The organism is Legionella maceachernii, assembly GCF_900167045.1.
Lineage (GTDB): Bacteria > Pseudomonadota > Gammaproteobacteria > Legionellales > Legionellaceae > Tatlockia > Tatlockia maceachernii.
Genome location: NZ_FUXJ01000012.1, coordinates 1 through 57,671 on the forward strand (window position 1 = coordinate 1; position 57,671 = coordinate 57,671).

Here is a 57,671-nt window from a genome sequence, read left to right on the forward strand (position 1 = left end):
AAAGTACGCGGCCGCCTTTTTTAAGAATGCATTCTCTTCCGCAAGTCTTGCATTTTCGCGCTTTAAACGCGAAAGCTCTGCCTGTTGAAGTTTTTGATTTTCAAGTGTGTCGCCACCTCGTTTCCTCTGTGCTTTCCATGAATACAATAACGATTCGGCTAAACCAAGATCTTTGGCAACCTGAGGTATGCCCTCTTTATCTGCCCGCTCCATCACTTGATCTTTAAATTGAGGGCTGTATTTCTTTTTAACTCTTTTTAGCTCTGCTTTATTCTTGTTCATTTTCTCACCTCTGCTTTTGATTTTACTCTCTTAGCAGAGTGTCCGACAAATCAGGGCAGGATCAGATAACTATATCTTGGATCAGCCAATATTTTACAATCAGCTTCATAATCAGAAATGAAATCCAACAAGTTTTTAGGCAGTTTTTCTTTTTCTATTAACTCATCAATTTGGTTTTCACCAAAAGAAAAGAGTTGTAATGCAATTGGGGTAATTTTTTCAAGTCCATAGTCATTCCCAAATAACTCTTTCAATGTAAAATTATAATTTATACAGCATGCTTGGAATTTACCACTAAAAAATGTATCAATTTTTCTCGTCATTTGATGTTCAACCTCATGCCTAATTCCAATCAAGAATAATAAATTATTCTTTATAGCCTCATCTAGAGGGCACCCTTCATGATTTAAGCATTTTTCTAATTCCCAGTACCTATAGGCACCATGCTTAGTTTTAATAAAATATTTTCTCGAATTTTTATTCTTATAATATCGATATTCAATATTATTTTTCCTAAAATAAGCATGTAAAAGATATGTCCAGGCAATATTCATCAAAACTATGAACGACTCTGCTTTAAAAGTTATTAGAGGGTTATTATAAAGCTGAATTGCTGCCAATGCCGCTTCTTGTGATTTTTTTATTAGTTCATTTTTAATTGAAAAGACAGTCCTTTTCCTATTTGTAGTCATGATTCAATCCCTTTATTATTTCTCTTTATAGTTTAGCTATTAAATTCTTATCTGCGTCACTGCATAAAATGTGCAGTGACGCAGAAAACAACCTTTGATTTTGCATTGTAAAATCAATACATTACTTAATCCTGTCCTGACGCCAAACTGGCGTCAGGACAAAATTCTCATCTTCAAAATCTTGCGCAGCAAACACCTCTTTGATAATTTGAATTAAGCACAACTGATGAGCTGGCGCGACTCCAGCGAAACGTAATTCACGTCTTGTGCAAAGCCACTTTATTCCCTAACTCTGTGGCTGGACGTTCAGTCGGGAAACCCATCTAGGAATCTCTGCCATCCGGCAGGGCAACTCTCTCGGGAGTTTAAGTCAATTTATTCTCAATTTTGACCATGGACTTATGACAAAGCCCTTTTTTGTCGTTTTTTTTCATTACCAATACAAGGAGAAAAACAACCCTAAAAACTGTTGTAAATCGGCGAAATCGTTTGCCTTATAACGATTGTTTTGCCCCCTACTTCGAGCTTTACGGCGTTAGCCGGGTTTCATCTTTGTGTGAGCCGCTCGACCAACACTAAACCAGAGACAGGGCAAATGAATTTTCGGATTGGAGAAATGAGAAGATATTCCCTAAGACAAACAGCTAATCGGTACTTTCAGCTTGATAACCGAGGCAGCTATCAAGAAAAGAAAAAACGTGCATACGTCATCCACAAAATGATTGATGATTTATTTCGCATTGGTAATGTGCCTACATCATGGCAAGCCATAAAATCAGAGCATATTCAAATGCTAGTTGAACATTGGAAAAAGGACCGTGTTAAAGACTCAACCATTATGCGTTATATGACAATTATCAGAAATTATTTACAAGATATTGAGTGTCCGATACCCAATATAGATAACAAAACCTTACGCTTACGCAGAAAAAAATCAAAGCACCAACCACTAAGATGGCAACCCAATCTCTGGGAATTATTTTCCAATATGACACCTCGTATCATCATGGCCCTACAAACACAATTTGGCTTAACTTTTAGTGAAGCAATACAGGTTAAACCAGGAATTCACATTAAGGGACATAAACTATGGCTCACACGTGAAATCACTTTTAATTCAATGGACAGAATGATTCCCTTCAGAAATGAAATCCAAAAAAACATTTTGTGTGACTTAGAAAAACTAACCAATAGACAAAGCTTGATACAATTTTTTAGCTACAAACGAGTCAAACTCGACTGGAATCATGCATTAATCGAACAGGGGATACCAATAAAAAAGTCCTGGCGTTATCTGTACGCTAAACAGATGTACGAACAACTGCTACCAATTCTGGGCAATTACCAAACGTGTTTGATATTACATGATGAAATGGGAATAAAATCCCGCAACACACTATGGTCATATCTCCATGAGTAAATCGAAACTTAAAAGCGCATTATTTTCCATCAATGAATGCATCAAAGGTTTAGAAATATACTCCCATGCCAGCAAAGCTGACACGCGTCATATTCTAAATCGCTGTATCAAAGATCTACATGAACAAGGCTTTATGGTTGCACATGTTAAAGGACTAAAATCAAAACACATTCATGTGTTAGTTGAGCACTGGAAAAAACAGGGTAAAAACCCCGCTACTATCAAAAATTACATGTCTAAATTGAGGAGATTATCGATCTGGCTTAATAAACCTGAATTGGTAAAACCCAGCAATGACCATTATCAAATTGGTGAACGGAGTTACATACCGACACACAACAAAGCCATAACTAACATTGACTTCTCAAAATGCGAAGAACCAATGATACGACTAGCTCTCGAGGCTCAATACCTTTTTGGTTTACGTCGTGAGGAATCGATGAAACTAGTTATTAGTGAAGCTTGGCGAGGGGATCATTTAATATTGAAGCCTAGCTGGACAAAAGGCGGTGTTGGAAGATTCATGGATATCACCAACAACGAACAAAAAGAATGGCTAGAAAAGGCAGTTAAGCAAGTACCGCACGGTCTCTCTCTTATTCCCAAAGGTAAAACATACAAAGAGTATTTAAGGAAATATCAAACTGAAACAGAAAAGCTGGGACTAAAAAATTGCCACGGTTTACGTCATGCTTATGCTCAAAAGAGATATCATGAAATAACAAGCCAACTCTCACCGGATAAGCAGCCCTATATGTGCCCTATTGAAGGTGGGAAACGATCAAAATATTTGTCTAGCTCAGAAAAAGAGATAGATCGTGAGGCTCGTGGAATTATTAGTAGGGAGCTAGGACATTCTCGGTTATCCATAACGAAAAGTTATTGCGGCTAGAATGCTCTTTGTTCAGTTGAGATAATTTTTATTTATTTTTCAATAGTAGTTATTAAATCCACTGGACATAAGAACTTACTAGCTACAATAAATTTTATGTGCTGCAACACATAAATCGTACCTAGGATGCTAAAATTAGTAAAATGTAATAGTTTTTGTGAGCTATATGATAACTGAAATTATAATAACATTAATTTCTTCAGGATTTATAATATTTATATACAAAGAATTTAAAGCATGTTGGGAAAAAAAAGCAAGGCATGATTTAAAAATTTACAGGAAGGTAAATTCAATAATTAATGATAAATATATCCTTTCTATTATTAAGGAGACTCAAACAGGATATTTACCTAAAGATACTTATTGGAAAGTAGATACTTTGATTGAATTTATTCAACTTCCTAACAATCAATTTTTAAGTAAAAATCTGAATACTCTATTATCAGATTTAACTTATACTCTAGGAGATATTGCGCAGCTTTATTCAATGTGCGGAAAATGCCAACTTATTGGTGAACATTACAAATTGATTGCACATAAAAATGGGGATCCAAAAGAGTTTGAGTTACTAAATAAAAATAAAGAATATTCCAGTAATTTATTCCAAAAATACAATAATTTTCGCAATGCAATTAAGAAAAAATTCAAAATATAATCTTTGAAAATTCACGCTATCTGGCAAGATCATTTACGCTTCTCCATGTTTTATAATGTAACGGCATAGAAAAATCCAACGTTATTTAAGTACATTATAATCCGCATAAATTTCGCCCAAAATCGCTTTTATATCAGTACCTTTAATTGGCCAACATAAAGTCTTCCAAAACGCCCATCCTAAGGCTCGCATCCAAGTAGCATTATCCAATTGAACTGCATTTTTAAACACGCTGCGTTCTTCAGCGGAAAAAAGGTTCCACGCTATGGCCAAATCGCATGCAGGATCTCCTATAGCAAGTTGGCCAAAATCGATAAGCGCGTGGAATTTTCCATTTCGAACTAAAATATTTCCAACCGCTATGTCTCCGTGAACCCAAACAGGACTTAACTGCCATTCTGAAGAAATTGCTTGTTGCCATAATGATACGGCAAGGTTTTGTTCATGAGCATTGTTAATTTTAGGAATTGCAAGTTGCATTTCTTGATCATAGGCATTTAAAAAGCCGCCTCGATAAAAATTATGTGCGCCAGCAAAAGGCCCCTTTGTAGCATCTAAAGATTGGAATTCTTTTAAACATTTTCCCAAGGTTTCTGCAAAACCTTTCATATCATGAATATTCAGCCGGGAAGCAGGCTCACCCTCAATCCAGCGATTGATACTCCAATGCCACGGATATATTGAAGATGGTTTTCCAAGGGCAATCGGTTGTGTAATTTCAAATGAAAGCTGTTTGGAGAGCCAGGGCAACCATTTATATTCTTTCTCAATTTGTGGCTCATACTCCTTATCGCTAGGTAAACGAATCACCATTTCTTCGCCTAAGTGAAACGTTCGATTATCCCAACCACTTTGAGCAACTTGGTAAATTGGCAACGATTGCCATTGAGAGAATTGTTCAGCAATCAGTTTTTGGACCAAGAATGTATCAATTTTTATGTTATCCATAGCGCCTCTATTTAGATCTCAGTACAATGAGTTCAAAAATATTTATCAAAATAGGACATTCTAACTAAACCCTGATACCAATTGCATTATTTCAAATAGGTTCATTTAGTATCACTTGCGCAAAATGCTTGATTTCCTTAATTGGCCTGATAATCTGAGAAAAACACAACTGAAGAGTCAGCGCAATTCTGACGAAACCTATAGGTCTTGTGATTACGCCATCTTGTTCCCTAATTCCATGGCGGAGCGTTTAGCAGGGAAACCCTTCAGGAGATGTCTTTACGGCTTCACGCCCGAGGAGTGCTTGAAGCACATCATCATTAATAACCAAGTCAATTAACCGATGTTTCGGTGATCTTTTTTTGCATAACCCAATTGGGATTGATAGTCCCTTTGGGGCTAATCCTCCCCTATTTCAAGGAGCCTACTATGCAACGACAGGAACCAGCACAACTTGAGATCGAACATTTACTGTTTGAACTGGATTGTTGTGTCAATGATTTAAGTCGCCAACGACTGCAAATTAATTCCCATGACATTCAGCGAGCAGAATTAAGTTTGCACAAACTAGAAATCTTGATTTCCTTTGTCAAACTGTTTGATACCCAACGATTGCTTGTTGATTGAAACCAAGTCTTATCCGCATAACAGAAAAACCACCTGCCTATGCGGATGTTTTTCTGTTATGCGGGCTTTTATTTAATAACAGGAGAATATTATGACTGCATCTTTAAACCGCGTTCAATTAATCGGTAATCTCGGTGCCGATCCTAAGAGCATCATCGGAAAAAACGGACAATCTTTTGTAACGGCCACTTTGGCAACCAATGAGTCATTCAAACAGAATGATGAGTGGAAAACCAGAGTGGAATGGCATCAGTTGATACTATTTGGCAGACTGTCCAAAGTAGCTGAGTATTTGAAGAAAGGTTCGCAGATATATCTCGAAGGTAAATTGCGTTCTAATCAATGGACAGACAATGAAGGTAAAACAAGTCAGACCTTAAGCATTGTCGTCAACCATATTCAACTACTCAGCCAGCCCAAATCAGCTGATGAATCAAGCAACAAAACCGCAGAGCACCATATGGCGCAAATGCGTGAAATGTTGCAATCCGATTCAGAAGAAATCCCGTTTTAATCATACCACCCTATCACGGGAGCAAGCTCTCGTGTGGGACTGCTCCCCTTAGTATAAGGAGATAGTCCCATGGAAAATCCTTCGATTTACGTCGCCTGTTTAGCATCTTACAACAATGGCATCTTGCATGGTGCTTGGATTGATGCAACTCAGAGTGAAGATGAAATTATGGATGGAATTCTGGACATGCTGCATTGTAGCCCAGAATTAAACGCTGAAGAATTTGCCATTCATGATTATGAAGGATTCGGCGGCATCAATGTTGATGAGTATGACTCAATAGCTACCATCGTTGAATATGCTTCATTTATACAAAGACATGGAGAATTGGGTCTTGCCCTCCTCGACGATTTTTCGATAAATGACACTGAAAGCATGATGGAGGATCATTATCATGGTTGTTATGATTCTGAGGTTGATTTTGCTCGGGAATTATTTGATGAATGCTACGCCCATCAAATACCGGATAATTTAATCTATTACTTTGATTATGAGGCTTTTGCCCGTGATCTTCTTATAGATAATTATTATTCAGTAAATGTTGATGGAAAAGCTCATATTTTTTCAACTATATAAGTCTCTTTTGAGGCTTATATAGCTGTTTCTTTAATCATGCCCTGTTTGTCATTTTATTTCTTCTATTGGTCAATCCATATATTATAAAAAGGCATTTTATAGACCCTTGCTTTCACCATTCATATTTGAAACAATCTATTCGCATTTTAATGCAATCTTCAGGGCGGGGTGAAATTCCCCACCGGTGGTAAGCAATTTGCAAGCCCACGAGCGCTCTTTTGAAAAAAGAGGTCAGCAGATTTGGTGAAACTCCAAAGCCGACGGTATAGTCCGGATGAAAGAAGATATACGTTCATATTTTGTCTTTACTCATGACATCACGCTGTGATCGTTATCTATCGCCCTATGTCCAATAAAATAATAACTAAGGATGTAGGTATGTCGCAATTAACAGTATTTGGTAAAACTTATCGAGATCGAGTCGATGCAGCTTGCTCAGCGATTGCTGCAGGAAAAGGTATCATTTTGGTTGATGATGAAGATAGGGAGAATGAAGGTGATCTCATTTTTTCTGCCGAAAAAGTCTCTACCTCCAATATTAATCAAATGATCCAAGATTGTAGCGGCATTATTTGTTTATGCTTAACCAAACAAAAAGCAGATTCCTTATCTCTAACCCCAATGGTCAAACATAATTCAAGTCGGTATCAAACCGCTTTTACTACCTCCATCGAAGCAAAACACGGAGTGACAACTGGGGTTTCTGCACAAGATAGGTGGCAAACAATTCACGTAGCTATTCAAGAGAATGCAACTCCATTTGATCTAACTCAACCTGGCCACATTTTCCCTTTGATTGCCTGTGATAATGGAGTTTTAGAACGGAGAGGTCATACAGAAGGTAGTATTGATATGATGCGTTTAGCTGGATTAAATCACAGCGCTGTTTTATGTGAATTAATGAACACGGACGGTACAATGAAAAAACTAACGCAGCTTATTCAATATGCAATTGACCATCAACTAACGATTCTGTCTATAGAGGATATCTACCAATATCGAATGCAATTTTGTAGATAAATTTCTATGTCATATTGCTAAACTTGAATGGCCAGTTTGCAGTTATGAGTTACTTTTGAAATTAACCCAAGCGATTGCACTGAGCCATTCACTTAACTATTTGAAACTATTAATTAAGTTTTAATCATTATATCTATTTTTCAACCTATTATTCTGAGTTTTCCGCAAGCCGGGGTGGCTTCCCACTAGGTACTAATTAGATTAATCTCGAAAATTATTTGATCCGGCTTTATTTGCAAATTTTCGGCACCAATTAACTCAAAATATTCAATGTTCACCGTCTCATTGCTACTAAAATCTGCAAACATGAAGTGACTCGAAGGAGGAAGATTTAATTTTGAAATATCCAAATTAATAGAAATATCATTTTCTTTATGGATTACTCTTGTTTCACCCAAATTGAAATTTTGGATATAGGCTCCCTGATTGCTGCTATTAGGATCGCTATAAATCAAAACTTGTGGAATACTGAGTGGTAATTCTTCTAAGGTTACAAGACAATCAACATGTACTTTTTTTACTGAGGCGCCGGATAGAATAAAGTTCTCACCTGCTAAATCTACCTGATAATGAATTTTCTTCCCTAGCTTTTCACGTAAAGTTAAACCGCTGTTATCTTTAATGTTAAAATGAGTTGTTAATAGATTATGGAGATAAGGATGTTTTTTCAGTTCATTCATTACGGTTAATTTAGTTAACGTCTTTAAATCATGGCTATCAAAAAACAAATCCAATTTAAAATCAATAAATCTCCAGTAAAACAATGAAAATTTTATGGGCTTACACCATGTAATAATTTCATGGCTAGATAATTCATCAACTTTTCTTAAATTAATGCCAAATTGTTTTGCTTTGGCAATTGCCCCCTTTGTAAACCCAGACGATGAAACAGCAATGATTGCTTGAGCCCTGAGACTTACTTGTCTTCCAATAAGTTCTTCTATCCATTTGACACCTTGTGGAGATTTATGCAAACGACATTCAATTAGCGTTTTGAGGTCGTCTTTTCTTACTAGAACATCAATTTGGCGTTGCTGAGAAGGATTATCGGGATCAGCAATTCTTTCATTCCATGTGACTTCAGCTTTATCCCCTTCAAGAAGGGTAATAATTTGAGACACCATTATTTCGAAATTTTCAGCGTCAGAATGTTCATTGTTTTTTTTCATACAGGACACCTCAGCAAATAAGCACTAGGCAATATAGCCTGTAAGACACTTAATTTAAATAAGCTATTTATGAGTTTACGGTAAGTTTGTGTGCATTACACAATGTTGCCGCAGCACAAAACTATATTATTGATTCAGCTCTAATCATTAAATCTTTTTTTCAACCTTTTTACACAGGTTAGGAAAAAATTTTTTTAAAATACTCTATCGTATTGCCGGAGCTAGCACTTATTTGAAGTAAAAAAGCATTTTTATCACCCCACCACAGAGCATCATGTGGTCCATAGTCATTGTTGATGCTAGCGATGTATATATTGCTTGAAATTAGATTATTAGGTGAGCGTAGAACTGTTAAATGAAATTTACTATATCCACTAAATGAATTTATTATAGGCAATCTAGAAAGCGCTGGTTGCTTTATTGGAAAAGAATTTTTATTGAAAATCCGAAACCATGCAATTTGATTTTTCTTTCCATTCTGCGGAAACATCACCAATTGGACTTCTTCCACCTGGTCTTTGTCACCATAAATAATCTGACTATCAACCACAAAATCTAAGTTTAGACGATTAAAATATTCTATATTTTGCTCAGGCCTGCTTCCACTAATGATATTGTGCAACGGCCATCTTATATTCCATAAACTCGAAGGGGGTCTATATTCGTCCATATTAATGCAAGCATTTTCTCTACAATTGCTATAACGAGACCAATAAGACAGTTCAAAAAAATTACTTTTTAAAATTTTCATCGATGATGGAATGGGAGAAAATAATTTACAAAGCTCTATGAACTCTTCGTCTTTCAAATTACCCTCTAGCAAACGAAGCTCAACATTTGTTCCATAAGACAGAAAAGTTAACGCTTTTGATTTTGAATAATCGTAACCGAGCCAACAAATAGTCTCCTCATTAACAACATGAGGTTTCATTTCCCAAACCCAATGATCGTACAAAGCAGCATGGTCTAATATTGATAAAGGTCCAAAATCATACAGAAACTGTTTGCACCTTAAGAGAGCCCCTTTATATTTCACAAAGAAATAATAAGAAGAAAAATGTGCGGAACACCAAGCAGACCATTTTTTAAATTGATAACGGCTAGGTTGTTCATTGTAAGGAGCATCTTCTTGCCTGAGGATAAAATTATTTACAATCGCCTCATCAGTATTAGGCACTAAAATAACAAAATTTACTTTTTCTTGGGCTTGTGCGGGAGATATTTCGTGCACTAAATTCATTCTGAATTCCAAATGTATCAGTATTGCAAATGGTTTATGTTTTGGTTGGACAAACCCAATTAAAAGGAGGGGCTGGCTTTTTCAGTCTCTTTCTCTTCCTGTATTCTGTCGTTGCTCATAAAGAAACCGGTTATCGAAGCTCTTACATGATTCCCCGCAGCATTTTCTACTTTTTTTATACAATGCAAAATATCATTTCTAAAAATGACTAACCTATTAGGTTTTGGAACAATATAGTAGCCAATTCCATCTCCAATATATTTATTTAACGCATTACTATTGAGGTGAAACCCAACTTTTTTCTTCTTATCATTCATTAAAGTCACTTCAGGGTATTCAAAATCCTGCTGGAATACAGGATTAATTAATAGTTCAGCTCCCCAATTCATATCCCACGTAGGATGGCAGTAATAAACGTAAGCACCTGAGATTTTATACTTACCGTCAGTATGCCAAGAGAGCCCTGAGCCTCTTGGATAAAGATAAGGTCTAGCATAGAAAAAATCCCAATCCCTATTTTTGATACCTATTAAATGAGAAAACTCGGCTGAGTTGGCAATTAGTTCTTTTATAAATAGATCAATTGTTGTGGCTGTAGGATAAACCTGCTCTGTAGTGCACGGTTCTGGCCTAGGATGTGAAATAGTGACATTGCCCCATAAAGGAGCTCCATCCTCGAGACTAAAAGCATTTATCCATCTAGAGGAATGAACAAACTTGAATTTTTCAGTTTGAATAAAATTCCAAATTTTTTCAAAAGATAATGGTTCTAAGAAATCATCAATTACTGCAAAAACATCATTGTTTGAAATTAATTTCATGTCAATAGCAAAATATTTCGAAAGATACTTCCTTAGCTACCATGGCATATACTCATCTTTATCTTCATCAGTATCAATTTTATTAAAAAACAAACTTTTCATAACTTCTCCCTGTTACACCCTCACCTTTATTGGCGGCTTCGAATTATAAATTTATTATTTAATTTTGCAATTAATTTGATACTTAATCGAGAAATTCATACGCGAAAAATGACTTTTCAAAATTACGGAATAATTAAAGAAAATAGATTATTAACAATACATGTAATCCAAAATATAAGTTAAAATCCTTATTGCTATCAGATACCTAAGTAAAGACAGTATCCTCATTTAACTCGATCTAAAGAAACAAATTGTGTTCAATTCTCACAAAATTTGGCGAGAAATTCCTAAGTTTTGTGCGTGTTCTTCGCCTCGTGAATCACCAAAAGAAACCTCCTAGGGTGAGTTTCCTACTAGCTATGATTCCCAGGATCCATTAAGATGGACTTTAACTCTTGATCCACATAATTTCTCTTTGATTGATTATAATCGAAATTTATAATGGAATATATTAATCCAATATTGTCGTTTTTTAATCACCCATTCTTTTCAATTATAGGAGGGGTAACCGTTCTATTTGCTGTGTTAGCCTTTTTCTATAAAATTTGTTGCTGGTTTTTAAGTATTGCACCTGTAGTACTTCGATTTGGAAATGCCCTATGGAGAAGAGATATTGCAATTTTTAGCTCTAATGATGGGTATACAAGCTTAAAACAAACACTTAAAGATTCGGGAATATTTAAAGAGAGCAATATTGAACAAATACCGAACGATAACATTGAAAGGTGTAAAAATAAAACAATATTTCTTGTAGATTGGGATTCATGGGGAGATAAGATAGAACAGGTTTTTAATGCCCGTAGAGATCACCAAACAGCCGTCGTTATATATGCAAAACCAGCCAGCATTTCATCTGAAAAAATGAATGATATTGGTAATCGACCTAATACTGTTGTTGTTAATTTTCGTGGTCGGTTATTAAATGATATTTTAACTTCTCTCCTTACCACTAGTTATGACCTCTGAACAATACTTAAACCTAATCATTACTAAATACAATCCACGAAATTTACTCAATTCTTCACAAGAATTAATAAGATTAAAAACTATACTCAAAATTTGGGCAAATTCCTGTTATCTGGATATTATAGAATCGGGATCACGAGCCAAGGGAACAGCAATATCTATAGCCTCAGATGTAGATTATGTTGTTTCATTAACAAGCAATTGTAATGAAAGTGATGGGGGATTAAAAAGTATATATGATTCATTGTTTAAACGACTTAGTGCAGAATATCCTGTGGTAAGAAAGCAAAATGTATCTTGCAGAATTAATTTGAATAACCTACAAGTAGATGTAACACCAGCTAAAAAGCATAATGGAAATACTAATTACCATTGGATATATCGTTCAGAATCCAATCAATATCACCAAACCAATATGCAACAGCATATTAACGACATTTTAACATCAGGAAGAATACAAGAAATAAAAATTGTTAAAATTTGGCGTGAGCTCAATAAATTAGATATACCCTCAATTTATCTGGAATATTTGATCATAAAAAATATATTGCTTAACAAACCCAAAGACCCGAATAAATTAGGATCAAATGCATTTCATATTTTTACAGAATTAGCAAAAGATACAAATAATCCATTATTTTCGAGAGTTGTCGACCCGGCCAATTCAAATAATATTTTATCTGACCTAATAACTCAAAATGAAAAATTTAATATAATTAAAGTCGCAAAAATTGCAGCTCAAAAACAATATTGGGATCAAATAGTCTGGTAGGGACCTGATTACTATTTCGTTTCAAGAAATTTATAATTTTCCCCTTCGGGAGATCGTCGTATTTGAGTACGACTTCGTACGACACAGTAGGCCATTTGTAGTAAAAACCCGCGACATAATTTATAATAAAATCAATAGGTTAAAATTGATAAAGATGACTCATAATCCGTTGGTCCTAGGTTCAAGTCCTAGTGGGCCCACCAATTTAAGCAGTAAAATCAATAAGTTAAAATTCACTTTTCTAACCCACCAAAATCCACTGTGGGGATTTAGTGGGGCACGATTATTGAAAATCTGGAAGCGGTCTAAACGGCTTCAGGGAAGTACTTGCCGGACGTGCTACAAATAATACGGGGTCTTTCCCATTTCCGGGGGCATCTTTAATCAGCCACAGAGCGCCCTAACACGCGTTCTATAATTTTCAAAGTTTTTAAAAAAAATGTAGTAGTTCAAACTTGATCTGACAGCCACTGGTTCAAAAGATCAATAACTGTTTTTATATTATCCGGTAAACCAAGCAACATAACTCGATCATTACCTAAAACACGTAAATGCGCAGCCCAAAGAAGCTGCATACGCTCCAGCTCATCGGATTGAAATTGAACTGGGATAGAAAATACTGTACCCCTATTTTGAAATGTGCGGTCAATATTATCTTTTAAGCGAGCTTTATCAAGAAGCCCATCTGCTCGACAAAGTAATAGCAAATCATGATAATCTTTCATGCGGCTGTTGGCTGCACCACGAGAAATGAGGGTTTCCAGTTTTTCGGCAAAAATAGTTTCCACTGGATATACTTCCAGCGAAATAGAATCGTTAAACAATGGTATTGTTTTGTAGCTAAAAGATGGCCAATCTAACAAAACTGGCTCAACCACATCCCCGACACCAATGTCCACAAAAAATTTATCGCTCATCACCCCAAATTGAACGGCAATCCCTATTTGAAACCCAGGATAATTCATATGTTGGTGATCTAAATCATCAAGATTAATGAATTGCATCTGAAACCCATCATCCAGATTGAGTAAACAGATTTCTTGCATGATTAATTCTACATTGGATTTTTCTGCATTTAGCCGTCTAGCTAATAGATCAATATCAATGGTTTCTCTGCCAATAGTCAGATAATAGGATAATAGCAAACCGCCTTTGAATATGAATTTATCAGAATATTCAGAACGAGAAAGTCTAGCTAAAAATCGCTCTAAAACTAATAGCTTCCAGACTTCATTAAAACTCTTATCTTTTTCTTTGCCAATATGTTTTAAGCGTGCTTTTAAGGCTTGTTCATTCATGTTGTCACCGTCAAAATATAAGGCTCAAGATTAATTCCAAATTGTCTCGCATACTGCTGAAGTTTTTTAATATCCAATTTTTTTGTCGCTCTACCACTCACAGCTGCTTTAAGCGCTTTAATAGCAATTTCTTTACTAAGATAGCGAAAAGCGTCTATTATCGTTCTTTCTCTGTCAAAAATGACAACAGTTTCCCGCCCTATTGGGTATAGTGTTTTACCTGTTTCTATATCTCGCATTCTAACAATACGGGTATGATGTCGTTTTGGTGCCGTAGTAGAATGAGGAACGGCTATCCAATGCTCTCGTGGCATTTCATCCGTCAACTCATACAGAGCCAAAGCGGAGACTAGACAGACCACACCTTGGGGGATACTTTTGGCAATGATAATCAGATCTTCCCATTGAAAATCCGCATCAATAGAGGATTCTACACCTCGATAAACACCGTGACCGATACGTTCAATCCTATTAGTTTTTACATAATAGCTGAGCCGGCTGGGATGGATACCTGCTTCACGTGCCTCTGCGGCGTGAAAGACTGGTCTTGCAAACAGATCTTTCAATGTCATTTCATTATTTAGTTTCATACCCACAATTTTAATATCAAAACCCAGAATCGTCAAATGGGTTTCAATATTAAACAGCTCCGCAAAAAACCATTGTGGGGAATTTGCGTATTTGGGTACGACACTGTTATACATCGTAGGACATTTGCAGTGGTTTCCTGCGATAATAATTACAATAAAATCAATTGGTTATTTTTGCATGGCGGGGCTCATAATCCGTTGGTCCTAGGTTCAAGTCCTAGTGGGCCCACCAATAAAATCAAGTAGTTACGAACAGTTAAGTTCGAAAATTAAACAAAACAATCACTCCGACTTACATATTGATGAGTATTGCATAGTAGTTTGACTTTCCGACTTGTACTACAATAATTATTAATATTTAAAATTAGGTACTGTGATGGCAGAGCAAATTCCTATAAATCCATCTGTTTTAAAATGGGCTAGAGAAAAAGCAGGATATACGCTTGAAGAAGAATGCAAAAAAAACTCTAAGCATGAGGAATGGGAAAATGGGGTAAGTTATCCAACTTATAGCCAATTAGAAAAGTTATCTGTACATTATAATCGACCATTAGCAATTTTCTTTTTTCCTTCCCCCCCAGAAGAAAGAGATTTAGAAAAATCCTTTCGCGCTTTATCTCAAGAGGATATTTATACACTTTCTCCACATATTCGATATTTATTTAGAAAAGCAACAGCGTTTCAAATTTACCTGAAAGAGCTATTTCAAAGTGAATATGAAAAGCAGAAAGAAAAAGTGAGCTGGCTCAATTTTAAATCAACTAACTCAACGTATGATTTAGCCCAAAAGGTTAGATTTATTTTGGGTGTTACCATTGAAGAGCAAGTGAAATGGAAAAACTCAGAACAAGCATTAGAGGAATGGAGAAATGTTTTAGCAGAACATGGAGTCTATGTTTTTAAAGAGGCCTTTAAAAATAATAAAATATCAGGCTTTTGTATTTATGACCAAATGTTTCCAATTATTTTTCTTAATAGCTCCATGTCCAAAAATAGACAAATTTTCACCCTATTTCATGAAATTGCTCACTTAATTTACAAAGAAAATTATCTAGATGTCTTTGCTGGAGAATTCTGGGGTCTTGAATTTTCTGACCCCGCAAATATTGAAGTTAAATGTAACTCATTTGCAGCAAACTTTCTTATTCCAAATGATAGTTTTATTACTCAAGTGAAAAACAAGACTTTTACTGATAATGACTTACTAGGGCTTGCTGAGCATTATAAAGTAAGTAAAGATGTTATTTGGAGAAAATTACTCTCGTTACAATTTATTAATAAAGAAGAATATAAATCTAAAATAAAATCCTGGAAAGATGATAATACTGTAAGTAATTCGAAAGAATCTAGCGGCCATTATTATTACACACAATTATCGTATTTAGGGAAAAGTTATTTTTCAAAAATTCTGGAAAATTATCATCAAGGAGTAATAAGTATTGAAAAAGCTGCTGACTACGCAAATGTAAAGCCTAAGTCATTTATTTCAATGGAAGAATATTACTTAGCAAAGGTATAATAAATTGTATATTTTTGATACGTCTTCATTCAGTTTACTTTTTAAATACTACCCTAGTACATTTCCTAGTTTATGGAATAAATTTAACGAATTAATAAAAAGTCAAACGGTTTCTTCCGTTATCGAAGTATTCAAAGAGCTCCAAGGGATGCATAAAAATGAAGCAGCAATAGCTTGGACGAACAACAATAAAGACATTTTTCATAAGCCAACGGGTGAAGAAGCCAATTTTATAATGCAGTTATTTAAAGAAAAAAATGGACACTTTCAAGGAATGATAGAAAAAACCAAACAATTAAAAGGCGGATTATGTGCAGATCCATTCCTTATCGCAAAAGCAAAAATTAATAACCTTACTGTTATTACTGAAGAAAGAAATAAACCTCATAGCACTAAAATTCCAGCTATATGTGAATACTACTCTATTCCTTGTAAAAATTTAGAACAATTCATGATTGAAGAAAATTGGATGTTTTAGCGTAGGGGGGCAGGCCTAGTGTATAGCTACGGGTAATGGGGTCGCGCCTTGCCTTTTGCCTTATCTGTTATATTATAAAAAGGCAAGATCCGACCCTATACAACGTGATAAATCTTTTATACATTTATTTCTTCCCTTTTAAACCCACGCTCCCACAATGAGTTACTGTAATACGCTCATTATATAACCAGCAAGCGTAGCCCGGATGCAGGCGCAGCCGTAATCCGGGATATTGGGCTTCGAACATCCCGGATTTCGTTTCACTTCATCCGGGCTACGCTTGCTTAGCTCTTTCGCACAGCAAATCTTTGAAAAAATGTGCGCAGAAAAATGCTCATTGAATGCGATAGTCAGTAGAAAAGAAAAGCATCGACCCGATGCAACCCACTATGTTTTATGCAATTACACCTACTTGCATTTAGCCATCGAAAAAGGCCAAGAGCAACTAGCAGTCAATCTAATCCACGCAGGTGCTGATATCCATCTTAATGCCACAATTGAAAAAACCAAAGACGGCTTTATGAGCTTATTTTCCCCCATAAGCTATCAAGAAAAAACAGCGCTTGAAATGGCTGTTGAATACAAGCGCCCACAAGTCATTCGTGTTTTGCAACTCGCTTTGCTTGATGAATACATTGAGCAACGGGAACAAGAGGAGGAATACCTAAGCCAGTTTAAGCTTTTTGGCTGCCTTATCCTAGCCTTAGGCTGTATTTCCTTATTTGGGATTATCTTAGGGCTTGGCTACAGTAAGACGACTAAATTAGAAAAGGCCCGTGAATTTCGTGAGATGCTCCTGAACGATGATGTCGATGAAGCGTCTTTTAAGAGAATTCACCAGGACGCTCTTGCAGAGGGTCGATTAGGCGAAATAGTGAAGCTATCTACGCATTACCTTAATGATAATGTCCCAATACCACAGTCTCATTTTTCACCTTCGACATTTTAATTGTTTTAATCAGGTTTGTTAGATTACAAGGGGTTAGAAAAATGTTTTGAAAAACTTCCCACTGATTTACAACATTTACTGAAAAAATCTGAGGGTAAAACAGAAGTTGATTTATCCAATTATAGCTTCCAGTGGTTATCGAATGGCGGCACGTAAACGTCGTTCAAAAGTATGTTTTAAATCATGCACCCGTATATGGGCAAGCCTGATTGTGTGCGTTTGCGCTATGCATATTACGACTCCCTCTAATACGAACTTGTTAATCTAATTTACTGATCGATTAATTGTTGACACCTTCTTCATAAAGCCATAGTATTGGCAAAATTATAATCTTTATGGTTATGTTATGGCTAAAAATACCCTCTACAATTTTCTCGATCTGTGTGTTTATAAAAACAAAAAACTTCACATGGGTAATAATGTTTATCTGATAAAAACACAGGACAAGACCAATTCTCCTTATTTCCGCTTTGATTTACCCATCGAAAAGCACATTGCTTTTAGTCTAAATGATCGGGAATTAACTATTTCCAAACATCATATTAGTATTTATCAGGACGAAAACTCGGAAAACCCCTCGCTAAGTCAATTTCATTATTCTGCCTATTTCCTGGATCAAAATAACCAAGAGTACGTATTACATGTATTTTTTAACGATCATAACCAGTTAACTCAGTTACCCGTACTTTCCTTAATAACTGGGGATGATAAAAAAATTAATTTAGAAGTCGATGAGTATTTATCCGACCAATTTATTACTTTAGCCAGGGAAAAAGTTGATCCAATTATTGCTGAAGTCCAGCGAAGAAAGAGTGAAAAAATTAGACAATTACAAATTCAATACGAGAAAGATGAGCAGCAAGCATCAGAATTATCAAAGGATTTAAGAAGCAATAGACCGGAGTATGAGGTTGTGGTTCAACGGATGATAAAAACGCTAAACGATTTAAATCAATTATTCAAACATGATTCTTACAATAAGATTGCTAAATGGCTTAGGTTACTGATTAAACCCCAGCTACCCCCGATTAAGCAGACAGAAAAACAAGCCACTAAAACAAATTTTAAAAAACCGGAATTACCAGAAGAAAACACTAAATCACCGTCGCGATCCGAGAAAAAACCGTTTAAATCCAGTAGCAAAAAATCCTCTTCCGATTCCAATATTGAAGCCATTTTAAGAAAATCGATTGAAAAATTTAATATTCTAGAAAAAGATAATACAAGAGCGGTTAGTGAAATTAGCGACCTATGTACTGAAGTCAATTCACTTTTACTCTTAAGTGAGAGCGGTACAGAGCTTCCTAAAGGCTTTATTACTAAAGTTAATAATTTACAATTGCAAATCAACCGTAGAGGTACGGCGTTACTATATAGTCTAATAGAACACAGAAACTTTGAATTAGCAAAAACACTTACTCCTTTCCATTATAATTTGGATGAGAAATTGCTGATTCAGGCTCTAGAACAAGCGGATGAGCACTTACTGGAATTTTTATTGTCTTGCGGAGAATATACTCTCGATAATCAACCCCTAAGAATAGAGGGGCAAACTTATAAATCGGCAGTGCACTACTGTTTTAATACCTGTCAAAAACAATCAATGGCGCCTTGCTTATCTACTTTGATTCGCCATGGGGCTTCCCTTCTGGGGAAAGGAGCAAATGGGTTACCGCTAGCTCATACTCTTCTATCAACGCCCAACCATCCATTACTCCCAGCCTTAGAAGCGAATAAACCTTCAACATTGCAATCCAGATATTTTTATGTCCAGTTAGCCAATTTAATACAAAATTTTCTAATGGCAGGTGGAATGGATGACCAAAGAAGGAAAATGCTGACGAAAGCTATGGAATCATATCGTGAGACTGCAGGCTCATTCCTTTTATCACGAGATCTTGATAAAGGACGAGGAAACAAATTGCGTCAAACTGTTGATCAATTTAAAGAAGAAGCTAAACAAAAATGTTCTGAAAATGTGATCAATCAGTTAGAACAAGAATTAGATTCGGTCCTTTCCAACGAACTCCGAGGCCATGGAAGTATGAGTCGTATGCGAAGGGCTAATCAAATCTTTCAAGCAGCCGCAAAGTTCATGCAGGAAGACAAAATTGATACGTGGAATGGCCAGGCAGCAGATTTAAGGAAACTCCTTGGCATGTAATTAAAAACTTTGATGATATTGAGGAGCTACCAAAAGATCTGGACCAATGGCTTCACTATTATAATAATGAACGCACACATCAAGGAAAAATTTATAAACTAAATTGACCTGACAGACACTTCTTGAAAAACCGGCAACTGTCAGATCAAGTTGGAACTACTACAATTTAATCTATAATCTTTGCTTTGTTATATTAACCAAAAATAAATTAATTGAGTCAATTAGGCATAGAATTTTCGACGGTACAAATAGCACTAGATCAAGGTTAATAGAAGCATTTATTTTGGAGTGATCATATATACTGCCGATTTCACTCCAAACGATCACCTTTTTTACTCAACTCGATCAAGCTACGTCAATTCGGAGCACAGCCGGATTTTACCCATGGCTTGGGCTTTGTCGAGGCATTTCTTTTTTCAACTACTCACTTAAAATTCACAACTCAAACCAAATGCTAATCGGGCCAATGCCAGGAAGGAATTTCCAAAATCGATTGACCATGCACTTTTGTTTGTCCGCATTGTTTATGTAACTCAACTAAATGACACGTCGAATATTTTTTTAAAATATCAATGAGCGAACGTGCATGAGAAACAACCCAAACTTGTGTTTTTTCTGATGCATGTAAAATCAGTTTAGCTAAAGCAGGTATTAAATCAGGATGTAAACTGGTTTCTGGCTCATTGAGAATCATGAGTTTCGGTGGTCTTGGAGTTAATAATGCTGCAGTCAATAATAAATAACGTAAAGTTCCATCTGATAATTCTGAACAAGTTAATGGTCGCAATAATCCTTGTTGAGCAAGCCCTACTGAAAGATATCCGCCGTCTTGCCGAGTAATAATTAATTTTGTCCCTGGAAATGCTTCACTAATCGCTTTATCAAGTGCTTCACTATCACCTATTTCTTTAATAGTCTGTAGTGATGCAGCTACATCATCTCCATCGTTGCTTAAAACAGGTGTACGAGTACCGATTTGTGTTTTTCGCGCTGGAGCTTCTCTATCGCAACGAAAATGATCATAAAACCTCCAGTTACAAATAGAGTCTCGCATGTATACAATTTCTGGGGTCTCTTTTATATTGCCAATTTGAGAAAAAAGACTCTCAAAAACATTTAGATGCTGATCCACGACTTCCCACGTTCGTGAGGAACGGACTTTTACTAAAGAACCAACCCTATCAACAAGCAAATTCGCAGGCCTAAAACAAGGACCGGTCCAAATACATTCTCGTTTAATTTCTGGATCCAATGAAAATGCTGAGCTCGATGGTGTAGGTAAACCAAGTGAAATAGCATAGCTTAATTCTGGCGTTGAAAAACCAAGGCGCATTCGCACTGCTTTTTTACGTACACTACCTTCAATTTCAGCTGTACCCTTTAACATGTTTTTAGAAATTGTCTCGGGTCCAGCCCAAAGAGTCGAGTTTAATCCTCCTTCCTGAGCTAATGCTTTGATAACTCCACCGGTTGCTGTTTGTGAGAGGAGACGAAGCGCTCGATAAATATTGGATTTACCACTTCCATTAGGTCCTGTAATCACGTTAAGTTGACCCAATGGTAATTTTAAATCCAATACGGAACGATAATTGTTTATTGATATTACTGAAATCATTCCGTGAGGCTCAATAAGTAAAAATACAAAGAATTACCATACTGCTGATACACCTTATTTCTAAAAAAACAATTATGCTCCGATACTGCCACAATGAAAATACCTAATTATCGTAGCGTCTGTCTGAAATTCAGCCCTGTTTCTCTAGTTAAGTACATTATCTTAACGGGGGTGTACAGATCTATTACGTCATCCTAATTGCTATTAATTAAATATCCTATTCGAACTTATCCAAGTTTTGACTATAATTTTCCAGAAAATATCCTTTATGCTATGTTTATGACTATCAATTAAACCGACAAGGAAATCTTTTTTGAAAAAAAAGATAGCAGTCATTGGCTCGGGAATATCGGGACTAACGAGTTCGTATCTCTTAAGCAAAGAGCATGATGTTTCATTATTTGAAGCCAACAATTACCTGGGTGGTCACACACATACTTTATCTGTAGAAACAGAAGGTTCGATTTACTCAATCGATACCGGTTTTATCGTTTTTAACAAAAGAACCTATCCCAATTTTTGTCGATTACTCATTGATTTAAATGTACCAATTCAACCCAGTGAAATGAGTTTTAGCTATCGCTCTGATTATCGGAATATTGAGTACAGTGGTCATAGCTTGAATGCACTTTTTTCAGATCGTCGAAATCTATTTAGAATAAGCTTTTACCAATTAATCAAAGACATTCTTTCATTTAATTGTCACGCTAAAAGATTTTTAGCCCATACTTATGATCTTGAAATAACCATGAATGATTTTATCAATGAGAATACGTATTCGGAGCAATTTAGAGAATGCTATCTTATTCCAATGATGGCTGCTATCTGGTCTAAGAATAAAAAAGATACCCTGAATTGTTCCGCTTATTTTATATTACAATTTTATAAAAATCATGGACTACTTGATATCTTCAATCGACCAAAGTGGTATGTCATTAAGCAGGGTTCAAAAAATTATATCAATCCGATGATTGAAAACTTAAAGGACCGAGTGTACTTAAATTGCAAAGTCAATCAAATAAAAAGAGAAGCGAATAAAATAAAGCTGATTACTAATTCTCACGAGCAGGTATTTGATGCTGTTATCTGTGCAACCCACAGCGACCAGGCCTTATCCATGCTTGAACGGCCCACTTCAGAAGAAATTCAGATTTTATCAACCATTAAATATAGCGAAAACGAAGTAGTGCTTCATAAAGATAGAAATTTGATGCCAAAAAATAAAAACGCTTGGGCAAGTTGGAATTATCTTGATAACCAAAGCACAACGCCAACACTCACTTACTATATGAATCGATTGCAGTCAATTGATTCCCCCCATGATTTTTTTGTATCCGTTAATTTAATGAATGAAATTGATGAAAATTCAATCATTCAATCATTTAAATACAGACACCCTTGTTTAAATGTTCCCGCTATAAAAGCTCAAAAGCAACTCAGCTTAATTAATGGAAAGAATAATACGTACTATGTGGGAAGTTATTGGGGTTATGGCTTCCATGAAGACGGTGTGAATAGTGCATTAAACACCTGTAAGCTGATAGGAGCCTAAATGGATCATCTAATTTATAAGGGGCATGTGCGACATCGTCGTTTTTTTCCAAAAAGGCATCTCTTTTTTTATAAATTATTTATGTTCTGCTTTGATCTCGCTAGTATAGATACTACCTTTAAAGACATTACACAGGTTTCCATAGAGAAGTTTAACTGGTTTTCATTTAAGCGAAAAAATTATTTAAATAAATCTATTGTCCCTCTTGACGAGTATGCTCGCCAGTTAGTGATGGAAAAGTATAAAACTTACCCCAAAGGCAAAATCTATCTGTTAACTCAGCTTAGTTGCTTGGGGTACTGCTTTAATCCGATCAGTATTTATTTTATTTTTGATGAGCTCAATCAAAGTTTAAATTATTTGATTTTGGAAGTGACTAATACGCCCTGGGGAGAGCGCCACAATTATGTTCTTAAGCACTCAGCGAAATCTAAAACAGACGTTTATTCTTATCACTTTCAAAAACAATTGCATGTATCCCCTTTCATGTCCATGAATTATACCTATCAACTGAATTTGAAAATAAATAAACAAAAAATAGTTGTCCATATCGAAAATTATGCTGAGGGAAAAAAAGATTTTGATGCGACACTAGTATTAAAGGGAGAAAATACTTCCTCAATCAAAAAGGTGTTCTGGCAACATCCTTTGATAACCTATAAAGTGACCAGTGCAATTTTTTGGCAAGCATTGAAATTATGGATTAAAAATGTTCCTTTCCATCCTCATCCAGGCTCAAATAAAAGGAAATAGAATGCATAGACATAATTACCTAGCGCCTCTTAATTCAAGCTTCTTCCAAAAAATCTTTTTAAAATTATTAAATAACATCACTGATGGAAGAATTGAAGTGTGTCACCATGAGAATAGATATGCATTCGGTTGCGATCCTGGGAAAAATGATTCAACGGCTACCATTATTATTAATAATCCAATCGCCTATCGGACAATTCTGCTGGAAGGTTCCATCGGTGCTGGCAAAAGTTATATCAATGGGCATTGGGATGCAGACAACTTACAACAATTAATTGAGATCTTCATAAAAAATGAACATTTGTTTAGTAAATTAGAAGGTCCACTGGCGCGGCTTATTAGTTTATTTAGAACAATAAATTATAAATTTAAACTTAACTCGATTGATCGCGCCAAAGAGAACATTTTAGCACATTACGATTTGGGAAATAATTTTTTTAAATTAATTCTCGACCCTTTAATGATGTATTCATGTGCGCTTTATACAACACCCGAAACCAGCCTAGAGGAAGCATCTATAAAAAAAATTGAGACCATTTGCACTGCATTACGGTTGCAGCCGACTGACCATATTTTGGAAATAGGTACAGGATGGGGCGGATTTGCATGTTATGCAGCACAAAAATATGGTTGCAAGATAACAACAACAACTATTTCAGAGGAACAATATATTTATGTCAAAAAAAAAATCAACCAATTGGGATTAGAAAATCAAATTGAATTACTAAGAAAAGACTACAGAAAACTTTCAGGGGAATATGACAAAATAGTTTCAATCGAAATGATCGAGGCAGTTGGACATAAATATTTTAATACTTTTTTTAACCAATGCAATCAGTTGCTCAAAGCTGGAGGTTTGTTTTTCTTACAGTCAATTGTCATTAATGATCAAGCCTACGAAGCAGCCAAAAATGAAGTTGATTTTATCAAAAAATATATTTTCCCAGGTGGCTGCCTGCCCTCCGTATATTCCATAAGTAAATCTATTGCCACGCAAACAGCGCTCCAATTATTATGGTTTCAAGACATAGGGAATCATTACGTTGCTACTTTAAATGACTGGCATAAAAAATTAGTAGTAAACAAAGAAGAAATACTTGCACAAGGATTTACTGAGTCTTTTATTCGAATGTGGGAATTCTATTTTTGTTATTGTGCTGCGGGTTTTCACACTAAGTATATTAGTAATATTCATGCCTTATGGCAAAAAAGACGATGAATGCATTACATTACCTAATTCATACTAGCGCTTATTATTTTTCTTGGATCGCCTGCATCGCTCTGGCTGCTCGCGGATATGCATGGATTAGTTCTTTTATTGTACTTACTTGTGTTGGTTTACAATTGTATTGGCAACATAAAACGGGAAGAACCCTTAAAGGGCTATGGCTTTTACTAACGATTGTCGTGTTGACGAGCACTTTAATTGATAACGCTCTGGTTTATACAAAAACTGTCATTTATTCCGCAAATCCTTTCTCTGCCTCTTTTACTCCTCCTTGGATGATAAGTTTATGGATAAGTTTCACGGTTTTTTTATACGCAACCTTAAGTGACCTTTTTAATCACCTATTTTTGCTCGGCTTTTTTTCATGCATCGGCTTTACTCTTGCATTTCGCATCGGCGAAAGCTTAGGCGCTGTTTCTTTCCCCTATGGCAGCAATATAACCTGTCTTTTTATTGGCATTCTTTGGTCTATTGGATTGCCCTTTTGTGTATACTGCTTTCAAAAGATAAAGGAAAATAAATAATGTATTATTTAGGCATAGTTGCGATTTATCTTTTTTTACAAATGAGCTTTATGTGGGGATTATATCGTATTCTAAAAAATCCCTCTGTTGTTGACATTTCCTGGTCATTAGGTTTAATGATTTCGGGTTTAATTTATTTAAGTTCAACCCCTTTCATTTTGCGCACTCTAATGATTGGTTTTCTTCTTATTCTATGGGCTTTACGTCTTGCATTTTATCTTTGGCACACACGAATAAAAAAAGGGCACATTGATAAGCGTTATATTAAGCTCAGTACAAATTGGAAAATAAGTCCATCACTTGGTTTTTTTATTAATTTTCAACTTCAAGGACTGCTCATTTTTATGATTTCAAGTGTGTTTTTTCTTATTAGCCAATCAAAAGTCACTCATATCACCCTAATCGATAGCTTTGCATTTTGCATTATTGCTGTAGGCATCATGGGAGAGACCCTAGCCGATTTACAACTGCAAAATTTTAAATTTAAGCACACAAAGGAAGTTTGCAACATCGGTTTATGGAACTATTCACGACATCCCAATTATTTTTTTGACTGGTTAAGCTGGATGGGATTCGCGTTAATTGCTAGTCAATCAAACCTCGGAGGCTTATCTTTCCTGTCCCCACTAATTCTATATCTCATTTTTACCACTATCACAGGTCCCTTGACCGAAAAAATGTCCCTAGAATCCAGAGGACAAAAATACATTGATTACCAAAAGCAAACTTCAATGTTTTTCCCGTGGTTTAGGAAAAAAAGCGATTTTGAATAAAAAATGACAATAAGCTAGTTACACCACATAAAACCATTCCCCAAATCACATCGATTAAGGTTATCTTCAAAGTCCAATGTGCAAGGATTGAGTAATTAGTGAAATCATAAATACCGTAGGTTACCAATCCCAGCATAACTCCTCCCATCAGGGCCTGTAGGTAGTTCCCCTGCGCACTGGGCAGAACAAAATAGAGAATGGCGAGGCTAATACAAATATAAACAATCGCTGCAGACCACCAGATAGGTGTCATTTCTGCACCCGATTTACGTAAGAGAAGACCAATGTTTTCTGCATATAAATTTTTGGCAAGCAGACCTAACCAGAGCATATCTAAAACAAAAGCGCAAAGACCAGTAACCAAAAAAAGGGCTATTAGCTTCATTATTACCTTCCCTATCTTATTTTTTATCCAAATTATGTTCATCTAGAGATTGGTGCGCACACTTAACCCGGCACCAACTCGACTCTAAACGATTTCTTAATCATCTACGGAGTGAATTTTTAGCCACTTATTTAGCATATGTAAATCTGCTTTATTCATCCCATCTATCCCACGACTGTATGTAAATCAAACTACTTTCTCGATAACTAATTATTTTTATCGCGATTGTACTTAAACTGAACGGGTATATAATCAAAACGCTCTGCTTTACCAGAGGAACCACATTCATCATAGGTATTATCAACGCATAAAAAAAACAACTCTGCGCCATACTTAACCGCTTGAGTCATCGCAGCCTCAATGGAATTAAAATGACATAAATCGTTGCCTTTAAGAATGAACTGATTCCTGTCTTGAGTGATAATTTCAACCAGGTATTCATGAAGTTCGATTGGTGAATAAATTAAAGCAATTGATTTCGCCCCCCTCTTAACCTCATTAATGAAATCCTCTCGTGTTTGGTTGACCATAATTTTATCCTTATAAAATATGAACTCCAATAAATCTGTAGTTTGGGTAGAATATCTTAATTATAATTAAAACATTAAAACTCTTCACCTTCGTTAAATAACCACACACATCAGCCATTCATCCAAAAAATGCATCCGTTATTTTTCCAAACTTAAATCAGTCATATACTGAAAGGCATGATCCTGGGTTTGATCTTTGTCGCTGGATTTCGGACCCAATCGTATAATCCTCAGTAAATAATGCAGATAAAAACCAAAAACAACTCCATAGGCAAGTAAAAGTAGCACAAAAGAAATAATTACATTTTCAGCATTGATTGCCGACACGGCGTTGTGCGTTTTAAGTAACCCATACACTACCCAAGGCTGTCTTCCGATTTCGGCGGTAAGCCATCCGCAAATACTCGCTATAAAACCGAGCGGTGTTAGCGCTAAACACCAATAATGAAACCAGCTTGCATCATAAATTTTGTTTCTGTAACGAAGAAATAATCCTACAACTGCTGTTGCAAGCATTACGAAACCGATGCCTACCATTATTCTGAATGAAAAAAATACAGGAGCAACTCTTGGCTGTTCTTCTGGGTTCACCGAGTCTAAACCAAGCAATTTTCCATCCCAGTCATGAGTATTGATAAAACTCGCAAGCTTAGGAATTTCAATAGCATAGTCATTTTGTTGTTGCGTTTGTGAAGGCCAGGCAAACAGCACTAAGGGAGCCCCTTTTTGTGTATGCCAAAGCCCTTCCATAGCTGCTGTTTTGAGCGGCTGGTACTCCTTAACCATCAACCCGACTGCATCACCGACTCCGATTTGTAGAGGCACCAGCAATAAAGCAGCCCAAAGAGCAAAAGACATCGTCTTCCTGGCTGCGTCCACTGCTTTTTTGCGAAGTAGATAGTATGAAGCGACGCCTATGATAACAAAACAGGTGGTCACATAAGAAGCTAAAAGCATATGGATAAACCGAGGTATAAATGATGGGTTCATAACCACAGACCACCAACTATCAACAATATACTTACCATCAATGAGCTTATATCCACTCGGGGTTTGCATCCACGAATTGGCAGACATAATCCAAAACGCAGATATCGTTGTTCCTAGAGCAACCAGCAAGGTAGCAATAAAATGAAGTTTTGGAGGCACTTTTTTCCACCCAAACAGCATCACTCCTAAAAATCCCGCTTCAAGGAAGAATGCAGTTATTGTTTCGTAAGCAAACAGTGCACCTAAAACATTACCGAATTGCGCAATAAATGGTCCAAAATTGGTCCCAATTTGATAAGCAAGTACGATACCTGAGACTACGCCCATCCCAAAAGTAAGAGCAAAAATTTTTGTCCATAGTTGACATATCTCAAGATAAACTGGTTTTTTCGTTCTTAGCCAAAGGTATTCCATGACGACTAAAAAAATTGCCAACCCTAAATTCAGTGTTGGAAATAAAATATGAAAACCAATGCTAAAACCAAATTGGATCCGAGATAGTATTTCCACAAGCATATTTTAACTCCGCTTATAACGAGTTTTGCAGTACAGCCGCGGGAAAATCAAGTCCAGGTAAATGCGTTTAAAACTATATGTCCTTTTTAATACAGTGGGGCGGCAACAAGAGCTCAATACTAAATTATTGTCTATGAGCAATAATTTATCAAATTTATTATTTTTTGAAATAGATTAACTGTAAGCTTAATAGCACCAGAAGCGTCACCCCCGTACGCATTTGAAAATAAAAGTCACTCTTTTTATCTTTTAATAAAAAAAAAGTCGATACTCCAAAGCAGCACGTAGATTGGTAACAAAAAAATGGAGCAATAGGATAACTGACAACTACTCCATAAAACCCAAAGAATTAAAACCACAGTCACACTGATAATTAGAATTAGAATATGATCTGAATTTGAATTTATAGCTAATCCCCAATGAGTTCCTGCCATAAAACTAGCAATTAGGGTCGCATATGAATAAAAAACGTAATGAATGTCGCCTAAATAAGGAAGTTGATGGATGTCTAAAAGTAAACAATATGCCGTAATTATGAAGGGTAATACACCTAAATAACTAAGGCATGTAGCAAGAGATTTTTTTTTACCATTGTTTTTTCCGGTTCCAGTAACTATCTACATTTAAATCACATACTAGAGTGATTATTTGCTTTAATGCAATAAGTAATCAGAGCTATAAGTCAATTTAATTAAATTACCAAAGCACAAAATTTAGTCATTTATTTATTAAAAATTTTAGGGTATACCAAAAAATATTGAACTTTTAGGTTTCATCAAGCATAGTGAATACAGTACTCTCTTTCTTTCGAAAATTATATCATGGCTCGTTATTTAATCATTGCGGCAAGTAGTGCAATAGGTCAGTCAATTACTACTCTTTTGACAAATCAGGGAGATACTGTATTAACTACTGCAAGAGATAAAAGTAAAATTAGTCCAAATTTTTTACTCGATGCCAGCAATTTTGATGCAGTTAGTGAAGTTTTTCAGAAAGTTGGCGACATCGATGGGGTAGTTAATTGTGCAGGCTCACTACTTTTGAAAAGTGCTCACACAACCTCCTTTGAAGAATTTCAAGCCACCATTAACGCTTCTTTAACTTCATCCTTTTCAGTAATTCGAGCCGCTGGATTAACGATGAAGAAAGGAGGCTCAGTAGTATTAATTTCGTCAGCTGCGGCATTGGTAGGACTTGCTAATCATGAAGCGATTGCGGCAGCCAAAGCCGGGGTAATAGGTCTTGCTTTGGCCGCGGCCGCTACCTATGCCAACAACAACTTGAGAGTTAATGTGATAGCCCCAGGGATGGTAAATAGTCCATTGACAGCCTCTATTCTAAGTAACCCACTCGCTCATAATGCCTCTAAAGCAATGCACCCACTAGGGCGTATTGGAGCACCCGAGGATATAGCCCAAGCGATTCTATTTTTACTTAAGCCTGAAAATAGCTGGATAACCGGCCAAGTTCTTGCCATTGATGGGGGTTTAAGCCGGGTTCGTGCTAAGATAAAAATTTAACTTCTACTTACCGAATTAGGATGACAAAGCTCTGCTTAATTTTAGGGGATCAACTGACCAAATCTCTGCCCTCATTGACTGAAATTAGTAGAGATAGGGATGTAATATTAATGTGCGAAGTTGTTGAAGAGGCAACTTACGTCCCTCATCATCCTAAAAAAATTGCCTTTTTATTCTCAGCAATGCGACATTTTGCTGAAGAGCTCAAGGATCAAGGCTATAAAGTTCGCTACGTTAAATTGGATGATGCCGACAACCAAGGCGATTTAATTAAAGAGCTTTTACGAGCCATTGAAGAAATAAAACCCACTGCAGTCAATCTTACCGCTCCGGGAGAATGGCGAGTTCTTAGAATGTTTGATAATTTGAAGAACCAACTGCAGATTCCGCTAACTATTTATGAAGATAACCGTTTTTTGTGCTCAGGAAGTGAGTTTGAAGATTGGGCTAAAGATAAAAAACATCTGCGTATGGAATTTTTTTATCGGATGATGCGTAAAAAACATCGTATTTTAATCGATAACGATGGCAGCCCTACTGGTGGGAGCTGGAATTACGATGCACAAAATCGTCATCATGCAAAAGACATTGCTTCGTTTCCAAAGCGCTCAGATTATCAAAGTGATACCATTACTAACGAAGTACTAGAACTGGTGGCAACACGTTTTTCAGACCATTTTGGCCAGTTACATCCCTTTGAGTTTGCAGTAACACGTACCCAAGCTTTATCTGAAGCAAATTATTTCATTGAGAATTGCCTTATCAGCTATGGTCAATATCAAGATGCCATGTTAACGAATGAAACCACTTTATATCATTCAAAATTATCCTTTTATCTTAATACAGGGCTACTGTTACCTCTCGAATTATGCCAAATGGCAGAACAAGCTTATCGAAAAAAACAAGCCCCCCTCAACTCAGTGGAGGGATTTATACGACAGATTTTGGGGTGGCGCGAATACATACGAGGTATTTATTGGTATTTTATGCCAGCTTACAAAGAAATGAATTACTTTAACGCGGAAAGAGACTTACCTTCCTTTTTTTGGGGAGCGGATACTAACATGTTTTGTATTAAGGAGGTCGTGCGTCAAACGTCAGAAGAGGCTTATTCCCATCATATCCAACGGTTAATGATAACAGGCAATTTTGCATTACTTGCGGGTATTGATCCAAAACAGGTATGTGAGTGGTATCTTGCCGTTTATGCAGATGCCTATGAGTGGGTTGAGCTTCCTAACACCTTAGGTATGGCGCTTTATGCTGACGGTGGGTTGATAGCAAGTAAACCTTATTCTGCCAGTGGAAAATATATTCAGCGAATGAGTAATTTTTGTGACTCTTGCGCCTACAATCCTAAGGACTTGTTAGGAGAAAAAGCTTGCCCCTTTAACGCCCTGTATTGGAATTTTATTAAGCAAAATGAAAAAAAACTCAAGGATAACCCGCGACTTCACTACGTGTATGGAAACTGGGAAAAAATGACCCAAGACAAAAAAGACGCCATTAATACCAAAGCACTAGAAATTTTAACTGCTCTGGATTCAAAAAAGCTTTAGGCTTACCTATTTAAAATCCAAATCATGCCATTAAGATAGGCCGCAAAAATAAGCCAAAAAAAATAAGGGGTAACCAGTAAGGTAAGTGTTTTTTCCTTCTTTTTAATCGCTGTTAAAATAAAAACTGTGTTCAAACCAATCATAATTACTATCCATAAGAAACTAAATCTTATCCAATGCAGTTGAAAAAAAAGCAATGACCAGAGCCAATTCATCAGGAGTTGTATCAAATAAACATTAAGCAATAAGTTTGTTTCTGATTTAGATCGATTTTGCCATAATAGAAATCCTAGCATTGCAAGAACGGCGTACAAAATTGACCAGACCACGGAAAACACACATCCAGGAGGAGTTAGAACGGGTTTATGAAGCTCTACATACCAAGCGTGAATATTTGCTTGTGTCAGTAATCCTAATAGAAAACCGACTAGTTCAAAAAATAAGATCCAAAAAATCAATTTAATCCCGTTTTTTGTCGACAAAATCTTCTCTCCCTATTTCTGCTAAACCTTGACCAAGTGAACGGTACTGTAAAATGACGTTCAGTTCCTTTTAAGTTTTCCTTTCCCATTTTCTTAGCGTTTATTTTCTTCCTACAAGCGACGCATCTCTAATTGTTCTGCTGTGCACTTGCCATTTCCTCGAAATGCTCGCCCCATCCTAATCTTTATGTTCTTTGATCCATCGACTTATTTGTGCTTGAGCAATGCCTAAATCGTTTGTGCTTCGGTGCCCCCATAATCTTGTCTAAAAGTTGGGGTCCATACTGTTACGTCCATATTGAGAGGCATCAAGGCTGCTCACGAAGACTTGTGACTCAGGAAACTCACCTGTTGAAGGCGCAACCGACGACATGATCACCAGCCTATATTTTTAAACCCCGATTAACCTACCCGCTTTATCTTACCAAAAATAATGCGTAGAATATCGCGCTAATCGCTAGGCGATTCAACAAAACTTTGTTTTTTCCAACCATACGATGACCATAAGCGGCAAATTGCAATTATTTACTGATGCAGAAATCAGGATTTTTATGTTTGCCGAGAATTTAATTCTCGGCAAACATGTATTTTTCATTAGGTAAAGAAAGGCTCGTTGTATTGTCAATATTAAAGGACAAAACTAAGCTATTACAACATTAAAAAATACTAATACTTTTTAGGTGGAACTATTATGAATGAAACTGGAAATAACCTCACTGATCATTTATTCAAATTGATAGATATAGAAGATAATGTCCTAAGGGACCAAGAGATTGCAAATTTCTTAGAAGCTGAGAAACAAATGCGCTCTTCTTCTCTTGATACTAGTGCATTCAGGTTACAGTTTCTCTTTCGACAACCTCAAGACAAATCACCGCGCAGTTTGACAACATTGCTTGCTTACGCCATAAAAAAACACGTCTCCCTCGATAGCCTTAAATTATTAACAGAGGCCGTTTTATCGATTTATTGTGAAAGCGAAGTTTTAGAAAGCAGTAGTGAAATTGAAAAAGAAGAAGTAAACAAAAAAAATCAGCAACTCATTGAAATGAAGCAAAAAATATTTATGAATGCGCTGAGTTATGCTTCTTCATCAGGGTACTTAGAGGCAGCAGAGTTTTTTTTAGCTCATACCCAAGTCAACATCGACGGGGCCTTTGATAATGGAGTAGTCTGGTATGAAGAAAGAATATCGCATCCCGTCCATATTGCCTTAAAAACAAATAACAGGGATATGATAAGAACGTACCTCTGTTATGTGCATAACTTTGAAATAACAAATGGAAAAACTCCCCTTAATTACGCTTCTTTTGCAAATAGCATTCCTGAGCTAGAGGGGTATAGTGCAACAATTTCTGCTGCACGCGCACTCAGCAATGCTCAAGCAGCTTACTATAGCAATAACACCGCTAAAATGTTCGCCGCTTTTAGTTCAGCTTGTGACGCAGACATTGATTTCGTAATAAAATATTTAGAGCACCATCTTACCATTTGTAACGAAAATGCAGACGCCGACAATGAGCCACTGAGAGAATACAGGCATTTATTAGCATTTATTAATATTTTCAACTCAATTTATACCTTTTCAAGTTCTGAAAAAGTTGACTCTTCTCAGGCAGATAACCCACATCTTAATGAATTCCGTCACAATGTCGTGTTAAGCCTTCTAGCCCACCGTTGTGGAACTGCATCTTCGTTATTTAAGGATGAGACAACACGCTCTGCCTATTTAGCAAACTTGCTTAAAGGGACAGAAGTGGCAAAGCGTTTTTCTGAGATGCCGGGTAAAGATCCTCAATCACCTTCCAATCTATTGGCCCGCACTCTTGAAGAGCAACAACAAACTGAAAAGAAAGAGCATGAGGATTTAAGTAACCTGCTCAACAGTAATGCTCCTTCCCTCCGCAGCAATATAACCAGCATTCTCACTGCAAAACAAGAAGATAAAACGCCGAGTGATAAACAGGATAAAGAAGAAGACTCTAGCGTGAAGGGGTTAGGTAACCACCCAAGTGGTATGTTCGCAATAAAACCGAAAAGACGGCATAGCTTTTCAGGTATTGGAGGCCAACCTGATCCAACTTACGATGCCCTCTTAGCAAATCCTTTGAGTCAAATGAACATTTAGCCGTTACCCGATCCTCAAGTGCACAAAAATAAACTAGAAGGTTTTGCCTTGAGGATCTTCGCCTTTGCAAGCTTGCCAAAAGGTTGTTCCATGCTCAAAACTCTAGGAATTTTTTTCTCTACTACCACTGATTTTTTTACTCTTTACCCACGGAAATTTTGGCAAAAATCCACTCCAATGTAGACATGAAACTCTCTTTTACGCACCTGCGAACGAGTAGTAGAGCCTAGCAAAGAACGATAGTATTTTTTATTTTTCGAGAAGCAGAATGCAGATAAAATGCTGCATTTTTTGCTGGCTAGCTGGCCCTACTCAACATAAATCGAGCATTCTATTAGGGAGCATCAAAAGCAATTATTGAAATGAGTTAATCAAAAGTTTTCTGATCAATTGAACCCCTCAATAAGTTATCTTATCGGTTACTCGGATTTAAAATCCTTGGCTATAATAAACTACAAATGACTAATTTTGACGAAATTTGGAGAGGCAAATGGCTTTACATTTGATAAAAGGAACCCCTGTTTTTATACATGAACTTCAAAGTGTAATGCTAATCTCCTCAACACCAGAAAAACCTGTGGAAAGAGAATTAGTTCAACAGATAGTTAATGAAGTAGTCTCTGATAGAGATGCCCATGAGGCGTCGGGTACACGCAATGAGAGCCTTTATCACATTCAAGAACCTGCCTTAGGTTTTGATGTGTTTGTTCGCAATGGTGAAACCCTCATGCAATATTCTTTTACAGAAAATGGCGAATTTATCAATAATCCACCTGCGAGAAACCTCAATGAATCGGGATTGTTTCATTTTCAATTTACAGTACCCGAAAAGCCTATTGAAAGTTTTCATGTTGATAATGAGGAATATAGAATCATCCGGATTACTGCGGAAGAATTTGCTCAACTTCCTATTGAAAAGCAAAATGCGATGCTGGATGAAATTTCCTCGTTCAATAAAACACAATTTCCTGAGCATTTTGAGCTATGGGAATTAAACGACAAAGATCCTGAATGGGTTAGAGATCATTTTCGTCATCTTCAATCCTCATTAAGCAGTTTATATGTAATCAGAGATAAAAATGACCAAATGGTAGCTATAAACGGTATCACTGCAAGCCCCGATCAACAGTTAACTTATCAAAGTATGACAATAACTCGTACGGAGGATCGAGGCAAAGGTTTTATGGCAGTAAATTTGAGTAGGGCCACTTACGATTATCCGGAAGCCGTAATGACAGCTTATTTTGTTAATCCAGGCATACGTAACGCTCTAGGTGAGACAGCAATGACTCAAACGAATGTTGAAAATCATGTTGCTTCAACCCGTAGCAATTATTTAGAAGCTAAAGCAAAAGCAGCTACTTCAGCAATCACTATCGATACAAATCGTGCTAAGCAGTCAGCAATGAAGCAAGAGCTGCAAGAAGTGAAAAATGCCTCCGAAGAGTATCCAGCACAATATAATGGACCACAATAAGCAAGTATGGGTGAACTGTACCACTTCTAGTATTAGTCCTCGCGATACGGATATAAAAATTGTGTTATCAACTTATTTTTGATTTAAAAGAATAGAATCAGAACGTTAGATTAGAAACTCTCTGTTAGAAACTATTTTCTATAGACATTCCCTTTCTTCAGTCATTTAAATATAAACTCTGTTAGTTTAATCTTGGGCCAAAATTTTTGTTGTTTTATTGAGAGTGACTGGATGGAACAAATTGAAGTTATAATTATTGGCGCGGGGGCTGCGGGATTGATGTGTGCTATTGAAGCAGGTAAACGCCGTCGCAAAGTTCTGATTCTGGATCATGCCAACAAAGTGGGTAAAAAAATTCTTATGTCTGGAGGAGGACGTTGTAATTTTACTAACTATTATATAGAACCCCACCACTATTCTTCTCATAATCCTCATTTTTTTAAATCCGCATTGAGCCGCTATACGCAATGGGATTTCATTGAACTAGTAAAAAAACATGCTATTCCTTTTCACGAAAAAACGTTAGGGCAATTATTTTGTGATAATAAATCAAAAGATATTGTGGATATGTTGCTTGGTGAATGTGAGAAAGCAGGGGTAGTAATCCATTTAAATACAGTGATAGAGAGAATCCAACTCATGGAGACATCTCATTTTAAAATTCACTCGAGCAGAGGTACGTTTCTCTGCCATTCATTAATCATCGCTACTGGCGGCTTATCGATTCCTACTATGGGCGCAAGTCCTTTTGCTTATAAAATTGCCGAGCAATTTGGAATAAACGTCTGGCCAACCAGAGCAGGACTTGTTCCATTGACCTTGGATGTGATTGATAAAGAAAAATGTTCAACTCTTTCTGGTATTAGCATTGACAGCAAAGTAAAAAATGAGCGCAATGAATTTAGAGAAAATATTTTATTTACTCATAGAGGATTAAGTGGTCCTGCTATTTTACAATTATCCTCGTATTGGCACCCTGGCGAACCCATCAGTGTTAATTTTTTACCCGATCAAAATCTTTTTGAGGATTTAAAAAAAGCGCGTCTGGAAATGCCTCAAAAACAATTAAATTCTATTTTATCCATGTATTTGCCTAAACGTTTAGTAGAAGCGTTCATTTCGCCAAGTCTTGCTGAAACAAAGCTTTCAGAATTATCCAATCGAGAAATGACTACAATCGCACACCAAATACATTGTTGGATTGTAAAGCCTAATGGTACTGAAGGTTATAGAACTGCAGAAGTCACTATAGGAGGAGTAGATTGCAATGCAATTTCTTCGAAAACCATGGAAGCAAATGACGTTCCGGGATTGTATTTTATTGGTGAAGCGTTGGATGTTACAGGCTGGTTAGGCGGGTATAATTTTCAATGGGCCTGGTCTTCTGGTTGGGCAGCGGGGCAGGTTGTGTAAATACAAAATTATACTCTAGACATTGCAAGACCATATTTGTTTTATGCGCCGCAATTTGACCTGCCCCATGGCTTCTAAACTCTTCTGTCATGTTAAGGTTAGACCCAATTAATTATGGATTTCTTTTGCTTTTTTTATGAGGGGGCTCTGCAACCGCCTCGGATAATGGGGGTGCTCCATAAAATAATCCGGGTTGCGCAGCGTACAGGACTGCAAATTTTTTGGAAGCTTTCTCTGCTAAATTTGCCCACTGCTCCTTTTCGCTATCTTGGGTTAAATCAATCATGCTCTTCGAGATTTTATAGATAAAAAAAGACTGTTTCCAATTTGCTGTTTTAAGACCACGCTCCATAATATTCATTATCATGCAAAATACCGCTTCCCAGGCATCAGGAGTAAGATATTTTTGGCATTCCGTATACGATTTATGAAAAGCACTCATATCCTTTGACCAACGAGAAATGGAGAAGCTTATCAGGGCTTCAGGCGTTTTAATCACTTTTGAGAGATTTAACGGAATGAATTCAAAATAAACTAAAACATTAATAGAGGGATCATTTAATACTTCGGTTTGCAGTAGACCTGACTCAATTAATTCATTTAGTGGATGGACAACATCTAAAACTTGATTTCTGTACCAAGTTTCAAAAACAAACTTATGAATAGTAGGTCGATTTGTGATGGGAAGATTTTCAGCGAAAGCTGGATTTAAAAATTCCCCATAAAAATGCATAGGCATGCTATCCATATCTTCAGCTGATATCCAATCATGGGTCACTAAGTACTTGGCTTCCGCTGTTCTCGTTAGCATTTGCCTTAATTGGTTTGGCGAATGGGAAAACAGCATCATGTATTTTATACATGGGACAAGTGAATGAAAAATATTGCATTGACGTAGAATCTTGTCATTAACATATGTCCAGGCTTTTTTTACCTCTGGGTCTGCTTGAAAACGCCCTAAAGAATAGGTTAACTGCGTTAGGGTTTCATGCGGACAAGTCTTTAAATATACCTCTGACAATGTCAGCAATAAATTGAAATAATCCATTAAATTTTTCATACCTGGGATGAGGACATCCTCAGGCGGTAACTTATTTAAACAATTATTTATGAATTTAAGGAGATGTCGTTTATAAAATCGCTCTGAAATTATATCCCCAGCCTTGTACTCTAAAAAGGGTAAATGTCTGCCACTAAAGACCAATGTGGTGCTGTTATCACCAGAGCACCCGGCACTATCACAGGAGAGGCCATATAGGCTATCATAATTAACATCCGAAGCTATACGAAGGGTGAAGATCCTGATTCTGGCTTTCTTCTCTATATCTTGTAATGGATCTCTGATAAATGCAATTTCATTATCGCACTTTATTAAGCCCGTTTCTTTTAAAAAAGATCTAACTTCATTCTCATCTACTACATTGTTAGGTAGAAGAAAATCACATAAACCTGCTTCACCATGAGCTGCAACATTACTTGCAATAAACATTCTAGCGGTTTGTGTATTTTGAATATATCCGGGCATAAAATGATGGGTTCTGAGGTATGTCGCAATCGATTCTTGGCTTGCTGGCTCTGTTGATCTTAAGAGATGCGAAATAAAACGACCTTCCTCTTTCTCTATTCTAAAGAGAATTGATTCAGGAGAATGTTGGGTAATTTCATCATTAATTTCAATCCCCGCCGCTATACTACTGTCGGTTGTTGGTAAACCCATTAAAAGATTGGTGAATAGGGGGTAATGCCTATATTCAGGATTTTTATCCATCCCATACTGTAGACATTGTATAAAAGGTAAATCAAATTCAGCAATTTTTTCGGTTAAGAATTGTTCTAAAGGCTCAGCAACTGCGGCCGAAACTTCAATTACACCAATTGACCTTTGGAGGTAATCTATTAAATCAGCATTTTCTTCTCTTTTTAACCATTCATCAAATTCACTTGGCTCTTCTTCTCCAAAATCTTCCTCATTACAAAATATCCAATATTTGTCGCAAAATTTATGTCCGTTTTCTGTAAGATCGTTAATAACATAGTCGATGGATCCCTCTTCTTTTGAATCAGAGGTAAAATCGGTTTGTAATAAAAGGGTTACTGTATAACCGAAGGGTGCTAATAGTTGTTTGAACCAAACACTAAAATGCTTGGCATGTATATAATCCCCCACTCCGTCACTCATATTCAGGACTACGATAGTTAAGTTATTTTTATCAGGTGCGGAGGGTAGGAAATTAAGGCTATTGAATAAGCTCCAATTTGCTGATGGATATAATTCTCTTAGTAGTTCAAGTCTAGTGTCGTAGGATTTCACCCCGCTACTATACCATAATTTTCCGTGTAAGTGGCAGAAAAAGCGCGAAACAGCAGTGAAACTTTATAGGGTGGTAGACAACTGATTTTTGATGTAGATAATTGGGAATTAATGTTTTTTCATTAGGAGAAATTGAGTTTTTTTATCTTTTAATGCTTATTCTAATATTGGCTCATTTAGGATCATGTTTGCTATTGAAGCGAGTTAAAAGCCTTCGTTGAACTTTAAGAAAAAGCCAGACAAATGATTGATTTTTTTTATATCTGTTTTTCGGAAATAGCCTAATGTAGGCTATTTCATATAAAATTTGAATCAAGTAAGTTGGAACTGACTATTGTAATCTCTTGTTACTTTTACATATTGTTCTCTTGCCTTAGCCCATATTGTCAAAAAATGGGCATTTTTATCTAAGCTCGGCTTAGAAACGTTTGTAAGAAACTCACAATTAACAGAGACAATAAATTCAAGATTCGGTGAACTGAGAAGCGCCTTTATATCCTGGATCATCGCCTTATTCCTATTAATTAACTCTCTGAGATCCTCCAATTCATCACCTATATCGCCGTTACAATTTTTTTGATGAGTTCTTGTAAGCGCTTCCTCTGGCATTATATTGTTATAAAAATCAATTTCTAATGGTTGATTATGTTCTCCCAGATAATTGAGAATATAAATTAATCCATCCCATAATGAAATGTCTTTAACTCTTTCCTTCGCCACGATACAAGTCATCAGATGAAGCTCAATATCAGCCTCCTCCATGGTACAACCTAGAAATTTTATCTGGTTACTTAGATTCAGTCGTTCAAGATTTTCTGGGAGGTTATTGGCAATACAAATAATGTTTTCATCCTTAAGGCAGTTTTCTGCAAAAGAAAGAACCTTTAAGGTTTTATTATTTTTTAAACCATTCATTATGATTTCAATATCCTCAGCACTGAAACCCTCACCTGTTTCTTCAAAGGCGAAGCTTGTTAACGAGGTGTTATTTCTTAACATCGAATTTAATGCTAGCAGCGAATCAAATGTTGCAGGTTCTTCAGATATATCGGGTACCGCTATGTTACTTAATTTTAATTGAGTCAAATGATTGTTACCAGCACCGCAATCAGCATGCTCAGGTGAAGATTGCGCAAGGGCCTCAAAAATGCAGGCGAGGTGATGAATTCGTAAGGTATCAAAACCAAATGATTGAGAAATATTTAAGTTTGTAAGAAAACAATTCTTTTTCAATGCATCAGCTAAAGAAGAAAAATCAACCTCTTGCTTGAGATCAAAGGACAAGGTATCAAGCTTTAGCACTCCATCTCCTAAGGCATCACTTATTTTTTGAATAAGTTCGTCTAAATGTCCTATTTCCTCCTCTTCCTCTTGAGTAATAGAAAGCGCAGTTATTGAGCCTTTTAATAACGAGGAAATAGTGATAATTGCGCAAGATTTAGGGATGGACACATCTAGAATTAATTCATGAAAATTGATATTCTGTTTACATAATTCTTCGATAACTTGTCGAAAAATTTCGGTATGCTCTGGTTGAATATCGACAATTTTTAATTTTGACTTCTTTTGTAAATTAGCCACAATGTCAGCAACGCTAAGCGACGCAAGTGCACTACTATTCAGTATATAAGTTTTCATCTTTAACCCAATCCCGATAAATTTCGATATTATACCAGAAAAAACCTAACGCATTTCTTAACTGTGTTGTGAGTCCCTAAATGAATTTCTTAAAGGATCATTATCAATGAATTATCAATTAGAACTTGTTACAAACACTAAGTTACTCGAACAGCAAGATAAAATTATTCGAGATGGAATAGTCAATTTTAACCTCCCTTTCATAGGCTCTAAACCAGATCGCTATTCAATCTATGCGAAAGATAACGAGAGTAATCTTATTGGCGGAGCCATTGTGTATGCCTATGCAAATTCAGTCTATGTGGATGTCCTCTGGGTTAAAGAAGAATGCCGTGGGCAGGGTATTGGCGCTGAACTTTTACGCAACGTTGAGGCCGAAGCAATTAAACGAAAAATTCCCGCGTCAACATTAGATACTTTCTCTTTTCAGGCTGAAGATTTTTATTTAAAACAAGGATATAAGCATTTAGGAATAATTAAAAATTATTTAAAAGGACATGACCGGATTTATTTGAGAAAACAATTGCCCCTTAAACACTCAAGCCATTAATTTATTTCACTGTAGGAAGCCAAGCACCGTGCCCCAGGTCACTTGCTTCATCGCTGCCTGACCAAGGAGGCATAGTCATGCAAATAAACACTAAATCTTCAGCATCACTTCGGTATTGAAAATGTGTTCCCAAGGGAATATCGATGCTAACTCCAGCGGTTAAAGGAGTAATACTTTCTTCACCATTCAACTTACGCCAAATAGCGCCTTTCCCTGAAAGAGTTATTTTCTGCATTCAAAAACAATGCTCTCATCTGTTTCCTCAGGCGATGCCTGTCGGTCAAATGCTTTAACCAGTCGAACGTCGCTAAAACCAACCTCAGCAAGCAAATTGAGCAGAAAGGCAGGATTTTCATAAATGCGAATTTTGTATTCCTCAACTTCTGTTTGAATTACTCGGTTATTATCAATTAACTCATATTTGCCGAGGGAGTAGCAAATCTCTTCATCAAGTATCGCTAATTGACTAAGTAATATAGCTGTGCCATCTTCTTTTAGCCACCTAGAGTCTCTCTTAACGCCTAACTCCTTAGGAATCGCGTGGCGTGTTTCTACTTCAAATATAAAAAGTCCTTTATCTTCCAAATGCTCATAAATAGTTTTTAGGGCACTTTGAATATCCGCCTTTTCTGTAATGAGGCCAAATGAGCCACTGGGTATAAAAATTAAAGCGTATTTATCGGATTGCCTTAAATCTTCAATAAACCCATGCCAGATTTTTGGCTTAAGCTTTTTGCTACTTGCTTTTACATGCAGTCGCTCTAACATCGGCTGGCTTGCATCAAATCCATGAACATCAAAGCCTTCTTCAATCAAAGGCAATAAAAATCGGCCCGTACCGCACATAGGCTCTAAAATGCTGCCTTTAACCTCCATTGCATAACTTCGATAGAATGAGTAGGCATCCGGTGGTGCATGCGGTTTACTTAAATCATATACTTCTGTACATAGATGTTGATAAGTATCCATTTTTTTCATTGGTTCCTCATTGCAATCCCATACCATGAAATATTCATTATGAATGTTTCCGTGATCTGCAGCTAAAAGGGACTGTGATAGGTTAATCATTATATCGCCAGCAATGTGATTAATAATGATATATTTAATGCCTCTTTTTACCAAAAATTTCCAAATTTGGTCATCAAATACAAGTTTTTATAATTTCATTTAAAATTCAATTGGTTATTTTTTGCCAACTTGTTGTTCATTGTTAGCTCGAACAAATCATTATAATTTGGGTTTAGATGCAATCACTTGTAAACACCAAAAATCTACAGGAATTAAACTTTGCTGATAACCTTGAACTTCGTTTAAATAAGCAATTGCAAAATCATTTAAAAATGTAGATTTTCTGTCATTAGGGACTCGTTTTATCTCGGCACACGCCGCACAGAGAAAATCTTGTAGTTGCTCCTTCGATTTAAATGTGTAAGTCATTTTGAGCTCTGATAATTCAACTATATGTAGCTGAGAATGGATAAGCATATTTTTATAGTCTCTAAGCTCGAAAAATGCACGAGGATTTACAAAGTCTAAAAAACAATCTTTCCATTTGTGATTTGAACAAAGCTTGTCAAGGATAAAATGATATAACGATTTTCTATGAGACAAGAGAAGCCCAATTTGAGCCCCCGGAGCAGCTGCTTTTTCTATTCCAGATAAAGCACTCTGCTGATTTTTCACCCAATGCAGGCAATTAAAAGAAGTAACGACATCAAATTGCTCTCTAAAGATATTATGACTAGCATCCATAACTACAAAGCTTAAGTTGGCTTGTTTACAGTATTTTTTAGATGCAAAATCAATCATTTGCACAGAAATATCAGTACCAACTACATATCCTTGAGGAGCAAGTGCGGCCATTTTACTCGTAATCAATCCGTCCCCACAGCCAATATCTAATATTTTAGATTGACCATCAAATGTCATTTTACCTAATAAATCCATGGCAAAATTACATTGCAACGCATTGTTTTTACTATATTCATTGGGGTTTTGATAGATATGAGCCATTAAGGAAATTTAAATTTAAACTATAGGTCATTGTACCCCATGAACCTTTTAAAAAAATCTATCTACATAAAAAATCTATTTACATAATTGACATTCAGACGAAGCTCACGCATTAACGTCATTTAGATTTAAGTTTTTAAATTAACCATACTGGAGAGACAGATTGTTTCAGAAAAAATCAAACAAAATAGGCATCTTAGAGTTAGGGGGCACAATAAATTGCATTGTAGACAATCCAACATCCGAGTTTTATGAGTCGTCCTATAGCAGCATAAAGGATATGGTTGAATTTCTCAGTAAAGAGAATGATATAGAAATTGACATTTTAAATTTTTTAAAAGTAATTAGTCATGAGCTGACAATGACAGACTTAGTTGAGATAGCTCACAAAATCCAGTCTTTAATAGATCGCCACATATATAGCGGAATAATAGTTACCATTGGAACCAATGCGCTTGAAGATGTCGCTTACTTTGTAAGTCTAGTCATTCATACCCCGATTCCCATAGTGTTTACAGGTGCGCATTTTCCTCAAAAAAGCTTGTCTTTTGATGGAGAAAAAAATCTCTATAATGCCTTGCAAATTGCAAACTCCCAAGAAGCTATAGGCTTAGGTGTGCTCGTTTCATTCTATGATTATGTTGTCTCCGCTAGAGAGGCAGTCAAGTCCCCGTGTGGATTACCCACTAATTTTGCGGATAATGGACTTGGGATTATTGGTTATGTTGTCGGTGGAAAATTTATTCTTAGATCTAAACCAATTTATCCGAATACAATATTGAATAATTTTAAAGTTGATAAATTAAATCACTTACCAAGAGTTGTTGTTATCTATGGGCATATAGGAATAGAGAATATTTTTGTTGAGGCGGCAATAAATAATCATGTTGCTGGAATTATAAGTGCTGGTTTTGGAAAAGGCTATCAACCAAAATCAGTGACCAGTAGCTTAAAAAAAGCAGTAGAACAAGGTATTACAGTTGTTAGATGTTCCCGCTCTGGCTTCGGGTTATTCCAATGAAGATCCCAAATACGATACCGAAAACGGATTTATTGTATCACGAGGCCTATCCGCTCATAAGGCAAGTATTCTTTTATCAATTGCTTTAAGCATAACCAGGGAAAAAGAAAAGTTGAAAAAGCTATTTATGGAATATTAGCAATTGCTTTATAAGCTTTCGCAATATCAATGCAGCGATGCAATCATAGCCTTGATTATGTCTTGCGGCTACGAATATTACAGCTCAGAGGAAATGCATATAGATGCCGAGGCATCTCTGGATACTAACGACCTTAAAAAGCTTGGCATAGGCCAAACAACCTCTTTCCAGATGAGAATCATGGATGTTATAAACAATTATATGACTCTATGAAATCTAATTCAGGCTTCTTAAGCTTTATAAGTAAATTGCACTATAGCCGCTTGGAATTGGCCTGGTATTTCTCCTTTACTTCCGCCACTATTAATCTTCGCATGCGGTAAAAATTCTCCATAACTATAAATGAACTGGGAGGAGAAATTTTTTTGTAGCATTACATCTAAACCCATCGATAAACTGCCTGCTCCGGATAGAGGATATCCTATTGCATTCGTTGAAACAGGAGCAGGATTAGTTTCGTAAATTAAAGAATTAAGTAACGCCAATTTATCCGTTATTTCATAGCGTAAGTTTGTTTGAAACGACCAAGTATCACTCCAATTGGCTGGGGATATAGAGCTTCCTGTTGTTTTATTTTTAAAATTAATGTTTTTTTCGATAGACCAACCTGACCAATAGATTTTGCCCTCTAGAAGTAATTTATTACTCCACCAATGCTGAAGCCCAATAAATGCGACGGGAGCTTCAATAATGTTAAGATAAAAATTATGAACTGTTGTACTACCCAGGGAACTTGTACCGTGGCCATAAGTATTTACCCCAGTATAAAGAGCCGCAGTTAAAAAATTACGAGAATTGATTTGATAATAAAGTCCCAAGTCACCGGTGCAATTTACACCACTCATTTTGTTAATTTGATTGCCATTTTTGGGCACGATAAAATCCAATTCACCGCGTTTGTTATAATTTAGGTTGACCCCAACTCCAAATGCAAATTTTTCGCTCAGTTGATAACTCGTTTGAGCACCAAACCGATAGTAGAATAATTTAGTTGTAGTTGAAGCTTCTCTCACAATAGAGTTCATTGGCCATTCTATATGACCATAAGCACTCGGTGTGATGGTAATTCCTCCAACAAATTTATCGTTAAAGCGAAATCCTGACAATAAATAAGGAATAAAATCGTGAACTCTGCTTATTACTCGCCCTTGGCCAATAGGAGTAATTCCTCGAAATTCTAATTTGGGGGTTATTAATACATTACCTTCTAGCAATTGCAGTTTTTTAATTAAGCTCAATTCCGCAGGATTAAGAAAAAAATAACCATTTAACAGTTGATCAACTGCACTCCAGCTACCTCCCAACCATAAACCTGATAGGATTGAAATGCCTATTTTTAAATAAATTTTTTCCATAAAATTTTTACTACCTGCTCAACTATCGATTTGAAAGGAGGGTCTTGTTATAACAATGTTCTTTGTACAAAATAGCACAATTATATCTTTGCACTTTTTGATTTATCCACTTCTAAAAAAATATCCATGAACTTCTGTAATTTTTCCATAAATAAAGAGGGCTTAGCATCTTTAAATACGGGAGACATTGGGTAATGATCACTTTCAAAAATATGCACTTTTAATAAGCTATCATATACGATAGATTGGTTCTTACGGGCAAACCAACTCTTAATATCATCGGTCCAAGCGTATAAAGGACATGAAGCATCATATAAACCTAATGCAATAAAAGCAGGCGTGTTGTTATCTTTTGTTAAACGGAAATCATAATCGGCTATGACTTCGAAATAACGTTTAACGAGATCTTCATCGAGATGAATGCCATTCCACAGTTCATCAATAGCTGGTTGAGATTGGATTAAATTATCATCGCTAAAAAAATGAGCTTTACGCGATTTATATTGCCTGACAAATTTTTGCATAGAAGAAGATTCAGGAGATACTTCACTATTCTGTAAAATAGACTGACTCGCGTCATCAATTTCTTTCCTTTTCTCGGATGCATTGCCTTTGAAAAAAACTGACATGAGCGTTTTTCGATAGTTGCCCCAAATTGGCATAGTGCCAACTAAGATGTTAAAAAACACTCTCTCCGGGTGTTGGTTTGCATATTCTAAGGCTAATACACCATTACTTGAATGACCAAACAAAACCATTTTTTCAAGATCGAGTTGTTTTCTTATTTCCTCTATAGCCTCTACAAAATGGTTTAGCGTGAGGCTGCTATAATCTACGGATTCGCCATCCTTGGTTGATTCGAATAGATCAACAAAGTAAACTGCAAAATGGTCGTATAATTCTTCGGGTAATAATCCCTCTTTTTTAAATAATGAAGCAGGTCCCACTATTAACAAAGGTAGGCTACCTTTGCCTTTTTTTTCGACTGGAATCCTTCTTCCAAAAACATTAATAGGCATAATATTTCTCTTAAAATAGACTTATCGATTTATTAATTATTTCACCAATTTTTTTTGCACCCGGTAATCGTAAAATATTACTGTGATTACCCGTGATTTGATGCACCTCAACCTGATTTGTGGTTAATACTGACCAATGATTATCCACTGAGTCAATAGACTGATATTCGGGAAGTATCTCTTTTGCTTTAAATAGCACTAGAGGAATAGGAAGCTTCGGCGGCTTATAGGACAGTAATAATTGCATACGTTTCCAAAAAGTCTCCAGTAACTCATCTTTTTTCTTCAATAACTTCGGTATTCTTACCGTAAGCTCAGCCAGAGTACGCTGAGTAGCCTGTAAAAACCTTTTTTTATCGTGCAATTCAGACGAGAATACCGCCCAACCATCTATGATAAAAATTTTTTCAACCTGTTCGTTTTGTGCAAGAAGTTGCCTAGCAATCTCAAAAGCTAAGGTACCACCAAACGAATATCCAGCTAATACATAAGGTCCCTTAGGTTGTTTGCTTTTAATTTCTTGTAAATAGACAGAGGCCATGTCTTCAAGGGAGGAAAAATCAATCTGCTTAAAATTGGCGCTAATCGCTGGGTCTTGCAAGGCATAACAAGAATAAGGAGGAAGATAATTGATTAAGTCAAAATAACAAAATGCAGTGCCCCCAATGGGATGTAGAAAAAACAGCGCTTTAGGGGTACTCACCTCCGGTTTAAGATTAATCATAAAAGAGGAGTCCATTAATCGTTGTTTACTGATGAGCTCAACCAGTTGATCAACCGATTGATTTTCTAGAAAGTTAGTTAAGGAAATCCGAATGGAACAACTCTCTTCAATTAACTCCAGCAAAGTAATTGCTGCTAATGAATCTCCTCCTAGATCATAAAATCCTAGTTTTGGATCGATTGCTTGTTTTCCTAAACTTACCTCAAAGAGATGTTGTATTTTTCCCCTGAGAGACTCTTTTTCACTGAATGGGTACGAAGGTTTATTCACTGGAGGGAGCTGCTTCTTGGTGAAATAATTCATCTCTCTATTGAACCGATCATTTAAATTTTGCAGCGTAATCAATAAATGAGGTCTATCCATTTTATTGAAAACCTCTTGGATTACATTGATACCTTGTTGCAAAGTTAAGGCATTTTTTAAGTGATTGTTTTTGCCAATTACAGAATGTTTCCACGCATCCCAGCTGATACTAAACCATTTGATTGGCTTATTTTCATGCTTACTTTCCGCAAAATAATTCAGGTAGTTGTTGGCAGCGGCATAAGCACATAAGCCTATCCCGCCTAAAATACTCGAAATAGAAGAGAACAAGAGACAAAAATCAATCTCCTCTTCATTGACGAGTCGCGCCAATACATTGACGCCAGTAATTTTTGCAAGCCATTGATTCTGTAATTGGCTAAGCGTTAAATCGTTGATAAGTACGCGAGTCGAGTCATCAATGACTGCAGCCAAATGAAAAAGACCATTTAATTTTTTATGCGTTTGAGTAATATGATCAAAAACTTCGCGCATTTGCTCATAATTAGAAACATCAGCCTGCACTATTGAAAGAGAACCCGCACAATGTTTAATGTGCATTAATTGTTGAATTAATGGCGTATCCAATTCAGTAGACTCACGCTGCAAAACAGGGATAGAAGAGCGCGTGGTAATTATAAGATGGGCTTTATAATTAGAAGCGAGATAGTAGGCAAGTTCAATTCCCACGTTCCCTAACCCTCCCACGAGAAGATAAATCCCACCTTCTTTCAAATGGACACTGTCAACGGAATTGGAAAGTTCATACCGTTTCACTTTTTGAATAAAGCGTAAGTTATTTCTGTAAGCCACTAAAAGTGTTTCTGGTTTTGACATGCACTCTTGAACAATCAAATTAATCAATCCCTCATCCCTCGTTTTTTTCTTAATGCCTCCCAAATCAATGACAGAACAGGGAATAGAGAATTCTTGGGGGATAACTGCAGCATGACCTAATACTAATGATTGTTCAGGGTATATTCTGTCTTCGGGCAGTAGATGCGCTAAATAATTGGTTAAGATGTATAAACAAGGTTGGTGATTTAGGTTTGGAAAAAATACCTGAGCCAAATAGGTCAATGCCATAAAGTGAGTAAAATCGGCATCATTCGCTTCTTTTACAGAATCATTTTCTTTATCCTTCATTCCCCAACAATATAAAATCTTATCAGGCATTTTCTTTTCTTGATCAAGAAAAGAAAAAAGGGTTTGATAATCTTCTTTACTCGATGGATTGATGACATAGGTCGATGAGTCTAACGAGCTAAATGTTTGACCTGCTTTGATTTCGACAATCTTCTTTTTAAAATTTTGCAAGCGCAAAATTACTTTTTGGCTGATTCCTAAGTTATCAGTAAACACAAGCCAATTGTCATTTTCAGAGGCACATTTTTCAACGAGTCCAGATAATTCCCAATAGGATTGATAGACAAAGGGATTTGAAGTTGAATTCGTTCTAGTAGCAGAAGGATGAATCCAATGCGATTCCTTCTCAAAAGGATAAGTAGGCAGTGGAATGCGTCTTAATTGGTTTTTTTTCCCATGAATAAGTGACCAATCAGCTTGGCCATCTCTACGCCATGTTTCAGCGAGATTAAAAAATGAATCACTGATGTCTTGAGTATGATCAGATTGTAATGAGGACATTAATTCTTCAGCATCTTTACAGAAAAACACTTTACGAAATTTAAACGATTGCCTGCCAACTTGTAAGGTATAAGCAAGATGAGCAAGTGAAGTGTTATCAATAACGTTTTGTTTTAAATAGTTTAATAGCTTATTTTGCTGCTGTTGCAAAGCTTTTTCTGATTTAGCTGAGATGGGAATAATAAACGAGTTCTCCAGCACCTGATGAGAAGAGGGTAATGGGGCCTCTTCCAAAATGACATGTGTATTTGTACCGCCAATACCAAAAGAACTCACCCCTGCTCGCCTGGGAAATGGACTATCCCAAAACGTAGTTTGTGAGTTAACGTAAAAAGGACTGTCAGTAAAATTTATCTTTGGATTAGGTTCATTAAAATAGAGTGAAGCTGGAATAGTTTTATGTTTTAAAGCTAAAACAGTCTTAATCAGTCCTGCAATACCTGCTGCAACATCAGTATGACCTATGTTTGTTTTCACCGAACCAATGGCACAGAAATTTTTCTTTGGTGTATAGTGTCTGAATGCTTTAGTTAAAGCGGCAATCTCAACTGGATCACCTAACTTTGTCCCGGTACCATGAGCCTCTACATAACTGATGGACTCTGGATTTATTGGCAAAAGTGCTGTGGCAATACATCGGGCTTGTTCAATGATACTGGGCGCTGAGTAGCCTATTTTTGTAGCACCATCATTATTGATCGCAAAACTTCTAATCACTGCATCAATGGTATCTTCGTCTTCAAGCGCTTGGTCTAGGCGCTTTAAAAGCACTACGCCCCCCCCATTACTGCCAATTGTTCCTGATCCCTGACTATCAAATACGCGACATCGGCCATCTATCGAATAAATTCCACCTTCTTGATATAAATACCCTCTTATCTGTGGGACGCGAATGGCTATGCCACCTGCCAAAGCGAGATCGCATTCATAATTTAACAGCGATTTGCAGGCCTCAATTACTGCAACTAGAGAGGTAGAACAAGCGCTATTAACGACAATACTTGGCCCTGTTAAATTAAGGAAATATGACACTTTAGTGGCTAAAAAATGGTTACTCGTGGCAATATTTATTTGATAAGGAGAATTAGCTCTTAAGGCTTCTTCGCAATTGAGAATATTATGATGCAAATAAGTACTATCGCTCATACCAGCATAGACACCGATAGAACGCTCTTTTAAGGAAGAATAACCTGAGATTTCCAATGCTTCCCAGCACAGTTCTAAGAATACGCGCTGCTGGGGATCCATCAGGGCGGCTTCTGCTGGGGTTAAACCAAAAAAACTAGCATCAAAGCGATCAATTCCTTGTAAAATACCACGTGCTTTGATGTACCGTGGATTAGCAATGAGCTCATTACTGATCCCTTCTTTTTTTAGATCGTCTTCGGTAAAACGGGTAATGCAATCGCGCCCTTGTTTTAAATTTTGCCAGAACTCATTTAGAGTTTCAGCTTTTGGGAAGCGACCTGCCATTCCTATCACTGCGATAGCAGAAGCATTCTCCACTTTGGTATCATCAGTTGATATCATCATTTTTAAAATTGACCCTTTGTGGCTTTTGATATTTTAAGTTTGATGAATGCTTTTTTAAGACTAATTTTTCTTCACTATTATGATCAGATTTTAGACCATCTAAGTAATGCGCCAATGCGCTAATTGTAGGATAACTAAATAAATGAATAACATTCACCTCTTGCCTTAAATAATCACTTAGTCTTAAAGAAAGCCCTACTAAATCAATCGATTTTAACCCAATATCCAGAAAATTTTGATCAAGGGGTATGTGATTAACTCCCATTATTTTTTTAATTTCTGATAAAACCATTTCTTCAGTGCTTGATAATTGCTCTTCGCTTATTTCGATGGCAGTGGCCTTCATTGGATAATGAATCAGTTTTTTCTTATTAATTTTTCCATTTGAGGTTAATGGGAATTTCTCAACCAGTACAAAGTGCTGAGGAATTAATGCATGAGGTAAGCTTGCCCTTAAAAACTGCTTCATTTTTTCTAAATCCAGATAGAGATCATGAGATAAGACAAATGCGCATAAATGCTTATTATCGGGGGTGACAATCACTGCGGCTTTTTCTACCTCTGGGTGTTGTTCAATCATTTTCTCTATTTCCGATAGCTCGATTCGAATACCCATTAATTTCACTTGATCATCCAAGCGTCCTAAAAACTCTACTTCACCTTTTGCCAGCCACCGTCCTCTATCGCCTGTACGATATAATCGATTAAACTGCAGTGAATCATCTAAATCCTCCCCTTCTTTTATGAAAGGATTAGTAATAAATTTTTCCCGCGTTAAGTCAGGTTTATTCCAGTAACCTTTAGCAACACCTACTCCTCCAATAAAGATTTCGCCATAAACCCCAATGGGTAAGGGTTGCTGTTTTTCGTTTAGAATATAGATCTGTGTGTTAGGTAGAGGCGTGCCTATCGATAACACTTCTTGCTTCGGGCCACAATTGGCAATGGTGGAACAAACAGTCGCTTCGGTAATTCCGTAAACATTTAAAAATAATCTACCCTCAGCCCAATAATGGATGACAGCATCCCCGCAAGACTCCCCACCGACCGCGATTACTTTTAAATGGGGAAGATTGCAATGGGGTAAAGCCGTTAAAATAGAGCTCGCTAGAATAATGGTCGTAATTTTGTAGAATTCGAGGGCCTCAATAATGACTTTCGGATCAAAAATGTCTTTGTCCATTAAACATAGGCTCGCTCCACTTAATAAGGCCATACTCCATTCAGCAACCGCAACGTCAAAGCCCAAAGAGGCAATTTGTAAGAGCCTGCTTTCCTCGGTAATTTCCAAGCGCTCAATACAACCCAATGCCATATTGACTACTGATCGATGTTCGACTAAGACCCCTTTGGGCTGTCCCGTAGAGCCGGAGGTATAGATCATATAGGCCAAATGGGAAGGAGAAATATTAAGGTTTAGATTAGTAGGGCAAAAACCAGCGAGAGAGATTGCATCAAGATTAATTAACCTAATGGATTTGTCCAAATTTTCAAGAGCCTGGTTTATTTTTTGCTGAGTTTTATTATCGCAAATGATAATTTCAGATTTACTATCACTTATAAAATGCTTTATACGATTCAAAGGATAGTTCGTATCAACGGGCACATAAGCTCCGCCTGCCTTTAAAACAGCTAAAATGCTCACGATGACATGAACAGTAGAAGCCGTTAGAATTAATGTTAACGCTTCTGGTTTAATTCCTTTGTCAGTAATAAAACGAGCAAGTTGGTTCGCTTTGGCATTTAACTGTTCATAAGTAATAGTGTTATTTTTATATAAAATGGCAGGAGCATGCGGATTTTTGTTCACTTGCTCTTCAAAAAGTTGGTTAAGGTTTTTTTCCAAAGGGTAATTTCTTTTAGTTTTATTCCAATTAATCACTGCTTTTTGCCAATCGGAGTCGGGTAAGGTAGGAAGCTCAGTTAGCATTCTAGAGGGATAACAATAGAATGCATTTAGAATACTGATAAAATGCGCCAACATTCCTTTTGCCAATTCCGGTGCGAGCAAATCTGTCGCATAGTTTAGGCGAATAGCCAAATCATCTTCTTCATTAGTGACTTCGAGTACCAATGGATAGGGTGTCGTTAAGCGAAAAGAAAGGTCACAGTTTAATTCAGCAAATTTTGATTTAAGTATTTTATTTAATGAATAAGGCTTGTAATCAAGAATGGATTGATAAAGCATTTCGTCTAAAGTTAAGCCACACCATTCGCGGATCTCACTCAATGAGGTATGCGTATGCTCCCTCAGCGCTTTTCCTTGCTTCCGGACAGATTGTAAATAAGTTAATACTTTTATTTTTGGGTTAACAGTTAAAGCTAAAGGTAATGTATTGATAAATAATCCAACACAATTGGCGACCTCTTCTTTAGGAAAAGCCCTAACAGAGCCAAAGATGATATGCTCATTGTTACTGTAATGCGATAAAACGATACCCCATGCCGCTTGTAGGACCGAATTAATCGTTAAATCATGTTGAGACACAAACTCGGATAAATTTTTATACGTTTTGCGAGTTATGTGAGAATTTATTTGAGCGAAATTGTTAATGAATGCATTTTTAGGAATAGCCGGCAACAATGAATATTTTGAAAAATGCTTCAATTGTTTTTTCCAATAGTGCATTATTTTACTTGAATTCTGTACAGAAAACTTCCCTTTTATAGCACTATACGAAGTAGGAGGGGGCAAGATGCAAATCTCATTCCGCAGCAAAGCCCTATAAATAGTGAGCAACTCCGTTAGCACTAATTTTGCAGAGGTACCATCCAAGAGAATATGATGTCTTGACCAGATGAGGCGGAATTCATTTTCAGTATATCTTATTGCAGTAAGCCTCATTAAGGAAGGGACATTAAAATCAAAAGGAGTGATGAAATCGGTATCTAAGAATTGCTTATACAGTTCATCCTTTTCCTTCAGAGAGAGATTGCTGTAATCATGAAAGGTCATGATTGGTTCTACATCCTCATAAATGATTTGGACTGGAATCGTATTAGTCGCCTCTTGATCCAAACTAAATGCTGATCTGAGAATTTCATGACGCGCTACAATCAGTCGATAAGCTTGTTGGAATAACTGGTAGTTAAATATCCCTTTAAAGGTGAGACACATCTGTGAAATATAAACTGGATGAGAAGTGCGAATGCTCTCATAAAAAATTCCTAGTTGATTATCACTTAACGTACATGATATTTTTCTACGATTCACCTTCATCCCTAACAATCATACGGTTTTGAACGACAGTATTAAGCCTTAAGCTAATTTCCGCCCCATATCTAAAGTCTTGCTGCTAAAGCATTTTGTTCAAAATTTCGCGAAGTAATCTGAGCAAATAAGGCGGCTTAAGCGTAAAATATGAAGTTCCTAGCGTGAAAATGCATTATACTTTTCATCATGCTAGACAAATTGACTAAAATATAGCCTTATTATAAGGAACAAGGCAATGAATGACAAGATAGTATTTGATCTCTGCAGCGATATCATTATTCTTCTTGATTCTTCTTTCAATGCATTACAATTTAATAAAAAAGCTGAAGCGTCCTTTCAAATTCCTAAGAAAAATATTATAGGCTTTAACTTCTTTGAAGTAATGAAAAAATACGGAATAATGTTGAGTTTTTCTTTTCATGATTTAAATTTAATTGAAGCCAGTAATACCCATTTTTTTGAAGGAGATATTTTACTAAAGCATCATTGTGGTCATCAGAAATACCATTTTCACTGGACCATTAACCATCATTTTTCTTATAAAAAACATAAATTTATTTTAATAGGTAAGGATGTTTCAGAAACAGTCAGCTACAAAAATTCTCTTCAAGATAGCCAAATTTATTTAAGAAACATTATTGAAAACCTTCCACAATATGTTTATTGGAAAGACCGAAATTTTGTTTATCAAGGTTGCAATAATCTTGTTGCACAATATCTTGGCCTGAAGTCACCTCTGGAAATTATTGGAAAAACTGACAATGATTTTAACTGGGATCCGAGAAGAGTCAATTTTTTGCATCACACTGACGAACTCATTCTGCGTGAAGGCATAACCAATATTGTAGAAGATGCTATTCCCAAAGAAGACGGCTCAACCCGTATCATGTTAAGCAGTAAGGCACCCCTACGCAATGAAAACAATGAAATAGTCGGGATATTAGGAATTTCCTTCGATATCACGGATAGAAAAAAGATGGAAAAAGAACTAGAAAAAGCGAAAGTTGCAGCTGAAATCGCTAACCAAGCCAAATCCGAATTCATAGCAAACATGAGTCACGACATCCGTACCCCAATAACAGGTATTCTTGGATTAATTCAAGAGCTGATAAATTTGGCTGATGATTCTTTAGTTTCTTTGCAGCACCTCCCGCCTATCCAACGGACTGAGCTTACAGCAAAATATCGATTTCTACTTAATCAATTGATTGAGAAAATCCAGGAAGATGGTCAGCTTTTACTTGGAGCAGCGGATGAGTTATTGCAATTACTGAATGAAATTTTAGAAACCATGCGCTTGGAATCGGGTAAGATCTCTGAGAAGGTAGAATCTTTTGATTTACGCGAGCTCGTCAAACATAATATGGAACTCATGCTACCGGTAGCCCAACATAAAAAATTAGGGCTAACTTGTGAAATTGATGAGCGCATTCCTGCTTATTTTACTGGATTACGTAATTATCTTGATCGTACCCTACTGAATCTGCTTAGCAACGCGCTAAAATTTACGGAAATTGGTTTTGTTAAAATCAAAATACAAGTCATCGATGATCAAGATACAGCTTACCGTTTGGGTGAACGTATCCAATTAAAAATTACAGTCGAAGACAGTGGCATTGGCATTCCAGAAGACAAATTTGATACTATTTTTGAGCATTTTTCGCGTTTAACACCTTCTTATCAAGGATTATATAAAGGTGCTGGATTAGGTCTTTATACTGTAAAACGCTATATCGAAGCTATGGAAGCGAAAATACGAGTGGAAAGTGAAGTGGGGAAAGGAACCCGTTTTATTATCACGCTGCCTCTGACTGCCTCTGATCATTCAGATCGTGAAAAAATATCCTATCGCTTGGCTAACACGAAAAATGGTTCACTTATTCAATCCATACCACCTATTACTAATGCAGGAGAATTAGCTAAAACTGAAATGACGCCAACTATTCTCATCGTTGAAGATAATCGTATTGCTGCTAGAGCAGTGTATTCCAATATCTGCAGCCAAACCAATAACTGCAGATGCGATATCGCGAGCGATGGGAAACAAGCATTAAAAATGGCCCAAGATCACCACTATGATTTAATTATCATGGACATAGGACTACCTGATATGGAAGGCACAGAAGTCACGAGACAAATACGCGCCTTAGAAAATCCAACAGTGACCCCAGTACCAATTGTGGCCCTCACTGGACACGGAAATAATTCGGATAAAATAAAAGAAGCATTATCTGCTGGTATGCAAGAAGTTTTCACCAAGCCCCTGTCTCCTTCCGCATTAGAATCGCTATTGCAGCGATATATTTTTAGCTCTAAGCAAGAGCTAGCTCCAATGAAAGCTGAATCCACGCTAACTTCTGAGCGAGACGCTACCCAAATTATTGATTGGGCAAAATGCCTTGAGCAACATAGTGGGGATGAGAATCTCATCCACGAGCTGCTAGCTGCTCTTACAATGGATCTTAAAATCTCCCGCGAAAAAATAGCAAAAGCTTATTCAAATCACGATAATGATACGTTACGGGAAGAGCTACATCACGTGCGCGGGGGCGTCGTTTACCTTACTTTACCCCAACTTGATAAAGCATTTGCTGAATTTCATCAAGCAGTAAAAGAAAAAACACATAATTCTGATCAATTACAAAAGTCTTATGAGCATTTGCAGCAGGCTATTGATGCTTTTTTGGAGGCAATGGAGAAAAACAAACGCGGTCAATAAGGTTCAAAATCCATCCTGCTATGACGGTTATTATTTACTGAAATTCCCCCAAAGGTTACACATTCTCTGCTCGCGTTTCATTTTAGGCATTAATTTTTCTATATCAATCATCGAGGTGTATTTCATTAAGTCCTAACAATAGGAGAAGCAACGGGAAAGATAAAATATTTATAATAGCTCAGTTGCGAGTTTTAAAAAATTTTTGGCAAAAATTAAACGCATAAAACTAGCATTTTGAAATTATTTGAGTATAGTATCCTCCCTTTTCATTGAGTGTTGAAAGACATAGCTTCTACCAATGCGTTTTAAGGTATTCGTTCGATTAAAATTAAAAATATAAGGAACA

49 protein-coding genes and 1 riboswitch are annotated in these 57,671 nt (G+C 36.5%); of the genes, 26 read left to right on the top strand and 23 right to left on the bottom strand.

All coding sequences use genetic code 11. From position 1 onward, the window contains the following. A partial coding sequence (locus tag B5D33_RS10810) for a transposase (protein WP_139364752.1) occupies positions 1–282 on the bottom strand: 282 nt, incomplete at its 3' end. A 50-nt stretch (positions 283–332) separates the two neighbouring features. After that, positions 333–974, bottom strand: coding sequence for a DUF3644 domain-containing protein (locus B5D33_RS10815; RefSeq protein ID WP_234802494.1), 642 nt, complete (start codon positions 972–974; stop codon positions 333–335). 616 nt (positions 975–1,590) lie between these two features. Here B5D33_RS10815 and B5D33_RS10825 point away from each other — a divergent pair. The 3 genes from B5D33_RS10825 (at position 1,591) to B5D33_RS10835 (ending at position 3,941) form a co-directional block, all read left to right on the top strand. Next, positions 1,591–2,394, top strand: coding sequence for a phage integrase N-terminal domain-containing protein (locus B5D33_RS10825; RefSeq protein ID WP_058452808.1), 804 nt, complete (start codon positions 1,591–1,593; stop codon positions 2,392–2,394). Next, positions 2,387–3,286, top strand: a complete 900-nt coding sequence (locus tag B5D33_RS10830; RefSeq protein WP_058452807.1) for a phage integrase N-terminal domain-containing protein — start codon at positions 2,387–2,389, stop codon at positions 3,284–3,286. Before B5D33_RS10825 ends, B5D33_RS10830 begins: the two co-directional genes overlap by 8 nt. 166 nt (positions 3,287–3,452) lie before the next feature. Then, a complete protein-coding gene (locus B5D33_RS10835) occupies positions 3,453–3,941 on the top strand; it encodes a hypothetical protein (RefSeq protein ID WP_058452806.1) in 489 nt (162 codons plus the stop codon). A gap of 81 nt (positions 3,942–4,022) precedes the next feature. Here the strand turns inward: B5D33_RS10835 and B5D33_RS10840 are convergent, their stop codons facing one another. Further along, the gene (locus B5D33_RS10840) at positions 4,023–4,889 is read right to left on the bottom strand and encodes an aminoglycoside phosphotransferase family protein (RefSeq protein WP_058452805.1); all 867 of its coding nucleotides are present in this window, start codon (positions 4,887–4,889) and stop codon (positions 4,023–4,025) included. Positions 4,890–5,318: 429 nt separating this feature from the next. Here B5D33_RS10840 and B5D33_RS10845 point away from each other — a divergent pair, with 429 nt between their 5' ends. From B5D33_RS10845 to ribB, 4 genes are all read left to right on the top strand, one after another. Continuing rightward, positions 5,319–5,516, top strand: a complete 198-nt coding sequence (locus B5D33_RS10845; protein WP_058452804.1) for a hypothetical protein — start codon at positions 5,319–5,321, stop codon at positions 5,514–5,516. A gap of 91 nt (positions 5,517–5,607) precedes the next feature. After that, positions 5,608–6,030 (top strand): single-stranded DNA-binding protein, encoded by a 423-nt coding sequence (locus tag B5D33_RS10850; RefSeq protein WP_058452803.1) that lies wholly within the window; start codon positions 5,608–5,610, stop codon positions 6,028–6,030. A gap of 69 nt (positions 6,031–6,099) precedes the next feature. Next, complete coding sequence (locus tag B5D33_RS10855; RefSeq protein ID WP_058452802.1) at positions 6,100–6,606, top strand: antirestriction protein ArdA; 507 nt, start codon at positions 6,100–6,102, stop codon at positions 6,604–6,606. Positions 6,607–6,756: 150 nt separating this feature from the next. Further along, positions 6,757–6,896: riboswitch (FMN riboswitch) on the top strand. An 88-nt stretch (positions 6,897–6,984) separates the two neighbouring features. Further along, entirely contained in the window at positions 6,985–7,626 is a 642-nt protein-coding gene (ribB, locus tag B5D33_RS10860; RefSeq protein WP_058452801.1) for a 3,4-dihydroxy-2-butanone-4-phosphate synthase, read from the top strand. Between the two features lie 185 nt (positions 7,627–7,811). Here the strand turns inward: ribB and B5D33_RS10865 are convergent, their stop codons facing one another. The 3 genes from B5D33_RS10865 to B5D33_RS10875 form a co-directional block, all read right to left on the bottom strand. Next, on the bottom strand, positions 7,812–8,795 hold the full coding sequence (locus B5D33_RS10865; RefSeq protein WP_058452800.1) for a restriction endonuclease: 984 nt from the start codon (positions 8,793–8,795) through the stop codon (positions 7,812–7,814). A 178-nt stretch (positions 8,796–8,973) separates the two neighbouring features. Continuing rightward, on the bottom strand, positions 8,974–10,035 hold the full coding sequence (locus tag B5D33_RS10870; protein WP_058452799.1) for a hypothetical protein: 1,062 nt from the start codon (positions 10,033–10,035) through the stop codon (positions 8,974–8,976). A gap of 59 nt (positions 10,036–10,094) precedes the next feature. Then, a complete protein-coding gene (locus B5D33_RS10875) occupies positions 10,095–10,856 on the bottom strand; it encodes a 2OG-Fe(II) oxygenase (RefSeq protein WP_058452798.1) in 762 nt (253 codons plus the stop codon). Between the two features lie 543 nt (positions 10,857–11,399). Between B5D33_RS10875 and B5D33_RS10880 the strand changes: the two genes are divergently transcribed. Together B5D33_RS10880 and B5D33_RS10885 are read left to right on the top strand one after the other, a co-directional pair. Then, positions 11,400–11,924, top strand: a complete 525-nt coding sequence (locus B5D33_RS10880) for a hypothetical protein (RefSeq protein ID WP_078767422.1) — start codon at positions 11,400–11,402, stop codon at positions 11,922–11,924. Continuing rightward, positions 11,914–12,696 (top strand): SMODS domain-containing nucleotidyltransferase, encoded by a 783-nt coding sequence (locus tag B5D33_RS10885; protein ID WP_058452796.1) that lies wholly within the window; start codon positions 11,914–11,916, stop codon positions 12,694–12,696. The genes B5D33_RS10880 and B5D33_RS10885 overlap by 11 nt, the downstream gene beginning before the upstream one ends. Positions 12,697–13,145: 449 nt before the next feature. Here B5D33_RS10885 and B5D33_RS10890 read toward each other — a convergent pair whose 3' ends face one another. Next, positions 13,146–13,994 carry a nucleotidyl transferase AbiEii/AbiGii toxin family protein gene (locus tag B5D33_RS10890; protein WP_058452795.1) on the bottom strand — a complete coding sequence of 283 codons (849 nt, stop codon included), beginning with the start codon at positions 13,992–13,994 and terminating at the stop codon, positions 13,146–13,148. Beyond that, entirely contained in the window at positions 13,991–14,698 is a 708-nt protein-coding gene (locus tag B5D33_RS10895; RefSeq protein ID WP_234802496.1) for a type IV toxin-antitoxin system AbiEi family antitoxin domain-containing protein, read from the bottom strand. The genes B5D33_RS10890 and B5D33_RS10895 overlap by 4 nt, the downstream gene beginning before the upstream one ends. A gap of 262 nt (positions 14,699–14,960) precedes the next feature. Here B5D33_RS10895 and B5D33_RS10900 point away from each other — a divergent pair, with 262 nt between their 5' ends. The 4 genes from B5D33_RS10900 (at position 14,961) to B5D33_RS10915 (ending at position 19,694) form a co-directional block, all read left to right on the top strand. Next, positions 14,961–16,103, top strand: a complete 1,143-nt coding sequence (locus B5D33_RS10900) for an ImmA/IrrE family metallo-endopeptidase (protein ID WP_058452794.1) — start codon at positions 14,961–14,963, stop codon at positions 16,101–16,103. A 4-nt stretch (positions 16,104–16,107) separates the two neighbouring features. Beyond that, positions 16,108–16,581, top strand: a complete 474-nt coding sequence (locus tag B5D33_RS10905) for a PIN domain-containing protein (RefSeq protein WP_065240023.1) — start codon at positions 16,108–16,110, stop codon at positions 16,579–16,581. Between the two features lie 316 nt (positions 16,582–16,897). Continuing rightward, positions 16,898–17,530, top strand: coding sequence for a hypothetical protein (locus B5D33_RS10910; RefSeq protein ID WP_133140997.1), 633 nt, complete (start codon positions 16,898–16,900; stop codon positions 17,528–17,530). A 346-nt stretch (positions 17,531–17,876) separates the two neighbouring features. Continuing rightward, the gene (locus B5D33_RS10915; RefSeq protein WP_058452223.1) at positions 17,877–19,694 is read left to right on the top strand and encodes a hypothetical protein; all 1,818 of its coding nucleotides are present in this window, start codon (positions 17,877–17,879) and stop codon (positions 19,692–19,694) included. Positions 19,695–20,148: 454 nt separating this feature from the next. Here B5D33_RS10915 and B5D33_RS10920 read toward each other — a convergent pair whose 3' ends face one another. Further along, entirely contained in the window at positions 20,149–21,309 is a 1,161-nt protein-coding gene (locus B5D33_RS10920) for an AAA family ATPase (protein WP_058452222.1), read from the bottom strand. Between the two features lie 313 nt (positions 21,310–21,622). On the opposite strand from B5D33_RS10920, the gene B5D33_RS10925 reads away from it, so the two are divergent. The 5 genes from B5D33_RS10925 to B5D33_RS10945 are packed head-to-tail and all read left to right on the top strand — an operon-like array spanning position 21,623 to position 26,139. Next, the gene (locus tag B5D33_RS10925) at positions 21,623–22,861 is read left to right on the top strand and encodes an NAD(P)/FAD-dependent oxidoreductase (protein WP_058452221.1); all 1,239 of its coding nucleotides are present in this window, start codon (positions 21,623–21,625) and stop codon (positions 22,859–22,861) included. Then, complete coding sequence (locus B5D33_RS10930; RefSeq protein ID WP_058452220.1) at positions 22,862–23,614, top strand: DUF1365 domain-containing protein; 753 nt, start codon at positions 22,862–22,864, stop codon at positions 23,612–23,614. 1 nt (position 23,615) lies between these two features. Continuing rightward, positions 23,616–24,833, top strand: a complete 1,218-nt coding sequence (locus B5D33_RS10935; protein ID WP_058452219.1) for an SAM-dependent methyltransferase — start codon at positions 23,616–23,618, stop codon at positions 24,831–24,833. After that, on the top strand, positions 24,815–25,366 hold the full coding sequence (locus B5D33_RS10940) for a DUF2878 domain-containing protein (RefSeq protein ID WP_234802497.1): 552 nt from the start codon (positions 24,815–24,817) through the stop codon (positions 25,364–25,366). Before B5D33_RS10935 ends, B5D33_RS10940 begins: the two co-directional genes overlap by 19 nt. Beyond that, complete coding sequence (locus B5D33_RS10945) at positions 25,366–26,139, top strand: DUF1295 domain-containing protein (RefSeq protein ID WP_058452217.1); 774 nt, start codon at positions 25,366–25,368, stop codon at positions 26,137–26,139. The genes B5D33_RS10940 and B5D33_RS10945 overlap by 1 nt, the downstream gene beginning before the upstream one ends. Here the strand turns inward: B5D33_RS10945 and B5D33_RS10950 are convergent. From B5D33_RS10950 to B5D33_RS17060, 4 genes are all read right to left on the bottom strand, one after another. Continuing rightward, the gene (locus B5D33_RS10950) at positions 26,114–26,524 is read right to left on the bottom strand and encodes a DUF2177 family protein (protein WP_058452216.1); all 411 of its coding nucleotides are present in this window, start codon (positions 26,522–26,524) and stop codon (positions 26,114–26,116) included. The genes B5D33_RS10945 and B5D33_RS10950 overlap by 26 nt on opposite strands. A 206-nt stretch (positions 26,525–26,730) precedes the next feature. Next, positions 26,731–27,054: a hypothetical protein gene (locus B5D33_RS10955; RefSeq protein ID WP_058452215.1), complete on the bottom strand. Its 324-nt coding sequence runs from the start codon at positions 27,052–27,054 to the stop codon at positions 26,731–26,733. A 138-nt stretch (positions 27,055–27,192) separates the two neighbouring features. Further along, positions 27,193–28,560, bottom strand: coding sequence for a cytochrome ubiquinol oxidase subunit I (locus B5D33_RS10960; RefSeq protein WP_058452214.1), 1,368 nt, complete (start codon positions 28,558–28,560; stop codon positions 27,193–27,195). Positions 28,561–28,802: 242 nt separating this feature from the next. After that, complete coding sequence (locus B5D33_RS17060) at positions 28,803–29,177, bottom strand: DUF3429 domain-containing protein (RefSeq protein WP_078767424.1); 375 nt, start codon at positions 29,175–29,177, stop codon at positions 28,803–28,805. Between the two features lie 204 nt (positions 29,178–29,381). On the opposite strand from B5D33_RS17060, the gene B5D33_RS10970 reads away from it, so the two are divergent. Further along, positions 29,382–30,080, top strand: coding sequence for an SDR family NAD(P)-dependent oxidoreductase (locus B5D33_RS10970; protein ID WP_058452213.1), 699 nt, complete (start codon positions 29,382–29,384; stop codon positions 30,078–30,080). Between the two features lie 20 nt (positions 30,081–30,100). Further along, positions 30,101–31,639, top strand: a complete 1,539-nt coding sequence (locus B5D33_RS10975) for a cryptochrome/photolyase family protein (RefSeq protein WP_058452212.1) — start codon at positions 30,101–30,103, stop codon at positions 31,637–31,639. Between the two features lie 2 nt (positions 31,640–31,641). On the opposite strand, the gene B5D33_RS10980 is transcribed toward B5D33_RS10975, so the two are convergent. Next, positions 31,642–32,121 carry a TspO/MBR family protein gene (locus B5D33_RS10980; RefSeq protein WP_058452211.1) on the bottom strand — a complete coding sequence of 160 codons (480 nt, stop codon included), beginning with the start codon at positions 32,119–32,121 and terminating at the stop codon, positions 31,642–31,644. Positions 32,122–32,812: 691 nt separating this feature from the next. Here B5D33_RS10980 and B5D33_RS10985 point away from each other — a divergent pair. From B5D33_RS10985 to B5D33_RS10995, 3 genes are all read left to right on the top strand, one after another. Further along, positions 32,813–34,249, top strand: a complete 1,437-nt coding sequence (locus B5D33_RS10985; protein ID WP_058452210.1) for an ankyrin repeat domain-containing protein — start codon at positions 32,813–32,815, stop codon at positions 34,247–34,249. A 490-nt stretch (positions 34,250–34,739) separates the two neighbouring features. Further along, a complete protein-coding gene (locus B5D33_RS10990) occupies positions 34,740–35,726 on the top strand; it encodes a hypothetical protein (RefSeq protein ID WP_058452209.1) in 987 nt (328 codons plus the stop codon). Between the two features lie 231 nt (positions 35,727–35,957). Continuing rightward, positions 35,958–37,139 (top strand): BaiN/RdsA family NAD(P)/FAD-dependent oxidoreductase, encoded by a 1,182-nt coding sequence (locus B5D33_RS10995; protein WP_058452208.1) that lies wholly within the window; start codon positions 35,958–35,960, stop codon positions 37,137–37,139. 112 nt (positions 37,140–37,251) lie between these two features. On the opposite strand, the gene B5D33_RS11000 is transcribed toward B5D33_RS10995, so the two are convergent. Together B5D33_RS11000 and B5D33_RS11005 are read right to left on the bottom strand one after the other, a co-directional pair. After that, a complete protein-coding gene (locus B5D33_RS11000; protein WP_139364754.1) occupies positions 37,252–39,318 on the bottom strand; it encodes a hypothetical protein in 2,067 nt (688 codons plus the stop codon). A gap of 444 nt (positions 39,319–39,762) precedes the next feature. Continuing rightward, entirely contained in the window at positions 39,763–41,088 is a 1,326-nt protein-coding gene (locus B5D33_RS11005) for a leucine-rich repeat domain-containing protein (RefSeq protein ID WP_058452206.1), read from the bottom strand. Positions 41,089–41,194: 106 nt separating this feature from the next. Here B5D33_RS11005 and B5D33_RS11010 point away from each other — a divergent pair, with 106 nt between their 5' ends. Continuing rightward, entirely contained in the window at positions 41,195–41,638 is a 444-nt protein-coding gene (locus B5D33_RS11010) for a GNAT family N-acetyltransferase (protein ID WP_058452205.1), read from the top strand. Position 41,639: 1 nt separating this feature from the next. Here the strand turns inward: B5D33_RS11010 and B5D33_RS11015 are convergent, their stop codons facing one another. From B5D33_RS11015 to B5D33_RS11025, 3 genes are all read right to left on the bottom strand, one after another. After that, the gene (locus B5D33_RS11015) at positions 41,640–41,873 is read right to left on the bottom strand and encodes a hypothetical protein (RefSeq protein WP_234802498.1); all 234 of its coding nucleotides are present in this window, start codon (positions 41,871–41,873) and stop codon (positions 41,640–41,642) included. After that, positions 41,861–42,616, bottom strand: coding sequence for a class I SAM-dependent DNA methyltransferase (locus B5D33_RS11020; RefSeq protein ID WP_058452235.1), 756 nt, complete (start codon positions 42,614–42,616; stop codon positions 41,861–41,863). The genes B5D33_RS11015 and B5D33_RS11020 overlap by 13 nt, the downstream gene beginning before the upstream one ends. Positions 42,617–42,865: 249 nt before the next feature. Beyond that, positions 42,866–43,651, bottom strand: coding sequence for a class I SAM-dependent methyltransferase (locus B5D33_RS11025; protein WP_058452204.1), 786 nt, complete (start codon positions 43,649–43,651; stop codon positions 42,866–42,868). Between the two features lie 163 nt (positions 43,652–43,814). Between B5D33_RS11025 and B5D33_RS11030 the strand changes: the two genes are divergently transcribed. Next, positions 43,815–44,672 (top strand): asparaginase domain-containing protein, encoded by an 858-nt coding sequence (locus B5D33_RS11030; RefSeq protein WP_078767425.1) that lies wholly within the window; start codon positions 43,815–43,817, stop codon positions 44,670–44,672. Between the two features lie 369 nt (positions 44,673–45,041). Here B5D33_RS11030 and B5D33_RS11040 read toward each other — a convergent pair whose 3' ends face one another. The 4 genes from B5D33_RS11040 to B5D33_RS11055 form a co-directional block, all read right to left on the bottom strand. Then, positions 45,042–46,166 (bottom strand): OmpP1/FadL family transporter, encoded by a 1,125-nt coding sequence (locus tag B5D33_RS11040; protein ID WP_058452201.1) that lies wholly within the window; start codon positions 46,164–46,166, stop codon positions 45,042–45,044. A gap of 80 nt (positions 46,167–46,246) precedes the next feature. Then, complete coding sequence (locus B5D33_RS11045) at positions 46,247–47,185, bottom strand: alpha/beta fold hydrolase (protein ID WP_058452200.1); 939 nt, start codon at positions 47,183–47,185, stop codon at positions 46,247–46,249. A gap of 10 nt (positions 47,186–47,195) precedes the next feature. Continuing rightward, positions 47,196–51,392, bottom strand: coding sequence for a beta-ketoacyl synthase N-terminal-like domain-containing protein (locus B5D33_RS11050; RefSeq protein ID WP_058452199.1), 4,197 nt, complete (start codon positions 51,390–51,392; stop codon positions 47,196–47,198). Next, positions 51,376–54,606 carry a non-ribosomal peptide synthetase gene (locus B5D33_RS11055; RefSeq protein WP_160158681.1) on the bottom strand — a complete coding sequence of 1,077 codons (3,231 nt, stop codon included), beginning with the start codon at positions 54,604–54,606 and terminating at the stop codon, positions 51,376–51,378. The genes B5D33_RS11050 and B5D33_RS11055 overlap by 17 nt, the downstream gene beginning before the upstream one ends. 235 nt (positions 54,607–54,841) lie before the next feature. On the opposite strand from B5D33_RS11055, the gene B5D33_RS11060 reads away from it, so the two are divergent. After that, positions 54,842–57,325, top strand: coding sequence for a PAS domain-containing hybrid sensor histidine kinase/response regulator (locus B5D33_RS11060; RefSeq protein ID WP_058452197.1), 2,484 nt, complete (start codon positions 54,842–54,844; stop codon positions 57,323–57,325). Positions 57,326–57,671 lie beyond the last annotated feature (346 nt).

Coding starts and splice junctions, on each gene's coding strand:
- B5D33_RS10815 (WP_234802494.1), bottom strand. CDS start 974: ATGACTACAAATAGGAAAAGGACTGTCTTTTCAATTAAAAATGAACTA.
- B5D33_RS10825 (WP_058452808.1), top strand. CDS start 1,591: ATGAGAAGATATTCCCTAAGACAAACAGCTAATCGGTACTTTCAGCTT.
- B5D33_RS10830 (WP_058452807.1), top strand. CDS start 2,387: ATGAGTAAATCGAAACTTAAAAGCGCATTATTTTCCATCAATGAATGC.
- B5D33_RS10835 (WP_058452806.1), top strand. CDS start 3,453: ATGATAACTGAAATTATAATAACATTAATTTCTTCAGGATTTATAATA.
- B5D33_RS10840 (WP_058452805.1), bottom strand. CDS start 4,889: ATGGATAACATAAAAATTGATACATTCTTGGTCCAAAAACTGATTGCT.
- B5D33_RS10845 (WP_058452804.1), top strand. CDS start 5,319: ATGCAACGACAGGAACCAGCACAACTTGAGATCGAACATTTACTGTTT.
- B5D33_RS10850 (WP_058452803.1), top strand. CDS start 5,608: ATGACTGCATCTTTAAACCGCGTTCAATTAATCGGTAATCTCGGTGCC.
- B5D33_RS10855 (WP_058452802.1), top strand. CDS start 6,100: ATGGAAAATCCTTCGATTTACGTCGCCTGTTTAGCATCTTACAACAAT.
- ribB (WP_058452801.1), top strand. CDS start 6,985: ATGTCGCAATTAACAGTATTTGGTAAAACTTATCGAGATCGAGTCGAT.
- B5D33_RS10865 (WP_058452800.1), bottom strand. CDS start 8,795: ATGAAAAAAAACAATGAACATTCTGACGCTGAAAATTTCGAAATAATG.
- B5D33_RS10870 (WP_058452799.1), bottom strand. CDS start 10,035: ATGAATTTAGTGCACGAAATATCTCCCGCACAAGCCCAAGAAAAAGTA.
- B5D33_RS10875 (WP_058452798.1), bottom strand. CDS start 10,856: ATGAAATTAATTTCAAACAATGATGTTTTTGCAGTAATTGATGATTTC.
- B5D33_RS10880 (WP_078767422.1), top strand. CDS start 11,400: ATGGAATATATTAATCCAATATTGTCGTTTTTTAATCACCCATTCTTT.
- B5D33_RS10885 (WP_058452796.1), top strand. CDS start 11,914: ATGACCTCTGAACAATACTTAAACCTAATCATTACTAAATACAATCCA.
- B5D33_RS10890 (WP_058452795.1), bottom strand. CDS start 13,994: ATGAATGAACAAGCCTTAAAAGCACGCTTAAAACATATTGGCAAAGAA.
- B5D33_RS10895 (WP_234802496.1), bottom strand. CDS start 14,698: ATGTATAACAGTGTCGTACCCAAATACGCAAATTCCCCACAATGGTTT.
- B5D33_RS10900 (WP_058452794.1), top strand. CDS start 14,961: ATGGCAGAGCAAATTCCTATAAATCCATCTGTTTTAAAATGGGCTAGA.
- B5D33_RS10910 (WP_133140997.1), top strand. CDS start 16,898: ATGTGCGCAGAAAAATGCTCATTGAATGCGATAGTCAGTAGAAAAGAA.
- B5D33_RS10915 (WP_058452223.1), top strand. CDS start 17,877: ATGGCTAAAAATACCCTCTACAATTTTCTCGATCTGTGTGTTTATAAA.
- B5D33_RS10920 (WP_058452222.1), bottom strand. CDS start 21,309: ATGATTTCAGTAATATCAATAAACAATTATCGTTCCGTATTGGATTTA.
- B5D33_RS10930 (WP_058452220.1), top strand. CDS start 22,862: ATGGATCATCTAATTTATAAGGGGCATGTGCGACATCGTCGTTTTTTT.
- B5D33_RS10935 (WP_058452219.1), top strand. CDS start 23,616: ATGCATAGACATAATTACCTAGCGCCTCTTAATTCAAGCTTCTTCCAA.
- B5D33_RS10940 (WP_234802497.1), top strand. CDS start 24,815: ATGGCAAAAAAGACGATGAATGCATTACATTACCTAATTCATACTAGC.
- B5D33_RS10945 (WP_058452217.1), top strand. CDS start 25,366: ATGTATTATTTAGGCATAGTTGCGATTTATCTTTTTTTACAAATGAGC.
- B5D33_RS10950 (WP_058452216.1), bottom strand. CDS start 26,524: ATGAAGCTAATAGCCCTTTTTTTGGTTACTGGTCTTTGCGCTTTTGTT.
- B5D33_RS10955 (WP_058452215.1), bottom strand. CDS start 27,054: ATGGTCAACCAAACACGAGAGGATTTCATTAATGAGGTTAAGAGGGGG.
- B5D33_RS10960 (WP_058452214.1), bottom strand. CDS start 28,560: ATGCTTGTGGAAATACTATCTCGGATCCAATTTGGTTTTAGCATTGGT.
- B5D33_RS10970 (WP_058452213.1), top strand. CDS start 29,382: ATGGCTCGTTATTTAATCATTGCGGCAAGTAGTGCAATAGGTCAGTCA.
- B5D33_RS10975 (WP_058452212.1), top strand. CDS start 30,101: ATGACAAAGCTCTGCTTAATTTTAGGGGATCAACTGACCAAATCTCTG.
- B5D33_RS10985 (WP_058452210.1), top strand. CDS start 32,813: ATGAATGAAACTGGAAATAACCTCACTGATCATTTATTCAAATTGATA.
- B5D33_RS10990 (WP_058452209.1), top strand. CDS start 34,740: ATGGCTTTACATTTGATAAAAGGAACCCCTGTTTTTATACATGAACTT.
- B5D33_RS10995 (WP_058452208.1), top strand. CDS start 35,958: ATGGAACAAATTGAAGTTATAATTATTGGCGCGGGGGCTGCGGGATTG.
- B5D33_RS11000 (WP_139364754.1), bottom strand. CDS start 39,318: ATGAGTGACGGAGTGGGGGATTATATACATGCCAAGCATTTTAGTGTT.
- B5D33_RS11005 (WP_058452206.1), bottom strand. CDS start 41,088: ATGAAAACTTATATACTGAATAGTAGTGCACTTGCGTCGCTTAGCGTT.
- B5D33_RS11010 (WP_058452205.1), top strand. CDS start 41,195: ATGAATTATCAATTAGAACTTGTTACAAACACTAAGTTACTCGAACAG.
- B5D33_RS11015 (WP_234802498.1), bottom strand. CDS start 41,873: ATGCAGAAAATAACTCTTTCAGGGAAAGGCGCTATTTGGCGTAAGTTG.
- B5D33_RS11020 (WP_058452235.1), bottom strand. CDS start 42,616: ATGAAAAAAATGGATACTTATCAACATCTATGTACAGAAGTATATGAT.
- B5D33_RS11025 (WP_058452204.1), bottom strand. CDS start 43,651: ATGGCTCATATCTATCAAAACCCCAATGAATATAGTAAAAACAATGCG.
- B5D33_RS11040 (WP_058452201.1), bottom strand. CDS start 46,166: ATGGAAAAAATTTATTTAAAAATAGGCATTTCAATCCTATCAGGTTTA.
- B5D33_RS11045 (WP_058452200.1), bottom strand. CDS start 47,185: ATGCCTATTAATGTTTTTGGAAGAAGGATTCCAGTCGAAAAAAAAGGC.
- B5D33_RS11050 (WP_058452199.1), bottom strand. CDS start 51,392: ATGATGATATCAACTGATGATACCAAAGTGGAGAATGCTTCTGCTATC.
- B5D33_RS11060 (WP_058452197.1), top strand. CDS start 54,842: ATGAATGACAAGATAGTATTTGATCTCTGCAGCGATATCATTATTCTT.